The 56,717-nt window shown below is 60.3% G+C and carries 55 protein-coding genes (1 of these 55 running past the window's edge); 49 read left to right on the forward strand and 6 right to left on the reverse strand.

What is annotated here, in order from left to right; genetic code table 11:
• The coding region (locus tag AC1D0O_RS06980; RefSeq protein ID WP_477652821.1) for a transposase at window positions 1–242 on the forward strand (242 nt) is incomplete at its 5' end.
• A gap of 127 nt (window positions 243–369) precedes the next feature.
• Here the strand turns inward: AC1D0O_RS06980 and AC1D0O_RS06985 are convergent.
• The 4 genes from AC1D0O_RS06985 to AC1D0O_RS07000 form a co-directional block, all read right to left on the reverse strand.
• Window positions 370–1,143 carry a tetratricopeptide repeat protein gene (locus AC1D0O_RS06985; RefSeq protein ID WP_477652822.1) on the reverse strand — a complete coding sequence of 258 codons (774 nt, stop codon included), beginning with the start codon at window positions 1,141–1,143 and terminating at the stop codon, window positions 370–372.
• Between the two features lie 57 nt (window positions 1,144–1,200).
• The gene (locus AC1D0O_RS06990) at window positions 1,201–1,860 is read right to left on the reverse strand and encodes a TetR/AcrR family transcriptional regulator (protein WP_477652823.1); all 660 of its coding nucleotides are present in this window, start codon (window positions 1,858–1,860) and stop codon (window positions 1,201–1,203) included.
• Between the two features lie 105 nt (window positions 1,861–1,965).
• The gene (locus tag AC1D0O_RS06995) at window positions 1,966–3,249 is read right to left on the reverse strand and encodes a patatin-like phospholipase family protein (RefSeq protein WP_477652824.1); all 1,284 of its coding nucleotides are present in this window, start codon (window positions 3,247–3,249) and stop codon (window positions 1,966–1,968) included.
• A 129-nt stretch (window positions 3,250–3,378) separates the two neighbouring features.
• On the reverse strand, window positions 3,379–3,888 hold the full coding sequence (locus AC1D0O_RS07000) for a phasin family protein (protein ID WP_477652825.1): 510 nt from the start codon (window positions 3,886–3,888) through the stop codon (window positions 3,379–3,381).
• Window positions 3,889–4,101: 213 nt separating this feature from the next.
• Between AC1D0O_RS07000 and AC1D0O_RS07005 the strand changes: the two genes are divergently transcribed.
• The 5 genes from AC1D0O_RS07005 (at window position 4,102) to rfbC (ending at window position 9,598) form a co-directional block, all read left to right on the forward strand.
• Window positions 4,102–6,087, forward strand: a complete 1,986-nt coding sequence (locus tag AC1D0O_RS07005) for an SDR family oxidoreductase (RefSeq protein ID WP_477652826.1) — start codon at window positions 4,102–4,104, stop codon at window positions 6,085–6,087.
• A gap of 98 nt (window positions 6,088–6,185) precedes the next feature.
• Window positions 6,186–7,250 (forward strand): dTDP-glucose 4,6-dehydratase, encoded by a 1,065-nt coding sequence (gene rfbB / locus AC1D0O_RS07010; RefSeq protein WP_477652827.1) that lies wholly within the window; start codon window positions 6,186–6,188, stop codon window positions 7,248–7,250.
• Window positions 7,251–7,258: 8 nt separating this feature from the next.
• Complete coding sequence (gene rfbD, locus AC1D0O_RS07015) at window positions 7,259–8,155, forward strand: dTDP-4-dehydrorhamnose reductase (RefSeq protein WP_477652828.1); 897 nt, start codon at window positions 7,259–7,261, stop codon at window positions 8,153–8,155.
• Window positions 8,156–8,165: 10 nt separating this feature from the next.
• Entirely contained in the window at window positions 8,166–9,053 is an 888-nt protein-coding gene (gene rfbA / locus AC1D0O_RS07020) for a glucose-1-phosphate thymidylyltransferase RfbA (protein ID WP_477652829.1), read from the forward strand.
• Window positions 9,050–9,598: a dTDP-4-dehydrorhamnose 3,5-epimerase gene (rfbC, locus tag AC1D0O_RS07025; protein WP_477652830.1), complete on the forward strand. Its 549-nt coding sequence runs from the start codon at window positions 9,050–9,052 to the stop codon at window positions 9,596–9,598. The genes rfbA and rfbC overlap by 4 nt, the downstream gene beginning before the upstream one ends.
• 26 nt (window positions 9,599–9,624) lie before the next feature.
• Here rfbC and AC1D0O_RS07030 read toward each other — a convergent pair whose 3' ends face one another.
• The gene (locus AC1D0O_RS07030; RefSeq protein ID WP_477652831.1) at window positions 9,625–11,580 is read right to left on the reverse strand and encodes a polysaccharide biosynthesis protein; all 1,956 of its coding nucleotides are present in this window, start codon (window positions 11,578–11,580) and stop codon (window positions 9,625–9,627) included.
• Window positions 11,581–11,618: 38 nt separating this feature from the next.
• On the reverse strand, window positions 11,619–12,179 hold the full coding sequence (locus tag AC1D0O_RS07035; protein ID WP_477653301.1) for a sugar transferase: 561 nt from the start codon (window positions 12,177–12,179) through the stop codon (window positions 11,619–11,621).
• Between the two features lie 323 nt (window positions 12,180–12,502).
• Between AC1D0O_RS07035 and AC1D0O_RS07040 the strand changes: the two genes are divergently transcribed.
• From AC1D0O_RS07040 to slmA, 43 genes are all read left to right on the forward strand, one after another.
• A complete protein-coding gene (locus AC1D0O_RS07040) occupies window positions 12,503–12,880 on the forward strand; it encodes a MarR family EPS-associated transcriptional regulator (RefSeq protein ID WP_477652832.1) in 378 nt (125 codons plus the stop codon).
• A complete protein-coding gene (locus AC1D0O_RS07045; protein ID WP_477652833.1) occupies window positions 12,877–14,703 on the forward strand; it encodes an ABC transporter ATP-binding protein in 1,827 nt (608 codons plus the stop codon). The genes AC1D0O_RS07040 and AC1D0O_RS07045 overlap by 4 nt, the downstream gene beginning before the upstream one ends.
• 94 nt (window positions 14,704–14,797) lie before the next feature.
• Entirely contained in the window at window positions 14,798–15,727 is a 930-nt protein-coding gene (locus tag AC1D0O_RS07050) for an SDR family oxidoreductase (protein ID WP_477652834.1), read from the forward strand.
• 19 nt (window positions 15,728–15,746) lie between these two features.
• The gene (gene pseC / locus AC1D0O_RS07055) at window positions 15,747–16,919 is read left to right on the forward strand and encodes a UDP-4-amino-4,6-dideoxy-N-acetyl-beta-L-altrosamine transaminase (RefSeq protein ID WP_477653302.1); all 1,173 of its coding nucleotides are present in this window, start codon (window positions 15,747–15,749) and stop codon (window positions 16,917–16,919) included.
• Complete coding sequence (locus AC1D0O_RS07060) at window positions 16,916–17,785, forward strand: aldo/keto reductase (protein WP_477652835.1); 870 nt, start codon at window positions 16,916–16,918, stop codon at window positions 17,783–17,785. The genes pseC and AC1D0O_RS07060 overlap by 4 nt, the downstream gene beginning before the upstream one ends.
• A 145-nt stretch (window positions 17,786–17,930) precedes the next feature.
• Window positions 17,931–18,932 (forward strand): N-acetylneuraminate synthase family protein, encoded by a 1,002-nt coding sequence (locus tag AC1D0O_RS07065; RefSeq protein WP_477652836.1) that lies wholly within the window; start codon window positions 17,931–17,933, stop codon window positions 18,930–18,932.
• A gap of 10 nt (window positions 18,933–18,942) precedes the next feature.
• Window positions 18,943–19,701, forward strand: coding sequence for a hypothetical protein (locus tag AC1D0O_RS07070; RefSeq protein WP_477652837.1), 759 nt, complete (start codon window positions 18,943–18,945; stop codon window positions 19,699–19,701).
• A 40-nt stretch (window positions 19,702–19,741) separates the two neighbouring features.
• Window positions 19,742–21,070, forward strand: coding sequence for a glutamate-1-semialdehyde 2,1-aminomutase (locus AC1D0O_RS07075; protein WP_477652838.1), 1,329 nt, complete (start codon window positions 19,742–19,744; stop codon window positions 21,068–21,070).
• A gap of 11 nt (window positions 21,071–21,081) precedes the next feature.
• Window positions 21,082–22,215, forward strand: coding sequence for a UDP-2,4-diacetamido-2,4,6-trideoxy-beta-L-altropyranose hydrolase (gene pseG, locus AC1D0O_RS07080; RefSeq protein WP_477652839.1), 1,134 nt, complete (start codon window positions 21,082–21,084; stop codon window positions 22,213–22,215).
• On the forward strand, window positions 22,208–23,107 hold the full coding sequence (locus AC1D0O_RS07085; RefSeq protein WP_477652840.1) for a class I SAM-dependent methyltransferase: 900 nt from the start codon (window positions 22,208–22,210) through the stop codon (window positions 23,105–23,107). Before pseG ends, AC1D0O_RS07085 begins: the two co-directional genes overlap by 8 nt.
• Before the next feature lie 26 nt (window positions 23,108–23,133).
• Window positions 23,134–23,838 carry a metallophosphoesterase family protein gene (locus AC1D0O_RS07090; RefSeq protein ID WP_477652841.1) on the forward strand — a complete coding sequence of 235 codons (705 nt, stop codon included), beginning with the start codon at window positions 23,134–23,136 and terminating at the stop codon, window positions 23,836–23,838.
• 45 nt (window positions 23,839–23,883) lie between these two features.
• Window positions 23,884–24,843 (forward strand): ATP-grasp domain-containing protein, encoded by a 960-nt coding sequence (locus AC1D0O_RS07095; RefSeq protein WP_477652842.1) that lies wholly within the window; start codon window positions 23,884–23,886, stop codon window positions 24,841–24,843.
• Window positions 24,840–25,889 carry a pseudaminic acid synthase gene (gene pseI / locus AC1D0O_RS07100; RefSeq protein ID WP_477652843.1) on the forward strand — a complete coding sequence of 350 codons (1,050 nt, stop codon included), beginning with the start codon at window positions 24,840–24,842 and terminating at the stop codon, window positions 25,887–25,889. The genes AC1D0O_RS07095 and pseI overlap by 4 nt, the downstream gene beginning before the upstream one ends.
• A gap of 20 nt (window positions 25,890–25,909) precedes the next feature.
• Window positions 25,910–26,410: a GNAT family N-acetyltransferase gene (locus AC1D0O_RS07105; protein ID WP_477652844.1), complete on the forward strand. Its 501-nt coding sequence runs from the start codon at window positions 25,910–25,912 to the stop codon at window positions 26,408–26,410.
• A gap of 42 nt (window positions 26,411–26,452) precedes the next feature.
• A complete protein-coding gene (locus tag AC1D0O_RS07110) occupies window positions 26,453–28,069 on the forward strand; it encodes a polysaccharide biosynthesis PFTS motif protein (protein WP_477652845.1) in 1,617 nt (538 codons plus the stop codon).
• Window positions 28,070–28,107: 38 nt separating this feature from the next.
• On the forward strand, window positions 28,108–29,091 hold the full coding sequence (locus AC1D0O_RS07115) for an FkbM family methyltransferase (protein WP_477652846.1): 984 nt from the start codon (window positions 28,108–28,110) through the stop codon (window positions 29,089–29,091).
• 212 nt (window positions 29,092–29,303) lie between these two features.
• Window positions 29,304–30,101 (forward strand): class I SAM-dependent methyltransferase, encoded by a 798-nt coding sequence (locus AC1D0O_RS07120; RefSeq protein ID WP_477652847.1) that lies wholly within the window; start codon window positions 29,304–29,306, stop codon window positions 30,099–30,101.
• Window positions 30,102–30,109: 8 nt separating this feature from the next.
• On the forward strand, window positions 30,110–30,895 hold the full coding sequence (locus AC1D0O_RS07125) for a hypothetical protein (RefSeq protein WP_477652848.1): 786 nt from the start codon (window positions 30,110–30,112) through the stop codon (window positions 30,893–30,895).
• A complete protein-coding gene (locus AC1D0O_RS07130; RefSeq protein ID WP_477652849.1) occupies window positions 30,892–31,689 on the forward strand; it encodes a hypothetical protein in 798 nt (265 codons plus the stop codon). The genes AC1D0O_RS07125 and AC1D0O_RS07130 overlap by 4 nt, the downstream gene beginning before the upstream one ends.
• Window positions 31,682–32,563 carry a 3-deoxy-8-phosphooctulonate synthase gene (gene kdsA, locus AC1D0O_RS07135; protein ID WP_477652850.1) on the forward strand — a complete coding sequence of 294 codons (882 nt, stop codon included), beginning with the start codon at window positions 31,682–31,684 and terminating at the stop codon, window positions 32,561–32,563. Before AC1D0O_RS07130 ends, kdsA begins: the two co-directional genes overlap by 8 nt.
• The gene (locus AC1D0O_RS07140; RefSeq protein ID WP_477652851.1) at window positions 32,544–32,969 is read left to right on the forward strand and encodes a CBS domain-containing protein; all 426 of its coding nucleotides are present in this window, start codon (window positions 32,544–32,546) and stop codon (window positions 32,967–32,969) included. The genes kdsA and AC1D0O_RS07140 overlap by 20 nt, the downstream gene beginning before the upstream one ends.
• A gap of 59 nt (window positions 32,970–33,028) precedes the next feature.
• A complete protein-coding gene (locus AC1D0O_RS07145; protein WP_477652852.1) occupies window positions 33,029–33,814 on the forward strand; it encodes an HpcH/HpaI aldolase family protein in 786 nt (261 codons plus the stop codon).
• Window positions 33,815–33,828: 14 nt separating this feature from the next.
• Window positions 33,829–34,611, forward strand: a complete 783-nt coding sequence (locus tag AC1D0O_RS07150; protein WP_477652853.1) for an SDR family oxidoreductase — start codon at window positions 33,829–33,831, stop codon at window positions 34,609–34,611.
• A 50-nt stretch (window positions 34,612–34,661) separates the two neighbouring features.
• Window positions 34,662–35,411 carry an SDR family NAD(P)-dependent oxidoreductase gene (locus tag AC1D0O_RS07155; protein WP_477652854.1) on the forward strand — a complete coding sequence of 250 codons (750 nt, stop codon included), beginning with the start codon at window positions 34,662–34,664 and terminating at the stop codon, window positions 35,409–35,411.
• Window positions 35,412–35,425: 14 nt separating this feature from the next.
• Entirely contained in the window at window positions 35,426–36,196 is a 771-nt protein-coding gene (locus tag AC1D0O_RS07160; protein WP_477652855.1) for a 3-deoxy-manno-octulosonate cytidylyltransferase, read from the forward strand.
• 32 nt (window positions 36,197–36,228) lie between these two features.
• Window positions 36,229–37,779, forward strand: coding sequence for a hypothetical protein (locus tag AC1D0O_RS07165; RefSeq protein WP_477652856.1), 1,551 nt, complete (start codon window positions 36,229–36,231; stop codon window positions 37,777–37,779).
• A 119-nt stretch (window positions 37,780–37,898) separates the two neighbouring features.
• The gene (locus AC1D0O_RS07170; RefSeq protein ID WP_477652857.1) at window positions 37,899–39,530 is read left to right on the forward strand and encodes a hypothetical protein; all 1,632 of its coding nucleotides are present in this window, start codon (window positions 37,899–37,901) and stop codon (window positions 39,528–39,530) included.
• Entirely contained in the window at window positions 39,527–40,399 is an 873-nt protein-coding gene (locus AC1D0O_RS07175) for a glycosyltransferase (protein WP_477652858.1), read from the forward strand. The genes AC1D0O_RS07170 and AC1D0O_RS07175 overlap by 4 nt, the downstream gene beginning before the upstream one ends.
• 67 nt (window positions 40,400–40,466) lie before the next feature.
• A complete protein-coding gene (locus AC1D0O_RS07180) occupies window positions 40,467–41,438 on the forward strand; it encodes an NAD-dependent epimerase/dehydratase family protein (RefSeq protein WP_477652859.1) in 972 nt (323 codons plus the stop codon).
• A 14-nt stretch (window positions 41,439–41,452) separates the two neighbouring features.
• Window positions 41,453–42,583 (forward strand): glycosyltransferase, encoded by a 1,131-nt coding sequence (locus AC1D0O_RS07185; protein ID WP_477653303.1) that lies wholly within the window; start codon window positions 41,453–41,455, stop codon window positions 42,581–42,583.
• Window positions 42,580–43,815 (forward strand): glycosyltransferase family 4 protein, encoded by a 1,236-nt coding sequence (locus AC1D0O_RS07190; protein ID WP_477652860.1) that lies wholly within the window; start codon window positions 42,580–42,582, stop codon window positions 43,813–43,815. Before AC1D0O_RS07185 ends, AC1D0O_RS07190 begins: the two co-directional genes overlap by 4 nt.
• Before the next feature lie 6 nt (window positions 43,816–43,821).
• Window positions 43,822–44,682 carry a dTDP-4-dehydrorhamnose reductase family protein gene (locus AC1D0O_RS07195; protein WP_477652861.1) on the forward strand — a complete coding sequence of 287 codons (861 nt, stop codon included), beginning with the start codon at window positions 43,822–43,824 and terminating at the stop codon, window positions 44,680–44,682.
• A gap of 15 nt (window positions 44,683–44,697) precedes the next feature.
• Entirely contained in the window at window positions 44,698–45,708 is a 1,011-nt protein-coding gene (locus AC1D0O_RS07200) for a polysaccharide biosynthesis protein (protein WP_477652862.1), read from the forward strand.
• Window positions 45,701–46,825, forward strand: coding sequence for a non-hydrolyzing UDP-N-acetylglucosamine 2-epimerase (gene wecB / locus AC1D0O_RS07205; RefSeq protein ID WP_477652863.1), 1,125 nt, complete (start codon window positions 45,701–45,703; stop codon window positions 46,823–46,825). Before AC1D0O_RS07200 ends, wecB begins: the two co-directional genes overlap by 8 nt.
• A gap of 52 nt (window positions 46,826–46,877) precedes the next feature.
• Complete coding sequence (locus tag AC1D0O_RS07210) at window positions 46,878–48,152, forward strand: hypothetical protein (RefSeq protein WP_477652864.1); 1,275 nt, start codon at window positions 46,878–46,880, stop codon at window positions 48,150–48,152.
• A gap of 15 nt (window positions 48,153–48,167) precedes the next feature.
• Window positions 48,168–49,619 (forward strand): MATE family efflux transporter, encoded by a 1,452-nt coding sequence (locus AC1D0O_RS07215; RefSeq protein ID WP_477652865.1) that lies wholly within the window; start codon window positions 48,168–48,170, stop codon window positions 49,617–49,619.
• Window positions 49,616–50,173, forward strand: coding sequence for a serine O-acetyltransferase (locus AC1D0O_RS07220; protein ID WP_477652866.1), 558 nt, complete (start codon window positions 49,616–49,618; stop codon window positions 50,171–50,173). Before AC1D0O_RS07215 ends, AC1D0O_RS07220 begins: the two co-directional genes overlap by 4 nt.
• Window positions 50,170–52,056: an NAD-dependent epimerase/dehydratase family protein gene (locus AC1D0O_RS07225; protein ID WP_477652867.1), complete on the forward strand. Its 1,887-nt coding sequence runs from the start codon at window positions 50,170–50,172 to the stop codon at window positions 52,054–52,056. The genes AC1D0O_RS07220 and AC1D0O_RS07225 overlap by 4 nt, the downstream gene beginning before the upstream one ends.
• Window positions 52,053–52,946: an NAD-dependent epimerase/dehydratase family protein gene (locus tag AC1D0O_RS07230; RefSeq protein ID WP_477652868.1), complete on the forward strand. Its 894-nt coding sequence runs from the start codon at window positions 52,053–52,055 to the stop codon at window positions 52,944–52,946. Before AC1D0O_RS07225 ends, AC1D0O_RS07230 begins: the two co-directional genes overlap by 4 nt.
• 77 nt (window positions 52,947–53,023) lie before the next feature.
• A complete protein-coding gene (gene argB, locus AC1D0O_RS07235) occupies window positions 53,024–53,920 on the forward strand; it encodes an acetylglutamate kinase (protein WP_477652869.1) in 897 nt (298 codons plus the stop codon).
• Between the two features lie 117 nt (window positions 53,921–54,037).
• Window positions 54,038–54,739 carry a response regulator gene (locus AC1D0O_RS07240; protein WP_436156323.1) on the forward strand — a complete coding sequence of 234 codons (702 nt, stop codon included), beginning with the start codon at window positions 54,038–54,040 and terminating at the stop codon, window positions 54,737–54,739.
• Window positions 54,740–54,845: 106 nt separating this feature from the next.
• A complete protein-coding gene (locus AC1D0O_RS07245; RefSeq protein WP_477653304.1) occupies window positions 54,846–56,276 on the forward strand; it encodes an ATP-binding protein in 1,431 nt (476 codons plus the stop codon).
• Window positions 56,277–56,437: 161 nt separating this feature from the next.
• Window positions 56,438–56,717 carry the 5' portion of a nucleoid occlusion factor SlmA gene (gene slmA / locus AC1D0O_RS07250; RefSeq protein WP_477652870.1) on the forward strand. It continues 371 nt past the right edge of the window, so 280 of the gene's 651 nt are visible here — the first part of the coding sequence; it begins with the start codon at window positions 56,438–56,440; its stop codon lies beyond the right edge, outside the window.

Below are 56,717 nucleotides of genomic sequence, written 5' to 3' on the forward strand. Positions count from 1 at the left end.
GCGACCCCCGCAGCCCCTGGCAGCGCGGCATCAATGAGAACACCAATGGCCTACTGCGCCAGTATCTTCCCAAGGGCACGGACCTGAGCGTGTACTCGCAGCACGAGCTTGATCTCATGGCCTGGGAGCTCAACATCAGGCCACGCAAGACTCTTGGCTGGAAAAGCCCCGCCGAGGTCTTCTTTAACAACAAGGCCATGAAAGATGCTGGCCTTATTCCGACTGTTGCACTTGGGGTTTGAATCCGCCGTGACTTTCTTTTGGCGAAGCAAAAGAAAGTTACTTGCTGCCGGGCAACCCCCGGCCAGCTGAACTAAGAAGAGAAAACCGAAGCGCAAAGGCCGAAGCAAGAACCGGCCAAGCGCAAGCTTAGTCCTCCAACTCTGCCTTAGCCATCTCCACATCCAACCTCTCCGTAGCATCCAGCGGCTTGCTCGCCGCAGCCTGCTCATAAAGCTTGGTGGCTTCTTTCATCTTCTTGTCGCCTTCAAGCATGACCATGCCATTGGCGTACTCGATCATGCCGATGGCCGAGCCGGGGTGTAGTTTCAGGGCGTCCTTGTAGAGCGACAGGCCCACGTCCTTCTTGGCGCCATAGGTCATGCCGCCAATCAGCGAGCCGACCTTGTCGATCACCTCGGCGTGGAAGGCGGCCAGCGCGATGTGGGCGTCGGCGTGTTTGGGTGACAGCTTGATGGCCTGCTCGAGTGCGTTCTTCACCTTGGTGCCCAGGCCCTGGGCCAGGGCTTTGGCCACGCTGATGCCCTGGCTGTAGCGGCCCAGCGCGTAAGCCTGCCAGTACCAGGCGTTGGCATTCTTCGGGTCGTCTTTTTGCTGGGCTTCGGCGCGGGCGGCGACTTCCATGAAGAGGTCGAGCTTGGCTTTTTCCTTGGTTTCCAGGTAGGTGGCGTACATGCTGGCGGCCTTGTTGGCCACCGTGATGCCGTCGCCGCCGGCCTTGAGGCCCGCGTCAGAGGCCTTCTGGAATTCACCGTTGTGGAACAGCACCCAGGCCTGCAGCACGTCGGTGTCCTTGGGCAGGGGCTCGCAGTCGCCTGTGTGCAGGCGGGCCCAGCTCTTTTTCAGGCTGGCGGCATCAAATGCGTAGTCGCCGGCATGGGGAAAAGCGGTCCATTTGGCCATGTGTCTTGTCTCCTGTAAAAATTGTTGGTGTTATCAATGAGGGCTGTTTGAAGGAACTCAAGCCGGGTTGCTGTAAGCGCCGACCAGGGCCTGCAGGTGCGCGCGCTGGCCTTGTTCCAAGTAGGGGATCAGCAGGTTGAGCACGTGGTGCGCGCCGCGCAGCAGCGCGGCCTGGGCATTGGCGGGCTCCAGCGCATTGCGCGGGTCGCGCACGTATTCGAAGCTGAGCCAGTAGGTGAGCACCACCACCATGCTGGTGGCCGTGGCCTCGACCTCGCGCGAATCGATGGTCACGGCGCCGGCGCGGCTCATGCCGTCGAGCAGGCTCTTGATGGCGCGTGTCTTGTTCTTGAGCACCCACTGGAAGTGGGTTTCCAGCCGGCGATTCTTGCTCAGCAGGTCGTTGAGGTCGCGGTAGAGGAACCGGTACTGCCAGATCAGCTCGAACAGCGTGTGCATGAAAAACCAGGCGTCTTCCACGTCGCGCACGCCGTCGCTGGCGTTGAGCAGCTCGCCCAGGGATTTTTCGTAACGGTCGAACAGCGAGTTGATGAGCTCGTCTTTGGCGGGATAGTGGTAATAGAGGTTGCCGGGGCTGATGTTGAGCTCGGCCGAGATCAAGGTGGTCGACACATTGGGCTCGCCAAAGCGGTTGAAGAGGTCCAGGGTGACCTCCAGGATCCGCTCTGCTGTACGGCGCGGCGCTTTTTTCGCCATAAGTTGTCTACCTCGTATTGTTCTTGAACTCTAACCCGGCGCTGGCCGGCGCGAAACTAGGGAAGTCCACCAAGCCTCAATATCCGCCCATGGAGAACCTTTGGGTTACGCCGGGACCCCCCCGCGGGAAGCCGGTTGCAGCGCATGGCTTAAATCCTCCATCACTTCCTCCAGCGAGGCGATGGCGCGGCCCACGCGGGTGGCGGCCGGCCTCGCGGCCACCAGGTGGCGCTTGGGGTCTTCCAGAACGTCCAGGTTCAGGGTCACGCCGTGCCGCGCGAGCTTGGCCGACAGCGTGGTCTTGCGCGAGCGCAGCATCTGCCGGGTCTGCTGGTAGGCGTGTTCGGCCAGTTCGCGGCGCTGCCGGTAGCTGAAGGTATTGGCCAGGAACAGCTCGGCATCGCGGTGGTCGGGCTCCAGCAGCACGATGTCGGTGTCGGGATAGGCGTGCTCGTAGTGTTTCATGCCCAGCTCCAGCCGCGAATGGATCATGGAGCGGAAGGTCTGGCTCATGACCGCTGGCAGGCCGCCGCTGACGATGCGCGGGATGGCCTGCTTTTCAGGCGGCAGGCCGCGGCGCATGACGCGCTGGTCCATGGCCAGTCGGGGGGCACGCGTGGAATTGAAGGGCACCAGCGGGTTCAGGCAGAACATCAGGTCTATGCCCTCGTCCATGGCCACGCCGGCATGCATGGTCTTCTTGAGGGCGCCGTCCACGTAGTAGTGGCTGTCGATCTCCACCGGCGGGAACAGGCCCGGCAGGGCCGAACTGGCCTGGACGGCCTTGGAAATCGGCACATGGTCCCAGCCGGGGCGGCCGAAGGGCGCGGCGTCGCCGCTGTCCAGGTTGGTCGCCACCAGCGTCAGGCGCGTGCGGAGCTTGCGAAAGTCGTTGGTGCGCCCGGGCTTGGAGAACAGCTTTTCGAGTTGCGTGTCGACTTTGTCATTGGCAAAAATGCCCGTGGGCAGGGCCGGCCCCAGCGCCTCCAGTGCATGCACAAAAGACTTGCGCCCAAAGGTGGCGCGCCATGCGGCCGACACGGCCAGGCCGGGCAGGGTGATGCCGCGCCGCAAAAATTCGCCATAAGCCGGCACCATCAGCCAGGCCGGGTCGAACACCTCCGAGGCTTGGTCGCCGTTTTCGATAAAGGCAGCGCACAGTTCGCGCGGCGTCATGCCATTGGCCAGGCCCGCCGCGATAAAACCGCCGGCCGAGACACCGACATAGTGGTGTAGTTCAGTGAAGGAGATGCCTTGCAGGGATTCATCAAGTGCGCAAAGAGCGCCGATTTCGTAAATCGCTCCCAGGGGACCGCCGCCGGCGAGAGCCAAGGCGATGCGCGGCTGGCTCGTGGAAGATTTGCTTTTTGAACGCTTGGCAGAGGTCATGGAAAGAAAGTGTAGACGGCGGCTTCGGAAATATTTGCTGCTTTGCAGCAAAACCGCGCAGGCGGAGAGGCGCGCACAGGCGTAAAAAAAGGGACGGCATGTCCCTTTTTCTGGTGAAGTTCGAAGTGCTTAAGCCGACTTGCGCGCGGCCGGGCGCTTGGCGGCCGGGGCCTTTTTGGCGGCGGGCTTTGCGGCAGCCTTGGCCGCCGTCTTGGCGGTGGGAGCCTTGCCGCTCATTTTTTGCACGTTGCGGTTCAGTTCGTCGATACGCGCGATCAGTGCGTCCACGTCCTTGGCGGAAGGCACGCCAAGCTTGTTCAGAGCCTTGGCGACGCGGTCTTCAAAAATGTTTTCGAGCTTGTCCCACTGGTGACCGGCTTTGGACTGGATGTCGGTGGCCATGGTGGCCATCTTGTTGGTGGCTTCGGAGATTTTCCCTTCGGCGACGGCCTGGGTCTTGCGCTGGATGGACAGGCCTTCCTTGACCAGGGTTTCAAACACTTTGCCGCCTTCTTCCTGCGCCTTGGAGAAGGCGCCCAGGCCGGCCAGCCAGATTTGCTGTGCGGACTCTTTGACGGCGCCCGACAGCTGGGGACCGGATTTTTTGTCGGCGCTCATTTTTTGCAGTTTCTTGACCATGGTGGACTCCAGACAGTGAAGGTTGTGGATTTGCGCGGACAGTATGCCGCATAGACCGGAAAATATAAGGCTTCCCCGCGGCGCTGTTTAGGTGCCCCGCTCTATGGAAAAGCACGCCCCGAGCCGCTGAGCGCGGGTTTCTGCTGAATAGAGAGTGATGCGGTTTAAGCAAGAATCAGTTTTCGATCGATAGTTCAGCGGAGAAAACACAACATGCATTATTTCGTCACGGGGGCCACAGGCTTCATCGGCAAACGCCTGGTCAAAAAACTTCTGGAACGAAAAGGCACGACCGTTCATTTCCTGATCCGCAAGGAAAGCGCCGGCAAAGTGGCGGCACTGAGGGAGTACTGGGGCGTCAGCGCCGCGCGGGCTGTCGCCGTCCATGGCGACCTGACGAGCAAGAAACTGGGCGTCAGCAGCGAGGACATCAAGAAGCTCAAGGGCCAGGTCGGGCATTTTTACCATCTGGCCGCGGTCTACGATCTGGGCGCCGACGAGGAGAACCAGATCGCCGTCAACATCGAGGGCACGCGCAGCGCGGTGGAGTTCGCCAAGGCCATCGATGCCGGGCACTTCCACCACGTGAGCTCCATCGCCGCGGCCGGCCTCTATGAAGGCGTGTTCCGCGAGGACATGTTCGAGGAGGCCGAGAACTACGAGCACCCGTACTTCATGACCAAGCACGAGAGCGAAAAAATCGTGCGCAAGGAATGCAAGGTGCCCTGGACGGTGTTCCGACCCGCCATGGTGGTCGGCGACAGCACCACCGGCGAGATGGACAAGATCGACGGCCCCTACTACTTCTTCAAGCTGATCCAGCGCATGCGCCAGCTGCTGCCGCCCTGGATGCCGGCAGTGGGCCTGGAAGGCGGGCGCATCAACATCGTCCCCGTCGACTTCGTGGTCGACGCGCTGGACCACATCAGCCACAAGACCGGCATCGCCAAAAAATGCTTCCACCTGGTGGACCCGGTGGGCTACCGTGTCGGCGACGTGCTGGACATCTTCAGTCGCGCAGCCCACGCGCCCAAGATGAACCTGTTCATCAATGCCGCGTTGCTGGGCTTCATCCCGCGCGGCGTCAAGAAGAGCCTGATGGCGCTGGCGCCGGTGCGGCGCGTGCGCAACGCGGTGCTGGCCGACCTGGGCCTGCCCGAGGACATGCTGACCTTCGTCAACTACCCGACCCGTTTCGACTGCCGCGAGACCATGGCCGCGCTCAAGGGCGCCGGCATTGAGTGCCCCAACCTCAAGGACTACGCCTGGCGCCTGTGGGACTATTGGGAGCGCCACCTGGATCCCGACCTGCACATCGACCGCTCGCTCAAGGGCACCGTGGGCGGCAAGGTGGTGCTGGTCACCGGCGGCTCTTCCGGCATAGGCCTGGCCGCGGCGCACAAGTTCGCCGAGGCCGGCGCGGTCACCGTCATCTGCGGGCGCGACCAGGACAAGCTCGACGAGGCCTGCAAGGAGGCCAAGGCCAAGGGCTACCAGTTCGTGGCTTACCCGGCCGACATCGCCGACATGGCCGACTGCGACCGTTTCCTCAAGCTGCTGATCGCCAACCACGGCGGCGTCGACTTCCTGATCAACAACGCCGGCCGCTCCATACGCCGCGCGATTGAGGCCAGCTACGACCGCTTCCACGACTACGAGCGCACCATGCAGCTCAACTACTTCGGCTGCCTGCGCGTGACCATGGGCCTGCTGCCCGGCATGGCGGCCAAGCGCAAGGGCCATGTGGTCAACATCAGTTCCATCGGCGTGCTGACCAACGCACCGCGCTTTTCGGCCTATGTGGCCTCCAAGGCTGCGCTGGACGCCTGGACGCGTTGCGCGTCCAGCGAGTTCGCCGACGTCGGCATCAGCTTCACCACCATCAACATGCCGCTGGTGCGCACGCCCATGATCGCGCCCACCAACCTGTACAACAACGTGCCGACGCTGTCTCCCGAAGAGGCCGCCGACATGATCGCGCAGGCCTGCATCTTCAAGCCGGTGCGCGTCGCCACGCGCCTGGGCATCACCGGCCAGCTGATGCACGCGCTGGTGCCGCGCATCGCGCAGATCGCCATGAACACCAGCTTCCGCATGTTCCCCGACTCTTCGGCCGCCAAGGGCGAGAAGGGCGCCAAACCGCAGCTGTCCGCCGAGGCCGTGGCCATGCAGCAGATGATGCGCGGGATTCACTTCTGACCGGGGCGGCGGCCCTTGCCGCCCGGCCTTCTCGCCGCGAGGCCGAGGGCATAATGTGAGCTGGTGCCGCACTGCAGCGGCGCATGGAAGGTGAGCTCATGATTTTGGTTACGGGGGGAGCCGGATTTATCGGCGCCAATTTTGTTCTTGACTGGCTGGCAGGCAGCGACGAGCCGGTCGTCAACCTGGACAAGCTCACCTACGCCGGCAACATGGAAACACTGGCGCCCCTCAAGGGCGATCCACGGCATGTTTTTGTCAAGGGCGACATCGGCGACAGGGCCCTGGTCGCTGAACTGCTGGCCAGGCACAAGCCGCGTGCCGTGCTTCATTTCGCGGCGGAGTCGCATGTGGACCGTTCCATTGCGGATCCCGAAGAATTTATCCAGACCAATATCGTCGGCACCTTCCGCCTGCTGGAAACCGTCCGCCAGTACTGGGCCGGCCTGCCGGACGGCGAGAAGGCCGCGTTCCGCTTCCTGCAGGTTTCCACCGACGAGGTTTACGGTTCGCTCAAGCCCGCCGATCCGGCCTTCAGCGAAACCAACCGCTACGAGCCGAACAGCCCTTATTCGGCCAGCAAGGCGGCCAGCGACCACCTGACCCGGGCCTACCACCACACCTACGGCCTGCCGGTGCTCACCACCAATTGCTCCAACAATTACGGCCCCTATCATTTCCCGGAAAAATTGATCCCGCTGATGATCGTCAACGCCCTGGCCGGCAAGCCGCTGCCGGTCTATGGCGACGGCCAGCAGGTGCGCGACTGGCTGTACGTCAAGGACCACTGCAGCGGCATTCGCCGCGTGCTGGAGGCCGGTAAACCCGGCGAGACCTACAACATCGGCGGCAACAACGAAAAACCGAACATCGACATCGTCCATGCGGTGTGCGCGCTGCTCGACGAGCTGCGCCCGCGCGCCGGTGGCAGCTACCGCGAACAGGTCAGCTTCATCAAGGACCGGCCGGGCCACGACCGCCGCTACGCGATTGATGCCGCCAAGATGACGCGTGAACTGGGCTGGAAGCCCGCTGAAACCTTTGAAACCGGCATCCGCAAGACCGTGCAGTGGTACCTGGACAACCCCGAATGGGTCACCCATGTGCAGAGCGGTGCTTACCGCGACTGGGTCGATGCCCAGTACGCGACGGCCGCGGCCTGAGCGCGCGCATGAAGATACTGCTTTTCGGCAAGAACGGCCAGGTGGGCTGGGAGCTGCAGCGCAGCCTGGCGCCTCTGGGCGAGTTGGTCGCGCTGGATCGCCACAGCAATGACTTCTGCGGCAACCTCGCCAATCTGGACGGCATCCGCGAGACGGTGCGCCAGGTCCGGCCTGAGGTCATCGTCAATGCCGCCGCCTACACCGCCGTCGACAAGGCCGAAGGCGATGCCGGTACCGCGCATACCGTCAATGCCGAAGCGCCGGGCGTGCTGGCGGAAGCGGCGGACGCCGCCGGTGCATGGCTGGTTCATTATTCGACGGACTATGTGTTCGACGGAAGCGGCAGCAAGCCCTGGGAAGAAAGCGACCCGACAGGTCCGCTCAGCGTCTACGGCCGCACCAAGCTCGAGGGCGAGCAGCGCATCGCCGCCTTGTGTGCCCGGCACCTGATTCTTCGCACCAGCTGGGTCTATGCGGCCCGTGGCGGCAACTTCGCCAAAACCATGCTGCGCCTGGCTGCCGAGCGCGACCGCCTGACGGTCGTCAGCGACCAGTTCGGCGCGCCGACAGGAGCCGACCTGCTGGCCGACGTCACGGCCCACATGCTGCGCGGCGCGCTCACGGGGTCCACAGCGGGCTTTGCCGGGATCTACCACGTGGCGGCCGCGGGCGAAACGTCCTGGCACGGCTATGCGCGCTTTGTTCTCGATTGCGCGGCGAAAAGCGGCAGGGCGCTCAAGACTTCACCGGAGACCGTGGATCCTGTCGCCACATCGGCCTTCCCGACACCGGCGCAACGCCCGCATAATTCGCGCTTGAACACCGCCAAACTTCGTAGCGCCTTTGGCCTGCAGCTTCCGGCATGGCAGCAGGGCGTGGCCCGCATGCTGGCGGAAATTACCTGATCGCTCACACATGACTCAACGCAAAGGCATCATCCTGGCCGGCGGCTCCGGCACCCGCCTGCATCCGGCCACCTTGGCCATCAGCAAACAGTTGCTGCCGGTGTACGACAAGCCCATGGTGTATTACCCGCTGAGCACGCTCATGATCGCCGGCATCCGCGAGGTGCTGATCATCAGCACGCCGCAGGATACGCCGCGCTTCGAGCAGCTCCTGGGGGATGGATCGCAGTGGGGCATGAACCTCCAATACGCCGTGCAGCCCAGCCCCGACGGCCTGGCCCAGGCCTTCATCATCGGGGAGAAATTCCTGAACGGCGCGCCCAGCGCCCTGGTGCTCGGCGACAACATTTTTTACGGCCACGACCTGCACAAGCTGCTCAATGAAGCGGATGCCGAAACGTCGGGGGCGACGGTGTTTGCCTATCACGTGAAGGACCCGGAGCGCTACGGTGTCGTGGCGTTCGATGCCACCGGACGTGCACGCAGCATTGAAGAAAAACCGGCCGCGCCCAAAAGCAACTACGCCGTCACGGGCCTGTATTTTTATGATGCCCAGGTCGTCGAGATCGCCAAGTCGATCAAGCCAAGCGCTCGCGGCGAGCTTGAAATCACCACGGTCAACCAGCGTTACCTGGAACAAAACCAGCTGAAGGTGCAGATCATGCAGCGCGGATATGCCTGGCTGGACACCGGCACCCACGACAGCTTGCTGGATGCCAGCCAGTTCATCGCGACGCTGGAGCACCGCCAGGGACTCAAGATCGCCTGCCCGGAGGAGATTTCCTGGCGCAACGGATTCATTGACGACGCCCAGTTGCACAAGCTCGCCGAGCCGCTGGCAAAAAGCGGTTACGGCCAGTACCTGCAGAACCTTTTGAAGGAGGCCGGCCGGCCATGAAAGTCACACCCACGCCGATCGCGGACGTGCTCATTCTCGAACCCCGGGTGTTCGGTGACCAGCGCGGCTTCTTCCTGGAGAGTTTCAACCAGCGCGCGTTCAATGCCGCGACGGGTACGGATTTCAATTTTGTCCAGGACAACCACAGCCGGTCGGCAAAAAACGTGCTTCGCGGCCTGCACTACCAGGTCGGGCAGCCGCAAGGCAAGCTGGTGCGTGTCGTGCGGGGTGCCGTCTTCGACGTCGCGGTTGATATCCGCCCCGCGTCGCCGACTTTCGGCCAATGGTTTGGCCTGGAGCTCAGCGAGGAGAATCACCGGCAGCTGTGGGTGCCGCCCGGCCTTGCGCACGGTTTCCTGGTGCTCAGCGACAGCGCGGAATTTTTGTACAAAACGACCGACTACTATGCGCCCGAGCAGGAGCGCTGCATCGTCTGGAACGACCCCACGCTGGGGATCGCCTGGCCTCTGGAAGGCGGCTCGCCCCTGCTCTCGGGCAAGGACGCCGCGGGCCTGAGTTTCAAAGCGGCCGTGTCGGCGCCCTAGAACCGCTTACACCGGCAACGGGCGTTTTAAACGCTGGCCAGGCCGACGAGGTCGCTGTCCTGGGCGTCGGGTGTGAACCCGCTGACGTGCTTGAGCAGCAATATCCGCAAGGTGGCGGTGTCGTTGGCTTTCACTGCGATCTTGAGCAGTTCCAGGTCTCCGCGGAAATCCGCCCAGGGCACAAATTCTTCGTGCGCCTTGAGGATGCGGGGATGCAGCGTCGCGACGGGGTTGTCGCCGATCAGAAGCTCTTCATACAGCTTTTCGCCGGGGCGCAAACCGGTGACTTCGATCGCGATGTCGCCGTCGGGGCGGTTTTCGTCGCGCACCGTGAAGCCGGAGAGCTTCACCATGCGGCGCGCCAGGTCGATGATGCGCACCGGCTGGCCCATGTCCAGCACATAGACTTCACCGCCTTCGGCCATGGCGCCCGCCTGCAGCACGAGCTGGGCGGCCTCGGGGATGGTCATGAAATAGCGCGTCACGTCGGCATGGGTCAGGGTGATCGGGCCGCCGGCTTCAATCTGGCGCCGAAAGAGCGGCACGACGCTGCCGCTGCTGCCCAGGACGTTGCCGAAGCGGACCATGGCAAAGCGCGTGCGGTTGTTCACTGCAGGAGCTCCAGGGCCGAAACTCGGGGCCGGCGTTGCCGAGAGCGCTTGCAACACCATCTCGGCGAGGCGCTTACTGGCCCCCATGACGTTGGTGGGTCGCACGGCCTTGTCGGTGGACACGAGCACGAAATGGCTGACACCGGTTTCTATCGCGGCGCGTGCCGTATTGAAGGTGCCCAGCACATTGTTGGCGACCCCCTCGGCGGGATTGCTTTCGACGAGCGGAACGTGTTTGTAGGCGGCTGCGTGGTAAATCGTGTGCGGCTGGTAGGCCCGGCAGATTTCCAGCATGCGGCCGTAGTCGCGGACATTGGCCAGCAAGGGCGCGAGTTCCACGGCTACGCCGCCATGCCCGGCCATGCGCCGGCATAAATGCTCAAGTTCCTGGTGGATGCTGTAGAGGCCGAACTCGCTGTGCTCGACGAGGATCAGGCGCGCGGGCCGTTCCTGCAGTATCTGGCGGCACAATTCGCTGCCGATGCTGCCGGCGGCGCCGGTGACCAGCACCACTTTGCCCTTCAGGTTGCGCGCCAGCAGCGCGCGATCGGGCGGAACCGGATCGCGGCCCAGCAAATCTTCCACATCAAGGTCTTTGATGTCCGCCAGCGCCACGCGGCCATGGGCAACGTCCGTGAGGCCGGGCAGGGAGCGCACGTGGACCGGCAGCGGCTGCAGCTCGTTCAGGATCTCGTTGCGGCGGGCACGGGTGATGGACGGCAAGGCCAGCAGCAGGTCGGTGATCTCGAGTTGTTTCACCAGGCCAGGCAGCTCCGCCGGTGCATAAACCGGCACGTGGTTGATGGTCAAGCCTTGCAGCGCCCGGCTATCGTCAACAAATCCCAGCAGTTTGAATTCATGGGAGGTGGCGATGGCATTGGCGATTTGCACGCCTGCGGAGCCTGCGCCGTAAATCAGCAAGCGGCTGACTGGCAGGCCCCGGCGCTGACGGGCTGAAAGACTGCTCAGCCATTGCCGCGCGGCAGCCCGGCTGCCGCCCACCAGGAGTATCAGTATCAGGGGTTGCAGCAGGCCAAGGGAGCGCGGCACGTCCGGCCATGACATGAATACCAGCAGGCCGGAAAACAGCACCGCGTACAGCGATACGGCAATCACCAGCGCCCGCATCGCCGCCATGCCGCTATGCCGGAAAACCGCCCGGTAAAGGCCATTGCGCCAGAAGATCGGAGCGGCCAATACCGGTGCCAGCGCGTAAGGCCACCACTGGTGGACGCTATAGGGCCAGTGCAAGGCGTCCAGCCGCAGCGAGTAGGCGATCCATACGGCCACAATACCCATGACGACGTCCGCGAACGCCACCACGAGTTGCTTGACGCGCCGCGACTGGCCCAGCAATTTCTGTTTGATCATTGACTTCGCATCGTAGGGGGTTATGCCGGTTATGCGGCTTAGTGGGAAACGCCGTCGCGGCGCAGCACCTTGGCCGCGGTCAGCCACAAAATCCGGATATCAAACCAGAGTGATCGCCGCCGCAGATACTCTGCATCCAGCGCCACTTTTTCGGGAATCGGCAGTTCGTCACGGCCATTGATTTGCGCCCATCCCGTGAGCCCCGGAACCAGTTCGTGCACCCCCTGCGCCGTGCGCAAGGCAACCAGGTCATCCTGGTTGAACAATGCCGGCCGCGGTCCCACAAAGCTCATGTCGCCGACCAGGATGCTCCAAAGCTGCGGGAGTTCGTCGAGGCTGCTTTTGCGCAGAAATGGGCCGATGGGGGTCAGGTGCGCCGCCGGGTTCGCCAGCAAATGCGTGGCAACCGCCGGCGTACCCGTGCGCATGCTCCTGAACTTGGGCATCCTGAATATCCGATTCCGGCGGCCAACGCGATCAGACCAGTACAAGGCGGGACCGGCGGATGTGAGCCGGACCAGGACGGCTACGATCAGGATGGGAAGGGCCAGAACGCCCGACAGCAGGATGGCCAGAGCCAGATCGAATAGCCGCTTCAAAGGAACCACACCTTTTGCTGGTTTGAATTTTTCATGTTTTATCCTTTTAATACCCAGCCTCCCGGGTCCCCTGTAATTTCCACGTAGCAGCATGTGACGCTCGATTCTATGCCGACGTAAATTTGCGGTAACGCCGTCCGCAACCCTTGGCGCGAGCTCCGGGCTGCCTCGGTGGGGTGGAAAAAGGAGTTTCGTGGAGCTATACTGTTCATCAATTGAACAAGCCCTGTCTCGCCCCCTCCTTTCCCTCGAGGTGCTTCCGGTTGGTGGATTGAAGGGTCTTACCCTTATCTGGTCCTTATCTGGCCGGTCCAAATTTAAAAATGTCCACTGAAGAGTCCCATTTGCAGGTGCTGCGTTTGCTGCAGACAAATCCGCGAGTCAATCAACGCGGCCTGGCGGATGCGCTGGGGATCAGTCTTGGCAAGACCAACTACTGCCTCAAGGCACTGATGAGCAAAGGGCTGATCAAGGTGCAGAATTTTCGCAGCAGCGATAACAAGCTTGCGTATGCCTATCTGCTCACTCCCGCCGGTATTGCTGAAAAGGCCAATCTGACCGCCCGGTTTTTGAAGCGCAAGGTTTCCGAATACGAAGCCCTGAACCAGGAAATACAACAGTTGAGGCGGGAACTGGAAAGCGCCGAGGGCGCTGCACCGGATGCCGCCGAGCCGGGTGCGGCGATGGGTGCACGGTCATGAAGGCCAATGAGGGCGGCGCACCGGCCGGCAGGGGGCTGCTTGTCCGCCTGTGGTTCCACTTGAGCCGGCGCCGGCGCGGGCAATTCTTTCTGCTGTTGGGCCTGATGCTGCTCAGTGCTTTCGCTGAAGTGGTGAGTTTGGGGGCTGTATTGCCCTTTCTGGGAATCCTGACCGCGCCGGAGCGGGTCTATGCCTATCCGGGGGTGGCGTCCACGGCCCAGTCTCTGGGGCTTGCTTCCGCCGACCAACTGCTTTTCCCCATTACCGTGGCATTTGCTGTGGCTGCCGTTGTGGCGGGTGTCCTGCGAATAGCTTTGCTGTGGATGAGCACACGGCTTGCTTTCGGCAGCGGTGCCGATCTCAGCCTTGATATTTATCGCCGCACGCTGTATCAGCCTTACCCTGTCCACATCTCGCGCAACAGCAGTGAGGTGATCAGCGGGATTACCAGCAAGGTCGCCACGGCAGTCTCCGTGCTCAATCAGGTATTGACACTGATTAGCTCGACGGTTTTGTTGGGCGCAATCATGTTGGCACTTATTGCCATCGACCCGAAGATCGCCCTTGTGTCTGCCATTGCCTTTGGCGGCGCATATGGACTGATCTCGACGCTGTCGCGCCGCAAGTTAAAGCGCAACAGTCAACGGATGGCTACGGGGCAAACTCAGGTTGTCAAAGCGCTTCAGGAGGGTTTGGGCGGCATCCGCGATGTGCTTCTTGATGGTACTCAACCCATCTACTGCGCGGAATTTCACCAGTCCAGCCAGCAGCTCAGGCATGCGCAGGGGAACAATGTTTTCCTCGCCGGGAGCCCCCGTTTCGCGATGGAGTCGCTGGGCATGGTCCTTATCGCCGTCCTGGCATACGGCTTAAGCCGCCAGCCTGGCGGTATTGCCACAGCACTGCCTGTTCTCGGCGCGCTGGCTCTAGGCGCGCAGCGGATGCTTCCCGCCCTGCAGCAGGCGTATAACGCCTGGGCCACCATTCGTGGAAGCCATGCCTCGCTCGTTGAAACCATCATCCTGCTGGACCAACCCGTTCCGCCCGAGCTGCTGTTGCCTCCTCCGTTACCGTTGCGGTTCAAGCACTCGATACGGTTTGAAAACGTCAAGTTTCGTTACTCGCCTGCCGGCCCGTGGGTGCTTGATGGCCTGACTCTGGAGATTCCTAAAGGGGCCAAAATCGCTTTCGTCGGCAGTACGGGCAGTGGGAAAAGCACGACGCTGGATTTGCTGATGGGCTTGGTGAATCCGGTGGAAGGTGCGTTTCTGGTGGATGGTCAACCCCTTTCGCAGAATCAGATCCGTGCGTGGCAGCGCACGATTGCGCATGTGCCGCAGAGCATCTTTCTGGCTGATGCCACAGTGGCGCAAAACATAGCGCTTGGTGTGCCGCCGGCGGAAATCAATATGGAACGGGTTCGCCAGGCCGCAGCGCAGGCGCATATTGCCGAGTTCATAGAAGCGCATCCGGACGGTTACAGCGCTGCAGTTGGCGAGCGTGGGGTGCGTCTTTCAGGGGGGCAACGCCAACGCATCGGGATTGCCCGTGCCTTGTATAAAGAAGCTGATGTGCTCGTCTTTGATGAGGCGACCAGTGCACTGGACAACGCCACGGAGCAGTCTGTCATGGAAGCTATCCAAGGGCTGGGCCCACATCTGACCATCATCCTGATCGCGCATCGGCTCACCACAGTCAGGGAGTGCGATACGATTTTTGAACTCGAGGGTGGTCGTGTAGCGGCGCAAGGCACATATGGCGAGTTGCTTGCTGCCAGCCCTGGCTTTCGTCAGATGGCCGCAACCGTGGTGCAAGTGCAATGACCGCACCCGTTCTTTCTTCTGGACGTCGCATCCTGGAGCTCTCCTGCTTCGTGTCGGTTGCACACTTGGCCGGGATCTTTGGCCCTTATTCAGCATGAAAAAAAAGCGACTCCTTATTACCGGCGGAAGCGGGCTGCTTGCGCTCAATTGGGCCTGCGCGTTGCGCGGCACCTGGGATGTGACTCTGGGAACTCACCGGCATTCGGTTGAGCTTGCCGACGTCGGCACGCTTCCTTTGGTTCTGGATGATCCGGACCGGCTGCGAACCCAATTCGATGAAGTTTCGCCCGATCTTGTCGTCCATGCCGCGGGGTTGACCAGCGTGGACCGCTGCGAACAACTTCCGGCGCTGGCTCACCAGGCCAATGTCGAAATCGCCAGAAATGTGGCGCAGGCCGCCGCAACGCGGGGCGCCGCGCTGGTTCATGTCTCCACCGATCACCTTTTCTCCGGCCGGCAAAGCATGTGTACGGAGGCTGAGCCGCCTCAGCCCGTGAACCACTACGGGAGGACCAAGGCGCTCGCGGAAACCGCCGTAATGCAGGCGAATCCCGCGGCGCTGGTGGTGCGCACCAATTTTTTCGGCTGGGGCCATGCCACGAGACAGTCCTTCACCGACTGGCTGATTTACAACCTGAGGGCCGGCAAGGAGCTGTCCCTGTTCGACAATGTTTTTTTCACACCGATTCTTGCCGATGCACTGGCTCTGGCCGCGCATGAACTGGTGGAGAAGGGCGCTTCGGGCGTTTTTAACCTGGTCGGCGACCAGCGCATGTCCAAATACGAGTTTGCCCGCATTGTGGCAAAGGATTTCTCGCTGCCCGAACACCTGCTTTTGCGGCACAGCTTCGATGGCTCCGAACTCGTGGCGGCGCGGCCGCATGACATGTCCCTGGACAATCGCAAGGCGCGCGAAGCCCTGGGACGGAATCTTGGCGACGTGCCGCAGTTCCTGGCCGCGCTGCGCCAGCAGGAGTTGTCAGGGCGCGGCGCCGAACTACTGAAATCAGTCAACCCAAAATAAGAATGGACCTATCGTGAACATGATTTCCTATGGACGCCAGCATATTGACGAAGAAGACATCCAGGCGGTGGTGGACTGCCTGCGCAGCAGCGCCCTGACGCAGGGACCCATGGTCGCGAAGTTTGAGCAAGCCATCGCCGACTACGTGGGCGCCCGTTATGCGGTGGCTGTTTCGAGCGGGACAGCCGCTCTTCACATGGCTGCGCTGGCTGCCGGGGTGGGCCCGGGCAATGCGCTCCTGACGTCTCCCATCACTTTTGTGGCCACCTCGAACGCCGCAGTCTATGCGGGCGGCACGCCCCTGTTTGCCGACGTGGATGCGGATACGGTCAACATATCCCCGGCAGCCGTCGAAAAGAAACTGAAGGAGCATCCCGAGATCAGGGTCATCAGCCCGGTGCATTTTTCGGGCCTGCCTTGCGACATGGCGGCCATCAAGAAGATGGCGGACGGCGCCGGCGCGGTGATTGTTGAAGACGCCGCCCACGCCCTGGGTTCGCGTTATGCCGACGGTTCGCCGGTAGGCAATTGCAAATACTCGCTGATGACCGTTTTCTCGTTCCATCCCGTGAAGTCGATCACCACCGGCGAAGGCGGGCTGATCACCACCAACGATGAGGAAACCTATCGCAAGCTGCTGCGCCTGCGCAGCCACGGGATCAACAAGGAAGCGGATACCTACCAGCTGCCGGAGAACGCCCAGACCGACGGCGTTCCCAATCCCTGGTACCACGAGATGCAGGAGCTGGGCTTTCATTACCGGATCACCGACATCCAGTGCGCGCTCGGCGTGTCGCAAATGAAAAAGCTCGACATGTTTGTTGCGCGCAGGCGCGCGCTCGCCAAACGCTACGACGCGGCCTTTGCTGGGTCAAAATTGATCAGGCCCGCCCAGACGGCCGGCCGCGACCGGAGCGCGCATCACCTCTATCCGGTGCGCATCGACTTCGCCGCGGCGGGCACCACCCGCGCGGTGTTTATGGGCGAGCTGCGCCAGCGCGGCGTGATCGCGCAGGTCCACTACATCCCGGTGACCATGCAGCCCTTTTACCAGCGCTTGGGATGTGTTAACGCCGACTATCCGCAAGCCAACGCGTACTACGCCCAAGCGCTAAGCCTGCCGCTGTATGTCGACCTGACCGATGCGCAACAGGATGGCGTCATTGCCTTGTTGCTGGAGCTGCTTGGATGAAGCTGGCGCTCGGCACCGCCCAGTTCGGCCTGGCTTACGGTATCGCGAATACCGACGGCCAGGTGACGGCCGACGCGGCCGTCAAGATTCTTGCGCGCGCCCAAGCGGCCGGCATGGACACGATCGACACGGCGATTGCCTATGGCCAAAGTGAGCAGCGACTGGGCGAAGCCGGCGTCGGAGGCTGGAATGTTGTTTCCAAGCTGCCGGCTATTCCTGAAGGGTGCGCTGACATACAGGCGTGGGTTACCGCGAATGTGGATGCTTCGCTCGCCAGGCTGAAGCTGCCGCGTCTTCGCGGGTTGCTGCTGCATCGGCCCGGCCAGCTCCTGGGTGCGGATGGGCGGCAGCTGTACCAGGCTCTGTTGCAGCTCAAGCACGCCGGGAAAGTCGAAAAAATCGGGATTTCAATCTACGAACCGACCGAGCTCGACGAGCTTTGCGCTCAGTATGTGTTCGATCTTGTCCAGGCGCCCTTCAATGTGCTTGACAGAAGGCTGGCCACCTCGGGGTGGCTGCATCGGCTGCATGCTGAAGGCGTTGAAATCCATGTGCGTTCGGCCTTTCTGCAAGGGCTGCTGCTCTGCGCAACAGGGAAATCACCTGCCGGCTTCGAGCGATGGGAGCCCCTGTGGTCGTCATGGCGGGCCTGGGTCACCGATGCGGGTGTGGATCCTTTGCGCGCCGCACTCGGCCACGTTCTTTCCTACCCGGAAATCGACCGTGTCGTGGTTGGCGTTGACAGCCTGGACCAGCTCAATGAAATTCTGGCCTGTGCGGAATCCGGACAGCGACGGGCGCCCGATGCACTCGCGACGACCGATTCCGATTTGCTGAATCCGGCGCGCTGGCCGGCCTTTCTTTAATTCGACCATGGACTTGCTGCTCATCATCCGTGGATTGGCTGCCATTTCCGTTGTCGTCTGGCACACGGTTGGACGTCAAGCCGGCCTGCGTTTGGTCGCCGCGCACAGCATACGGTAGAGAAACTGACATGAACAAGGAAAAACCATGACCATCGAAATCATCGCCGAACTCGCGCAGGGATTTGAGGGGCGTCCCGAACAAGCCCGCCTGCTCATGAAAGCCGCCGCTTCCGCCGGCGCGGATGCGGCCAAATACCAGCTGGTGTACGCCGACGAGCTGGCGACGCCGGACTACAAATACTACGACCTGTTCCGTTCGCTGGAAATGACGGACGAGGTGTGGATGGGCCTTTCGAAATACGCAACAGAGTTGGGCATTACGCTGCAGGTCGATATTTTCGGTTCGCGCAGCTTGAAACTGGCCGAAACCATAGGCGCTTCCGCGGTCAAACTGCATGGCACCGACATTGCCAATCTGGGCCTGCTCGCGGAAGTGGCCCGCAGCGCGGTTCCTAAAGTGTTGCTCGGCGCGGGCGGTGCGTGGTCGGCTGAAATCGAACATGCCGTTGCCGCGCTCCAGAACAAGGAGGTCGTGGTCCTTCTCGGGTTCCAGGGTTACCCGACGCCGACCGAGACCAACCAGATCGCCCGGGTCAGGCTGCTGGTGGAACGCCTGGCCAAGGGGCATCCCCATGTGTCGATTGGTTTTGCCGACCATGCCTCCCCGGACAGTCCCCTGAGTTACGCATTGGCTGCGGTTGCGCTGGGCGCCGGCGCGCGTGTCATCGAGAAACACCTGACCTTCGGCCAGGTCATGAAGCTTGAAGACCACGAGTCGGCACTCAATCCAGACCAGTTTCTGGAATTCACCCAGACCTTGCGCGCCTGCTCGGAAGCCCTGGGGTCGGCCGGCGACGCAATGGATTTTGGGATGAGCGAATCGGAGCAGGGCTATCGGAAAGTGATCCGGCGCCATGTGGTCGCAGGGGCTGATCTGGACGCCGGGCGGGTCATTTCGCCCGCCGACCTCGTGCTCAAGCGCACGTCTTCGGAGCAGATCATGACCGACCTGGCGCCGGTTTACGGCAAGACCCTGAAACGCAAGGTTCTCAAAAACGCGCCGGTCGCCGCGGCCGATATTGAATAGAGGGAGCGGTATGAAAAGAAGACTTGTCGCCGCCATTGCCTGCCGCAACCAGGGCGCGCGCCTGTACGGCAAGCCCGTCCAGAACCTGGATGTCGAACACGGCATCCGGATCATCGACAACATCATCGGCTGCCTTGAAACGATTGACTGCATTGACGAGATCGTTCTGGGTATTTCGGAGGGCGTCGAAAACGAGGTGTTCAAGGTCATCGCCGGGCAAAAGGGCCTGCGGTATGTCGTTGGAGATCAAATCGACGTGTTGTCCAGGCTGATCGATTGCGGTTTGCTTGCCGGCGCCACCGACGTGTTCCGGGTCACCAGCGAGTCCCCATTCCTTTACTTCGATCCTGTCGAGGATTTGTGGCGCCGTCATCAGGCCGATGGCGCGGATGCTTCTTTCCTCGATGACGTGATTGACGGATGCGGTTTTGAAATCATTTCCCTGAAGGCGCTACAGGAGTCCCACGAAAAAGGGGGAAAAAAGCACCGTTCGGAACTGTGCTCGCTTTATATTCGCGAGAATCACCAGCATTACCGCATCATCAAGGCCGATGTGCCCCCGGCCCTGATTCGCAAGGACTTGCGCCTGACCGTCGACAATCCCGAAGATCTGGCGGTATGCCGAATCATTTATGGCGTTTTCAAAAATTCGGCCCCGCGAATCTCCGTGCCTGAGGTCGTCAAATTCCTGGACGCCAATCCCCGGCTGATTGAAATGACGGCACCGTTTGCCGAGGCGGGCTACGCAACCATGTACCGCTGGGGCTGATCAAGATACCCATCCGCATAAAACCTGACCGGAAACGTAAATGAATAAAGTCACCAATTACGAGTTGTCCCGCCGATTTTCCGCCGAAGTGCATGACTACATCCCCGGCGGCGCCCACACTTATTCCAAGGGGGATGACCAGTTTCCCCTGAATGCACCCGCCGCCATCGTGCGCGGCAAGGGCGCGCATGTCTGGGATCTCGACGGCAATGAATTTATCGACTGCAGCATGGGCCTTACCTCGGTCTGCATCGGCCATGGCTATGAGCCCGTCGCCCAGGCGGTGTCCGATGCGGCCTTTCAGGGCACCAACTTCCAGCGCCCTGCTGTGATTGAACTGGACGCCGCCAAGCTTTTCCTCGAAACGGTGCAGTCTGGCGACATGGTCAAGTTCGCCAAGAACGGCTCCACGGTCACGACCGCGGCCGTCAAGCTTGCCCGCGCTTTCACTGGCCGCAACAGGGTTGCCATCGCGAAAGAGCACAATTTTTTCAGCTTCGACGACTGGTTCATCTCCACCACTCCCTGCGACTTTGGCATTCCGGCCCAGGTTCGCTCGATGACCGCCACCTTCAGCTACAACAACTACGCATCTGTCGAGGCCCTGCTTGCCGACAAAAACCATGACATCGCGTGCCTCATCATGGAACCCGTCAAGTTTGACCCGCCGGTCGATGATTTTTTGCACAAGGTGGCTGCGCTTTGCAAGGACCGGGGAGTACTGCTGATCCTCGACGAGATGATCTCCGGCTTCAAGTGGGACCTTCGAGGCGCCCACAACTACTACGGCGTGAAACCCGACATGGCGACCTGGGGCAAGGGGATTGCCAACGGTTTTTCAGCTTGCGCGTTGACCGGTCGCGCGGACATCATGGAGCTGGGCGGCATTCGCCGCGAAGGGGACGACAAGCTCTTCCTGATCTCCACAACGCATGGCGCGGAGACCATAGGCCTGGCGGCCATGATTGCCACCATACAAGCGTTCAAGCAGCACGACATGATCACCAGCAATTGGGCCAGAGGCGAGGCATTGAAGCTGCGCCTGGAGCAGGTCATTGGCAAGCATGGGCTCGGGAAATCGTTGCAGCTGCTGGGTTACCCTTGCCTTTTTGCGCTGGCCTGCCGCAATGCTGCGGGTGAGGCTGATGATGCCTTCCGCACCCTGATGCTGCAGGAAATGATCGCGCGCGGGATCCTGTTCCAGGGGCTTTTTTATCCGACCTGGTCGCACCAGCAGGCGGAGATGGATCTCCTTGTCATGGCGTTTGACGAGTCCTGCGCCGTCTACCGCAAAGCCGTCGACGCTGGAACCACCAGCCAGTTGTTGATTGGCCGGCCCGCGAAACCCGTTTTCCGCAAAAAAATCTAGCTGGCGGCCGAGTGGACGTTTTTTTTCGCACAGACGCTTCGGCCATCATGGGCTACGGCCATGTGATGCGTTGCCTGACCCTGGCCAGCGCCTTGCGCAAGCATGGATTGCAGTCCACGTTTGTGTGCAAACAGCATGCGGGAAATCTGAGCGAGCTTATTGAGGAGCGTGGGTTCGCCGTTGCCCGTCTTCCGGTGACGGAGACGGCTTCTTTCGCCTTGGAAAAGACGCACGCCGATTGGCTCGGATCGTCGCTGATGGAGGATGCCCGGCTGACCCGCGCCGCTATCGAGCAGGCGGGTGCGCGGCCGCAATGGCTGATTGTGGACCACTACGCGTTGGGCCATCAGTGGGAGACCCTTCTTCGCCCGGCGGTGGACCATTTGATGGCCATTGATGATCTTGCGGATCGCTTGCATGCTTGCGAGATATTGCTGGACCAGAATTTCTTCCTGAACCTGCAACAGCGTTACATCGACAAGACCCCCTCCGATTGCGCAATGTTGCTTGGCCCGAAATATGCGCTGCTCCAGCCTGTTTATGCGGAGCTTCATGCGCGTGCCGAGCCCAAGAGCACGGTGCGCCGGATATTCGTGTTCTTTGGAGGCGCCGATACGATGAATCTGACGGGGCGGGCGATCAGCGCCTTTCAGAAACTGGCGCGACCCGACATCCGGCTGGACGTTGTGATGCCGAATGGAAGCGTAAGGTACGAAGATGTTCGAAAACAAGTGGCGGGATACTCCAACATTTTCCTGCATGGTTCTTTGCCCTCGCTGGGTCCCCTGATGGCGACGGCCGATCTTGCGATCGGCGCCGGCGGGGCAACGGTTTGGGAGCGCTTATGCCTGGGCTTGCCTTCCGTGGTGATCGGTCTTGCCGAGAACCAAAAACCTGTTTGCCAAGATCTCGCAAGCGCGGGCCTCATCCGCTACCTTGGATTTCAGGACCAGGTGGATGAGGGTCTCATCTTCAGTGCATTGAGTGACATCATCGAATCGGAAGACATCTCCGAATGGTCTCGCCGGTGCCATGCCGTGTGCGACGGAGAGGGCGCGCAGCGGACGGCGGACCTGATGATTGCCCGAACTCTTCAATTGGCCGGCCGCGTCGTTGTTGCCCAAGGGAAAACAAATCATGAATGAGAAATTTGAGAAGCAAACGCTGGCGTCTGGATACGTGCAGGCAGTTCCTCGGCCCAAACAGGAAGAACTGGACACTTTTTACCGCGAAATCTACTACGGCGAAGGTGTTACCGCCACGTATCAAGCGTCCTACAGCGAGGATGAAATCCAGCAGAAGCGCTTGCGAGCGGATTGTGTCGTGGAGTTGCTTGCGCAGAACTGCCCGGGAAAAAACACTGTCGACTTCCTGGAGGTTGGCTGCGGCGAAGGCTTTGTCCTGAGCAGTGCGGCGGCGAGGGGATGGAATGTTTCGGGGGTTGACTATCAGTCGGCGCCGGTTGCGGCGTTCAACCCCGCCATGATCTCTCGCGTTGCGGCGACCGATCCCAATGTGTATTTGAATGACCTGATAGAAAAAGGCGTCAAAAAAGATGTTCTTGTTCTGCAGAATGTGCTGGAGCATGTTCTTCATCCCGAAGAGCTGTTGCGAAAGCTCCAGCAGTTGCTCACGGATGATGGCTGCCTTCTCGTTCAGGTGCCGAATGATTTCAGCGATCTTCAGGCACTCGCGGATCGGCAGGGGCGCATCAATCGCGACTATTGGTTCCTTCCCCCGCAGCACCTGAACTACTTCAATGAGAAAAATCTTCCGACGGTCGCACAAGCGTGTGGATTTGAGCTCGCCGACGGAATTTCAGATTTCCCAATTGAAATGTACCTCTGGGGCAATGCGGAAAACTATGTCACGGACAAAGCCAATGGCAAGTTTGCCCATCAGGCCAGGGTATCGCTGGATTTATTTTTTTCCAGAAACGGGCTTGATAAATACCTTCAGTTTTACCGCGCCGCATTTCAGATAGGTGTTGGGCGGAACATCTGTGCCGTTCTGAAGAAGCTCCCCCCGGGTGGTTGAGCCGGTGTTTGAATGACCGGAGGTACATGATGCGCATCGCTCTACTTGGCGACATACACGGCAACAGCTTTGCGCTCAAGGCCGTGCTTGACGCCGCGCGGGTGGCGCGCGTGGAGAAGTTGCTGATTACGGGGGACTTCGTCGGATACTATTTTTGGCCCAGGGAAGTCATGGACATGCTGCGCGACTGGGACATCGCGGCGGTGCGCGGTAATCACGAGGACATGCTGATTGATGCCTTGAGTGCGCCGGCCTCTCTTGAAAAAATCAACGCCACTTACGGCTCGGGGGTGAACAGGGCGATTGAGACATTGACGCCGGCCCAGCTTGATTGGCTATGCCATCTGCCGCACCCCAGTTCTTTCGAGTTTGACGGAAAATCGTTGCTGCTTTGCCATGGCTCTCCGTGGGATGTGAACCAATACGTCTATCCGGACGCGAAAGCAGATCTTCTCGACAGTTGCGCTGAGCCAGGCTATGACTGGGTTGTGATGGGGCATACCCACTACCCCATGGTGGAGAGAGTCGGAAAGACGGTGTTGGTCAACCCCGGCTCCGTGGGGCAGCCGCGCAACAGGATTCCCGCGGCGCACTGGGCGTTGCTGGATACCGCGTCGCAGGAACTTATGCTCATGACCGCGCCTTATGATGCCTCTCCCGTGGTGGCACTGGCCGCCCAGCGGCATCCCGAGCTTCCCTACCTGGCAAATGTGCTTTTGGGAAAGCGCTAGCCGACGCACGCAGCAGTGGCTCAGATATTGCGAAAATTGGACCTCATGAGAAAAAATGTATTGATCACGGCGATCGGCGGAGATATTGCCCAAGGCATTGCGGCCATCCTCCGGCAGTCATTCCCCGATTGGCGCCTCACCGGCATCGACGTGCATTCGCGGCATGCGGGGAGCCTGTTTGTCGACCGCTTTCATGAGGCTCCCAGGGCGTCTGACCCCGCTTACGAAGATGCGCTGAAGACGATCGTGAGCCGGCATGCCATTGATCTGGTGATTCCCATGTCCGAGGCTGAATTGCAGCTTCTGGCGTCCAGGGGCCATAGCAAGATCGGCGGAGCCTCATTGCTGATGGCCAATCGCCTCGCGATAGAGGTCGGCGCTGATAAATTGAAGACCGCACAGTTTCTTGCTTCCATCGGTGTGCCTGCGCCATGGACCGACCTGGCTGAGAACTTTTTGCCTCAAAAAAACTTGCCTTGTATTTTCAAGCCGAGACGGGGGGCAGGGTCCAAGGCCGTCTTTCGGTGCGAGACAGCGGAAGAGGTGGAGTTTTACCGCCACCGGCATGCCGACGCCATCGTCCAGGAGTTGCTGTTACCAGCGGACCAGGAAGTCACCTGCGGCGTATTTCGAACCAGCGAGGGGCGTATTGCCGTTCTGCAGTTGCTGAGAACACTGACGGGCGGATTTACCGGCTGGGCTCAGGTGATTGATGAGCCAGAGGTTTTTTCGCAGTGTTCCAGGCTCGCCGAAGCCATCGGCCTGCGCGGTTCAATCAATGTCCAGCTTCGGATTACAGAAAATGGCCCGCGGATTTTCGAGATCAATCCCCGTTTTTCATCCACGGTGTTGATGCGCCATCAGATGGGTTTTTGTGACCTGGTTTGGTCCATCCAGGACTTGATGGAGGAGGACTTGCATCTTTTTTCACCGAGAGCCGGCACCACCGCCGTCCGCCTGCAGGGAGCGCAGGTGCTCAAACCTCATACATTGGAACAAGCATGACGATACAAATCCTTGACAGAAAAATCGGCGCGGGCTTTGCGCCTTTCATCATTGCGGAGATGTCGGGCAACCACAACCAGTCGCTGGACCGCGCACTGGAAATTGTGGAGGCCGCCGCAAAGACGGGTGCGCACGCACTGAAAATCCAGACCTATACGCCCGACACGATGACGCTGGACATCGATGAGCGGGAGTTTCACATCAGCGATCCCAAAAGCCTGTGGGAAGGGGCGTCGCTGTACAAGCTGTATGGCCAGGCGTACACGCCCTGGGAGTGGCACAAGCCTATCTTCGACAGGGCTCTCGAGCTCGGGATGATTCCCTTCAGCACGCCTTTCGATGATTCCGCCGTCGATTTTCTCGAAAGCCTCGATGTCTGCTGCTACAAGATCGCTTCATTCGAAAACACGGACCTGCCCTTGATTCGCCGGGTGGCTGCTACCGGCAAGCCCTTGATTATTTCAACGGGGATGGCGACAGTGGCGGAGATCGACGAGACGGTTCGCGCAGCGCGCGGAGCGGGCTGCAAGGACCTGATACTCCTGAAGTGCACGAGCACCTATCCGGCCACACCGGAGAACACCAACATAACGACCATCCCGCATATGCGTCAACTGTTTGGCTGTGAGGTGGGCTTGTCGGACCACACGATGGGGGTGGCTGTTTCGGTGGCCAGCGTCGCCTTGGGCGCGACGGTGATTGAAAAGCACTTCACCCTCAATCGCGCCGACGGTGGCGTGGACAGCAGCTTTTCCATGGAGCCCGCGGAGATGGCGCAGCTTGTGACCGAGTCCGCACGGGCGTGGCAGTCGCTCGGGAAAGTCAGTTATGGACCGACCGAAGCCGAAAAGAAGTCTCTGCAATTCCGTCGATCCTTGTATGTGGTGCGTGACATGAAGGCCGGTGAGACCTTGACACCGGACAATGTCAGGGCCATTCGCCCAGGGCTCGGGCTGCCTCCCAAGTACCTCGAAGTCCTGATGGGAAAAACCATCAAGCGGGACGCTGCCCGGGGAACGCCATTGCAATGGGATCTCCTCAAGTGAGTGTTGCCGGATCTCCGGTGGTGATTGAAACTGCCCGTTTTTTTCTGCGTGAGTTGACGGTTGACGATGTATCCACCAGGTATCTCGGCTGGCTAAGCGATTCGGCGGCCAAAAAATGGATAGCCACCGCGGAGTCCACACGCGGGCTTGCGGACCTGCGTGAATATGTGCGGCAACGCGTTGGCCGCGAAGATGTGCTTTTTCTTGGAATTTTTTCCAAGGCCGACGATCTCCATATCGGCAACATCAAGTATGAACCTCTCCTCCAGGATGAGGGCCGCGCCGAGCTGGGTGTCCTGATCGGTGATCCGGCCTTCCGTGGAAAGCATGTTTTTGCCGAGGTATTGGCGGCCAGTGCCGCCTGGCTGAAGCTTCATCGGCGGATCGAGCGGATTTACCTGGGCGTTGAGCGCGAAAACCTGCCGGCTGTGAATGCCTACCGGAATGCTGGTTTTGTCGCGGACCCCTCTTTGCAACCAGCAAACACTCCGGGTGTTGTGCGGATGGTGCTGCATGTTTAGGCCGTCTCCGCGTTGCTGTTTCATGCAAGGGTTGGTTGCGGCATGAGAATCCCCGGACTGGATGGCCTTCTCCGCAAGCATGCGCGCGCACGTTTGAGGCATTTGATGCGAGGGTATCGGGTGTTGAAAAAGACGGGCACCCTGAGGCGGATCGCGGCCGTCAAGGAGGCCTTGACGGCGACACCGATTTTTGCGACCGAGGGCAATCCGGAGATTTTTTCCGGCCTGGACGGAAAGGCCGCTGAAATTGCGGTGCGGCAGTTTGTGCTGGTGCGATTTGTTGGCGTCGGCCTGGCGTCCGCGCTGCTAAGTTCGGTCGGAAAACACGATGCGCCCATTGCCTATCCGTTACCCGGCGCATGGCGCAAGGTTCTGCGTGAGCACGGGTTTGAGGTGGACGAAGGCCGATCCGCGTTCCTGTGGGCAGGTGTTGTCGCCCTGCACTTCGCGAGTGGCATTTTCGTCGCGTTCAAGCTTGCGCTGGCTGATGCCCGGTCCCTGATACGGCCCGCAAAAGCAAGCCCGAAAAACCACGCCTATTTTGATGCGCTGGGCTCCGGAAACCTCCCGCCCGTCGGCGGGCGCGGTGAGAAAAACGACATCGTGAGCTGGTACCTTCATTGGCCGGGACGGGCCCCGGGGCTGGACGCGGTCTACCACAACGTTCTCACGGCCGGTGCGCGGGAGTCGGACGGGGTGGAAGTCGTTCCGGTTTCCTCACCGTTCCTTCCCTTCGCCGACCTGGCCTTGTTGATGGGCTTTCTGGGCGCGAGCATCGTTGCCATTGGGAAAGCCTTCTTTGGCTCGATGGCGGGGCGCTGGTGGCTTTCGATGATGTTGGGCGAGACCGTCAAAGCGGCCCACATACGCGTGCAAAATCCCGCGCTGCTGGCCCGGGACTATCTTTTCCACAATTCGAACTGGATTTACCGCCCGCTATGGACCTACGAGGCGGAGCGCCAGGGCGCAAGAATACTTTTCTACTTTTATTCCACGAATATCGAGCAGTTCAAGCAATCCGGGGTTTATCCGGAACCCTTGTACGGCTGGCGGACAATGACCTGGTCGAAATACCTGGTCTGGGATGACTACCAGGAGGCCTTCCTCCGGCGCGCGGTGGGCGATGCTCCTGACGTCATTGTTGTCGGGTCCATCAATTTCCACTCGGGGGTACCGGCATCACTGGATCTGCCGGCTTGCAGTATTGCTGTGTTTGATGTGCAGCCCATGCGCGACGCGGTGTATCAACCGCTGGGCCTTGATATCGAATACTACGTTCCGCGGAACGCGAGCAAATTCCTGACGGATATCCAGGAGGCAACCCGGATGGCAGAAAAAGTCATGGTGTTCAAACGCAAGCGTGATGTGGGAACCCGCGTGCACCCAGCCTATGAGCGCACCATAAACTGCTTGAGTGAAACTTCGAATTATCTGGAGATTGATTCGGATACTTCAGCTAGCGCGCTTATCGAGAAATGCCAGGCGGTTGTCTCGACGCCGTTTACCTCCACAGCCCTGATTGGGCGGGAACTCGGAAAACCATCGATCTACTATGATCCGTACGGCATTTGCGAAAAAGACGACCGTGCGGCGCACGGTATTCCCATTTTGTCGGGGCAGGAAGAACTGCAAGACTGGCTGTCAGCATTGTCCTCATGACAATCTTCCAGAAGGTATAGACAAGGAAAACGTTTCCGATGCCGAATCAAGACCAAACCCATTCTTCGCCGGTCACAGGCGAGCATAACTTTATGAATTCAATAAAACTGGGTGCCAAGCAGGCCATCGCGTTTCCCCTGCGACTACTTCATTTGGCCGCTGTCCTATACATCTGGGTTCTGTCCAAGATACGGCCTCATTTTGGGTACCTGTGGATTGATTTTCAATCACAGAAGATTTCTCAAATGGTTAGAGAGGTTATTCATGCCAGTGGCGGCAAAAACTACCCTTTCAAATTCCATACGCCGAACTATCTTTGCGAAATTCGTGCAACGACGTTTTCTACCAAGGAGCCAGAAACGCTAGCCTGGATTGATGAGTATGGCGGTGAGGGTGCATTTTTCGACATTGGGGCGAATGTCGGGCTTTACTCCGCTTATTTCGGTTCAACCAAGCCCGGTAACGTATACGCATTTGAACCATCCGTTTTCAACCTGGCATTGCTGGTCAAAAATTTGAATGCAAATGGCCTCGAAAAGAAAGTGAAGGTGATTTCCACGCCTCTCACGGAAACGAACCAGTTTGCCGATTTCACGCTTTCGTCTACCCAGGAAGGCGGCGCCTTATCGGCCTTTGGGGTGGATTATGGTTACGACGGCAAACTTCTCTCCAAGGTCAGTTCATATCAAACCCTGGGGTTCTCGCTCGATTTTTTATTCGAGTGCGGAGTGCTTTCCGAATGCCCGGAAATGATAAAGATAGATGTAGATGGCATTGAGCATTTAATATTGAGGGGGGGCGTTAAAACGATTTCAAACCCCCAGTGCAAGACGGTACTTGTGGAGGTCTTGCATGATTTCGGAGCTCAAAAGCAAGAGGTTTTCGAGATTCTCACGCGCTGCGGCTTTGAACTGTCGGAGGGATCGGCCACCACCTCTCCCGTCAGTGAGCCCAAGACCGGAAGCATTAACCAAATCTGGATAAAGCGAAGTTTGGGTACACCCACTCAACAGGCCGGTTGACGTGTTGTGTTTTCTGGAAATTTGAATGTGCGTCTGCTTCCATATGCAGCGCTCATCCTGTCAGTTTCACGAATCAAAGAATCCGAGGTTTCACGTTCATGGTAGTGCCTTGCCCGATATGCCGTAGCAGCAACACGCGCAATATGGCGAGATTTCGCTATGAGAATCCGATTTTCTCGGAATGCTCATTGGCTATCTGTGAAGACTGCGAAATGATATTTGCTTCGCCCATGCCAAGTGACGCTGCGCTTTTGGCGTACAACGAAAATTATTTTTCCGCCGCGCACGGAGGCCAGCCTACGAACAAGCTGGCGATTGCATTTTTTACCGGAATTGCCCGCATTCGGCACGCATTTGTGAATCGCTTTCTTGGGAAGCATCAAATCACCGTTAATAAGGTGCTGGAGGTGGGGCCTGGTCCGGGGCTTTTTGCGCGTAGTTGGCTGCAGGACATGCCTCAGAGCAGTTATTTTGCAGTCGAGACAGATGAAGGTTGCCACCAAGCCCTCGGAGAGCTGGGCGTGCAGATCGTCGGTCTCGCCGAGCCTCCCTCGGTCGATATGGTGGTCATGTCTCATGTGCTGGAGCATGTTTCCGATCCGGTGGGCTTTGTCCGGGCCGCGACCCGCGGCCTCAGATCGGGAGGGGCGCTATTTATTGAGGTTCCCTGCCGGGACTGGGAGCACAAGGCTCTTGATGAGCCGCACATCCTCTTCTTCGACAAAATCCCAATGCGCCGTTTGCTGGATGACCTGGGTTTCACTGATATTGAAATCGCGTACTACGGCCAAACAATTTCCCAGCTGAAAAGCGAGTCAAAGCTTCATTCAATCCTGATGAGGATTCGCAGCAAGCTGATAAGTTGGGGCGTTGTCGCTCCGTTCGCGGCCACGGCCGGCATGGAGACGCTTGTCGATCCGCTGGAGCGCGCCATGGTGGGGCCTTACGATGCGCATCGCGAGTCTACGGAGCCTGCCTGGTGGCTCAGGGCTGTCGCGCGGAAGATATAGGCGTTCATATGTCTTATTACCCCATACTCAAAGCTCCTGGTGCGCAGGGCTGGGTGACCTTGTGCAATTTCTCCCCAAATAACTGGGAAGCCAGCCGGCGCCAGCAACAATTCATCAACGTAACCTGGGCTTCCAACGGTGTTTGGACAAGCAAAAACCTCGGTGTTCTTGAGCCGGGCGCGTTGCGAACGATCACCGCCGGCGATGTTGCAGATGTGGTTCCTGCTGATGCACTCGCGCTGCTGTCGCTGACTCGCACACCACCACCGGCGGAAAGTGAGATATTGCCCAAACTTGACGCTGCGCAGACAAGTGTGCCTGCCTGGCGGGCAACGCTGGGGTTGTCGACTCCAGAGGCTCAAACCAGCTACCAGGGCGAACTGGATCCTTTCCCTCCCCAAGGCTCGCTGCTGACGTTTGGACCTTTTTTGCAGTTCGGCGAGGGCATCCAGAATCATTTGATTCTGCTGAATGTTGAAAACTCCCCCGCAAGCAGGCAGGCTGAACTGGAAATCTACGACGCAGCCGGGCTCAAGCTCAAGGGCAAATTTCCTGTTCGCAGCAACACGGCCAATAGTGTTGCACTGGATGGGCTTGGTTTTGAGCCGGGTGACCTGCCGCTGTTTATCTGCCGCGGCATGGCTGCCATTCCCCTTTATTTTTCGAGTGCAATGGACGGCGCCTATCTCAGCCTGGAGCACACCCACCCGCCGGCGTCACTGGTTGTCCATGGGCGGCGTTGGGAAGCTCAAAAGCTGCTGAAAAATCGCTGGTTCGCCAAGGTCGCACCATGATTGCGCAGAAGATCCAACGCCTCAGGCGCGCCATCTGGACATGGAAGCAGCCATTAACACGCTTTCCAGCTCCGGCGGCCGACCCTATCAGTGACCTGTTTGTGTGGCGCAGCTCGGATGAATGGGAGACCTTCTTTGAGTTGATCGACATCCCCTCCTTGTTTGAGGACGGTCAGGGCCAGCAGCACGTGACCTTGGCATTCTTCGACGCGACTGGGCGCCAGGTTTTGGAGCAAAAAGTGAACCTGCAGGCTAATTGCCGGCAGACCCTGGATATTTCATCCATGGTGGGACGAAGCCACGGTGAAACGGGGACCTTCGCTGTTTTTCACTCTACAACGCCTTCCGGCGTCACAAAACTAGGGTCTTTTCTGGCAGAGCGTGGCTATGTCAGTTACCGCTATCATGGCGCCCCCTTAAGGGCTTACGTTCATGGCAACCTTGACGCGATTTCGCAGGGCGCAGACGGTGTCCTGCAATTGCTGGGAGGGAGGAGCTTCCTGAGCCGTGAATACAGCCTCCAGCACGAACTCCAGCCGGGCGTTGTGTACGAACTTGGCATGGTTAATCCGACCGCCGGCGCGCAGCGCTGCGTTTGTAAGCTGATTTCAATCCGTAGCGGTAAGATAATGGGTGTTCAACCGGTGAACTTGGCTCCCGGCGGAATTCAGCTGGTTCCTGTTCGCGCCGACAAATCAGAGCCGGTGAGGTTGGTCATCCAAAGTCACCTCGTCATGGCCCGGCCCCTCGTGTTTCGTATTCAAAATCTCAAACTGGATGTTTTTCATGGTTAACAAAATAATCGAAGTTGGCTACGGCAAAGTCAACAAGGTCAAGATCGGCGACAAGCTGCCTTTGGCTTTCATTGGCGGCCCGTGCGCGATCGAAAGCCGTGATCACGCCTTCATGATGGCCGAGGCCATCGGGAAAATCTGCCAGAAGGTCGGCATTTCCTGGATCTACAAGTCCTGCTATGACAAGGACTGCCGCTCCGCCCCTGACAGCTACCACGGCCTGGGTGTGGACGACGGCCTGCGCATTCTGGCGGACATCCGCGACGAGTTCGGCATTCCGGTCGTTTCCGACTTTTCCGATCCCGCGTGGGGGCCTGCCACCGGCGAGGTCTGCGACATGGTGCAGGTACCGGCCTATCTGTGCCGCCAGACCTCGATCCTGCGCGCTGCAGCCTTGACCAAGCGCCCCATTCACCTGAAAAAGGGCCAGTTCATGAGCCCCTGGAACATGAAGAACTCGGTCCGCAAGATCGAGGCCGCGGGCAACCACCAGGTGCTGCTGGCCGACCGCGGCACCTTCTTCGGCTACAACATGCTGGTCAACGACTTCACCTGTTTCCCGATCATGGCCAAAACAGGCTACCCGGTCTGCTTTGACGCGACGCATTCAATCCAGCTGCCTACTTCCATGGGCAATATTTCCGGCGGCCAGCGTGAGTTCATCCCTTACCTCGTGCGTGCCGCGGCTGCTTGCGGTATCAATGCCCTGTTCATGGAAACCCACAACGATCCGGACAACGCAATGTCGGACGCGAATACCGTCATGAACATCAAACACCTTGAAAATGTACTGAGCCAGGCCAAGGCCGCTCATGAGTTCCGTCTTGAAATGTTGGAAAAATTTGGAGAAGACAATGTCCACCCAGAAAAATAAGGCCATGCTGGTCAGCGAAGTGATGATGGGCCTGGACCGCGTGCCCGTTATCAAAGAGGCCGTGATCCTCAAGGAAGCCCTGGAAGAAATGGGCCGATCGCGCCTCGGTATTGTTTGTATCGTCAATGGCGACAACAAACTTCTGGGCATCCTGACGGATGGCGACATTCGCCGCAAGCTGCTCAAGGTGCAAAAGCCCTTTTCCGCGTTTTTCGTGGATGACGCGCTTGACCATGCGATCCTCGCGCCCATGACCACCAAGCCGGGCGACACCCTTGTCCACGCGGTGGACGTCATGGAGCAAAAGCAGATCTGGGACTTGCCGGTGGTCGATGACAAGGGCTTGCTTGTTGGCCTGTTGCACCTGCATCCCGCGGTTCAGGCGCTTCTGGACACCCGGAGCTAAGCCGCTCCCAGGTTTGTGCTTCACCGGCAGGATGGCTGCCGCTAACTTCACGACGTTTTATGAACAAAATATTTGAGCAGCGCGCCGCGCTGAAGCAGAAACTGCGGAACCGCGAACGTTTGTTCGCGGGCTGGGTTTCTTACTCGCATCCCTCGATTACCGAGACCTTCGCCCGCGCGGGTTTTGATTTCATGTTCATCGACATGGAGCACTCGACCATTTCACTGGAGCAGGGCCAGCGCATCATCGCCGCAAGCCAGAGCGAAGGCGTGCCTTGCATACCCCGCCCCGTCTCTCATTCCAACGATTACCTCAAGCCCCTGCTCGAATCGGGCGCTGACGGAATGCTGGTGCAGATGGTTGAAACCGCCGACCAGGTGCGGGCGCTGATCCGCGACGTGAAGTATCCGCCCATGGGCCGCCGCACCTATGGGGTCAACCGGGCGCAAGCCTACGGCTTTGACTTCGACGAATACATCCAGAACTGGAACAAGACATCCACCTTCATGCTCCAGGTGGAATCCATCAAGGGCGTGGAAAATATTGAAGAGCTGCTCGCGTTCGACGAGGTCGATGGCGTCATGATAGGCCCGCTCGACATCGCGGGCTCCCTGGGAGTTCCCGGGCAGACGACCCATCCGCTCGTCATCGAAGCCTCACGCAAGGTCATCCAGGCTTGCGAGCGCCATGGCAAAAGCTGCGGCACGCAGGTGGCGGACGCCAACCCCGCCACGGTGAAGTTTGTTTTTGACCTGGGCTACAACTACGCCATCTTGGGTTCCGACCTCTTTGTGCTCTGGAAATGGGCAGTACAAATGCAGGACCTGATGAAGACGATGCGTTAATCGATTGACAACCAATGAATACCTACCTTAACCAACTTTTTAACCTTGAAGGCCGTGTTGCCGCCGTGACCGGCGCGGGCGGCCACCTGTGCAGCGAAATGGCGCGCGGATTTGCCCGTGCAGGCTGCGCAGTGGCGGTGCTTGATCTTCGTCTTGAAAAAGCCCAGGCCGTCGAGGCCGAGCTCAAGGCCGAAGGTTTTGACAAGGTGATGGCGCTGGCCATCGATGTCTCCAAGAAGGAACAGCATGTCGCCGCACTGGACGCCATCGTGGCGAAGTTCGGCCAGCTGGACATTCTGGTCAACGGTGCCGGCACCAATGGCCCCACCCCCTTCCTCGACCTCTCGCTCGACGAGTGGTATTCCATCCTCGATTCCCAGCTCACGGGCACCTTTCTCGGTTGCCAGGTGTTCGGCGCCTATATGCTCAAACAGGGCAAGGGTTCCATCATCAACATTTCGTCGGCTTCCGCAGGCCCCCCGCTTTCCAAGGCCTTCACGTATTCCATCGCCAAAGCCGGCATCCTGAACCTGACCCAGAACCTGGGCCGCGAATGGGGTACCAAAGGCGTGCGAGTCAATGCATTGCGCCCGGGCTTTCTGCCCACTGACTGGAATCGCAAGAATTTCATCACGCCGGAGCGCGAGGCGGCGATCCTCGGGCACACCCCCATGGCCCGTTTCGGGCAACCGGTTGAGCTGCTGGGGGCCACCCTTTGGCTTGCTTCCGACGCCGCGAGTTTTGTCACCGGCGCGGAAGTCGCCGTTGACGGCGGCTTCTCCTGCATGACCATCTAGGCGGCAGGCGTTTCAACATTTTCGAGAACCGGGTTCTCCCGGCCAGCACCATGAGCAAAAAGACAGTTGTCATCACCGGCGGCAATCGCGGGATTGGTTTGAGCATCACCGAAGCGTTTGTTGACGCCGGTTATGCGGTATTTGTGGGCGCACGCCAGGAAGCCGGGCTTGCCGAACGCTTCGGCAACAAGGTGGTTTTTGTGCCCACCGATGTGCGTGACGAAGCGGCCCATGTGAAGCTGGTCAAAACAGCGCTTGACGCGACGGGACGTCTGGACGCCTTTGTCAATAACGCAGGCTATTCGGAATGGCGGCCCATCGCCGAGATCGATAACGCTTTCCTCGATGACATCATCGCCACCAACCTCAAAGGCGCCTTCTGGGGCTGCAAGGCCGCAGTCGCGGCCATGGGAGACGGCGGCAGCATTGTCAATATTTCCAGCATTGCCAGCAAGCGCGGCAGCCCCAACAACTCGGCTTATTCGGCCACGAAATTCGCGATGAACGGGCTCACGCAGTCGCTCGCCAAGGAAGTGGGTCCGCGCGGGATACGCGTCAACGGCGTTTGCCCGGTGCTGATTCCTACCGATGGATTGCTGGAAGCGCTGAAGAGCCCGCATGGGCCTGCCAAAGGTGATGGCGCGGGCTTTATCGCGAAATTTGCGGTGGACAATGCGGCGCTCAAACGCCTGCCCACCGGCCCAGAGGTCGCCGCCATGTGCCTGTTCCTTGCTTCCGACGCCGCATCCGCCGTGACCGCGCAGAACATCAACGTCGATTGCGGCGTGTTTCCCCAGTAAGCCAGGCGCCACGTATGAAAATTGTTGCGGTGATTCCGGCCCACATGGCCTCCGTCCGGTTCCCGGGAAAGATCTTGTTTCCTTTCCATGGGCTTCCCATGATCGAACATGTCCGCCGGCGAGCTCTGCTTTCCCGGGCCGTCTCCGACGTCATCGTGGCCACTTGCGACGAAGACATCGCGTCCACGATCAGGGGCTTTGGCGGTAAGGTTGTCATGACAGCCGACACCCACAAAAACGGAACAACCCGTGTGGCGGAGGCGGTCAAGGACGTCGATTGCACCCATGTGATCCTGCTCCAGGGTGATGAGCCCCTGCTTTTGCCCCGTCACGTGGACGCGCTGGCGGACGCCATGCGGGCCAATCCCGGTGGCGATGCCTGGAATGCCACGGGCCCGATCGAAAGCGCGGAGGAGCTTGACCGCCATTCATTTGTGAAGTGCGCCGTTTCGCAGTCCGGGCGCATCATGCACTGCTTCCGCCGAACGCCCGGTTACAGCAGCTTCGAGCAGCAGCAGGCTTTTGTGCGCAAGATTCTCGGGATCATCGCTTACCGCAAGGATTTCCTGATGAAGGTGACCACCTTGCCGAGCGCGCCTGTGGAGCTGGCTGAGTTCATCGAGCAGATGCGCATCCTGGAAAACGACTACAGCCTGCAATCGGTGCCGGTGGTACCAAGCCTTCCATCCGTCAACGAGCCTCATGAGGCGGATGTCGTGCTCGAGTACATCCGGCAGGACCCGGAGCAAAAAGCCCTTCTCGAAAAAATATCAGGGCAGGTCTGAACGGCCTGCGGGTCTTCCAGGGAGGACGGACCTTGAACGAAGAACAGTACAGGCAGGTATGTGAGGCCTGCGACCGGGTGCTGGAGATGCCGGGATCGACGCTGGAGCGCATGTCGATACCGTGGCTGCATGTTCTTCGCGAACATCCATCTTTTCTCGAAGGCTATGAAGGGCTGTTCGCGGCTTCAACCGCCCTGAGCCGTGTCGCCAAAGCCATCGCGGTAAAAACCCGAAGTTCCGCTGGATGGCTCCGCCAGCTGTGGAGAGCTCTGAGGTCCGATGGTGAGCCATGGAAGGCGTCACAGGCACTGTCGGGGCCTGTGGATGTCCTGTTCGTCTCCCATTTGCTCAACGGCGCGGACGCGGGAAAAGCAGTTGATTTCTATTTTGGCAATCTGCCGGAGCTCCTCCAGGCGGAGGGCCGCCGGGTTGTGGTCGCGTTGATTGACCACACCGCCACTCCAGACAGGTCGCGCGTGCAGCGCTGGGACGCAAGTGCGTGCCCGCGAGTATTGCTCTCCAACACACTGGGTCTTTCGGGCGATCTCTCCCTTTGGCGTCGGTTAAGGAGGGAGTCGTCGCGCCTGGCATCGCTTTCCAGGCGAGAGTCCCCCGGCTTTCTGAAGAAAGTGTTTGCGCGCGCCTCGCTTGAGGCCATGTCGGGCGGTGCAAGGGCCACACTGCGAATGTCTGTGCAAGTCAGCCGCCTGGTCGCATCGATCCAGCCAAAATTGATGATCGTGACCTACGAGGGGCATGCGTGGGAACGCGCGGTTTTTGCCGCCGCACGCGAGGTATCGGCGGGCATGCAGTGTGTTGGCTATCAACACGCGGCGATCTTCAGGTTGCAGCATGGCGCGTTGCGAAAGCTTGGACCTGCATTTGATCCCGATCTGATCCTGACGGCCGGATCCGTGTCCAAAGGGCAAATCGAAAGCTCCTTGAAGGCGCAGGGCATTCCCGTGCGCGTTTTAGGATCCAACCGCGCCTTTGCTGGCCCGGAAAGAGCTGAAGCCGGTGGCTCCGGGAGAGGTGATGACTTTGATCTCCAACCTGTCGCCGCAGGCAAGGCTTGCCTGGTATTGCCCGAAGGGATCATCAGCGAGTGTCTTCTCCTCTTTGAGTTTTCCTTGAGCTGTGCGGAGCTGATGCCGAATATGCGCTTCATCTGGCGGCTTCATCCCTTGGTGAGGTTTGAGAGCCTGATGGCTCAAAACCCCAAATTCCGGAAACTGCCGCGGAACGTCGAGTTGTCAACGGCCACGATAGAAGATGACATTGCGCGTGCCGCTTATGCACTTTACAGAGGCAGCACGGCGATAGTGAAGGCCGTGTGCGCCAATGTGCGGCCTGTTTACCTCGCGCTTCCCGGTGAAATGACTATCGACCCTCTATACCAACTCGGCAGTTGGCGAGAGAGTGTGACAAATCCGGAGCAGTTCTCCTCTATCGTTCACAGAGACCCGATGGAAGCTGGCGAATCAGAAGGGCACACCTTGGCAGTTCGGTATTGTGGTAATTTTTACATGCCAATTGACCCCTCCGTCGTGATAAACATCCTGCAACCTGAGGAGAAGAGTTGACGAGAGTCCCGGTCGGCGTAGCCGCCCGCTGAACTTTAAATCCAATACTTGCGAGGTAGTCGATTACATTCCCCATTGCCGTTAGTCCTGCTCCCACTAGAACCCGAGGCAGTTATCCCATGCACTTAGAAAAAATTACAAAAATAATAAATTTGCCCATCGACTTTTCCCGCCTGACGGCGGGAATTTTCTTGCTTCACGGTCTGGTATTTCTGGCTGGGTATCTCATTCTGGGAGCGTCCCCTTTCATCAGTGGCTTATCCGTCTTCCTGGTCCTTGTGCTGGATCTGGTCTTCTGCCTCGCGTTGATCACCAGCAGTGAGCGCACTGCCGCGCATATTTTGGTGCTGGCCTGGTTCCTGATTATTTTTTCCCTTGTCAGGCTGGCCGCCTTGCTATTGCTTCCTCCGGTCACGTTGGAGTTTTTGACATCTGACGGGTTGACCGGGGATGAGATTTCGCGAGGCATGCTGCTGTACGTTGGCGGCTCAATTGCAATGCTGTTAGGCATTTACGCCGCAGACCGGCTGTTGCCACGGAGGCAGACACCTCTGAATCTTGCCGCGAGAGTGTTTTCGCTATGGTCGATCACCGGCTATTGGCTGGTGACCTATCTTGTTGCCTACTATGTGCGCGTTTACCTCGGCGTCACAATTTTCGGATCGCCCGAGCATTGGGGCAACCGGATGGCGTGGGTGGGCATTATTTTTGATACGGATGTGGCTTTGCTGGTGACCATTTGCTGGCTGGCTATCAAGTGGCGGGAAAAAAGCCTGACCAAATCCCAGATGGTTCATGCGGGACTTCTGATATTTCTATGGCTGTTATTTTCAATTGTGATCGGCTCGAGAGGGGGGCCTCTCCGGATACTGATATTCCTATTCTTCGCAGGACTCGCTGTCAATCCGCGCTTCAAGTTCAGTGTGCTCAGATTGGCCGTTCTGATCGCCAGTTTTTTTGTGCTCAATTCGGCGGTGTATGCGATGGGAACAATATTCAGGCACTACAAGATCGGTGACATCAGTTTTTCGCAGGCTATTAATGACTACAAGCTCAGTTACCTGAACCCCAAGCTCATGGATTGGGCCAACCTCGGGCAGATATCTGATCTTCGGAAAAAGTACTACAAGTCCGAGGCCGTCATCGAACTTGGGAACAAGTTGAGGCCCACGGTGACAAGACTGTCCTTGATTGACTACTCTTTCACAATATTTTCGAAGGTCCCGAATGAGGAAGTCCTCGACTCCTACATTCGCAGCTCACATGCGCTCAAAAATTTTGCCAATAATCTGGTGCCCGGCGAAATTTTCGACGAGGCCATCGTTAATACCTCGCGCGTTTTCCCAATGGCGTATCGAGGACATACTTTCGACGCGATAAGCAAAGCGTATATGTCCGAGCCTTGGACGATCTGGGGGATGGCCTGGATCCTGGGTAAATACTGGGGGGGCATCATTTTGTTTGGCGTGGCATTTGGTATTCAGGCGTTCCTTTCCGTGGTGAGTGGGCGATCCAGGAATTACGCGGTCTACGTGCGGTGTGTATATCTCGTGACGGTGATAAGCACCGGGTACATGATGTTCGGTATTGATCATGAGCTTTCGTTCATCGCGCATTTTTCTGTTTCCTGTCTTGTTGCGTGCGGGTTGCTTGAGTTGTTTGATTTCATTGGCAGGAAAATCTGGCTGGCAAAGACTTCGGTATTAACCGTCAAGGACTCTCATCCTCAGGCGCCACGTCATAAGCTATGAGCGACGAGCAATCGATCACCGTAGTTATTGCAACCTTGGGCGGAGAGTCGCTGAGACCCACTATTGAGCGCCTGAACCGTGGTTCGATAAGGCCCGCGGAAATTCTGGTTTGCATTCCCGAGCGGGAAGCATCCGTTATGGCTCCCCTGGTATTTGACAATGTCAGGGTTGTGCCGACGCCATGCCGGGGCCAGGTCGCGCAGCGAGCTTTCGGCTTTCAGAAGGCGAAATATGGCTTCGTCATGCAGCTGGATGACGACATGTTTGTGGATCCTCAATGCCTTGAGCGCCTGCTGGCGGTGTTGGTGCAATTGCCCGATTGCGCTGCGGCTCCAGCCCTTGTCAATGTCGAGACCAATGAGTCTGTGTACAAAAAACCAGCCAGTGGAGCGCTGGTGGGGGCGATCTACTATTGGTTGATGAATGGGCGCAAAGGCTACCGCGAGGGTGAAATCGAAAAATCAGGCAGCCCGGTGGGGGTTGACCCCGCGCGGCGCGGCATGGCGCAGTACGAGGTGGAGTGGCTGGCTGGCGGGTGTGTGCTGCATCGCAAGGAGAACCTGGTACTGGAAAACTTTTACCCGTTTACGGGCAAGGCATTTTCCGAGGACATCATTCATTCTTTTTTGCTGCGGCAACGAAACATCCGGCTGCTTGTTGTCCCCCAGGCCCGCTGCGGTCTTGAACTGGTTTCTCCCGTTGACAGTGGCTGGAAGGCTTTCTGGAAAGAGGTGCGCGGCGATTTTCAGGCGCGCAGCTATTTCATGGACCTGAGCGGGCGGAAGAAGGGGCGGATGTACCTCTTCTATGTCTTGCGCATTTGCAGGTACATTTACAAGCGAATAGTCCGCTGGGCAAGGCCCAACTGAGGATGGCCTCGAACGCATCCGGGCTGCTGCCCCGTGCCGGCAGGAAGTTGATTGAATTGATGTCGCCTTGAAAACCATCGCAATTACCGGCGCCTCGGGCTTTATAGGCACCCACCTCGTGCAAGCTTTGCTGCGGCAAGGCGGCAACAGGATAAAAATATTGTCTCGGCCCGCTCATTTTGAAAGTGCCCGGGCGGCCTTCCCCCCTGAAGTTGAGATTGTTCGAGGCGACCTGCTTGAGCCGGCTTCGCTGGATGAATTTCTCGAGGCGGACTGTACGGTGGTCAACCTTGTTTACCTGCGGGGCGACGCGGAAGAAGCGAATCTTTCGGCCATTCATAACCTGCTGACTGCCTGCAGGTCGGTCAAGGTGTCCCGGCTTATTCATTGCAGCACGGCGGATGTTGTCGGCCGCACCGCGGATCGGCGCGTGACGGAATCGAGCCCATGCCACCCCGTAACGTCTTATGCAATAAGCAAACTGAAGGTGGAGGACGCTGTTCTTTCTGCGAGTCTTGATGGCTATGAGACTGCGGTGCTGCGCCCTACCGCGGTATTTGGACCTGGCGGGCAGAATTTGAGGAAGCTCGCGCATGACCTGGTGAACGGCTCGCGCTTGCGCAATGATTTCAAGTCCGTTTTTTTTGGCCAGCGGCGCATGAATTTGGTCTACGTCGACAACGTGGTCGGGGCGATCACGTTCCTGGTCAACCCCGCGCTGGCTCTGCGGAGCGAGGTTTTTATCGTCTCCGACGATGATGCGCCGTCCAATGAATTTTCAAGCGTTGACCGGGCAATGAGGCGGGGTTTGGGTGTTGCCGGGCCGTTGTGGCCGGGCGTCTTCTTTCCCCCGTGGGTGTTGGCGCTGGCCCTGCGCGCCTTGCGAAAAAACAATACAAATCCGTATTGCACCTACGACCCGGGGAAACTGCTTTCCCTGGGCTTTTTGCGGCCTGTGGCTTTCGACGAGGGCTTGTCGCGCTACATAGCCTGGTATCGCGCGGAACACCTGAGCGGGTCTGGAAAGGCGGACTCCTAGTGCGTATCCTGAATGTGAGTTCGGCCCTCAGCCTGAGGAGTGGTGGAGGCACTGCCGAGAGGACATTTCAAATGAGCCGCTCTCTCGGGAGGTCCGGTTTTTCCTGTACGGTGCTGACGCTCCGCATCGGGCTGGACCAGGAGCGCATTGACGCCTTGGCGCCGGCAACCGTGGTGGCGCTGGAATGCCTCTGGCGGCGGTTTTACGTTCCCCGTCCGAGCTGGGGAATTGTTCGCAAGCTGGTGGATGACGCTGACATGGTTCACCTGATCGGCCATTGGGGGATACTCAATGTACTGGCCTACGTGGCCGCGCGTGCGGCTGGGAAACCTTACGTGGTGTGCCCCGCAGGCGCGTTGCCGCTGTTTGGCCGGTCAGCGTGGCTCAAGCGCTTGTATAACCTGGCCGTGGGGAATTCCATCATCCGCCAAGCCGCCGGCTGGATTGCGGTAACCCCCAGCGAACTTTCACAGTTTGAAGCCTATGGCATCCCCGCTTCGAGCGTGACGGTGATCCCCAACGGCGTCGCTGAAGAGGATTTTCAGCCCGTTGATCGAACTGGCTTTTTACGCAAGCATGGGCTTGCCGATGAGCCCATTATTTTGTTTGTGGGGCGATTGAATCCGATCAAGGGGCCCGATCTCCTGCTGGAGTCATTCGCGCAGATCTCTGATCGATTTCCTCGTCACCATCTGGTTTTCGTAGGGCCTGATGGCGGCATGTTGGCCGGGTTGAGTGAGCGGACGATGCATTTGGATCTTGCTGATCGAGTCCATTTCCTGGGACATCTGGACGGTCAGGACAAGGCCGGCGCCTATCAATCCGCCCAATTGCTCGTCGTGCCGTCGCGCCAGGAGGCCATGTCCATCGTGGCGCTGGAGGCCGGCATCAGCGGCACCCCGGTGCTGTTGACCGACCAGTGCGGCTTCGACGAGATCGCCGCGCTTGATCCGCGCCTGGTGGTTCCTGCAAGCACCGAAGGCCTCGCGGCAGGCTTGCTGGCGCTGCTGGGCGATGCGAATGAGCTCAGGCAGATCGGCCTGCGGACCAAGGCCTTTGTCCAGGAGAAGTACGCCTGGCCCACGATAATCATGCGATACCTGGACCTGTACCGCCGGATTGTCGGCGCCAAGCCTCTTCCATGAAACTGCTTGTTGTCTCGCAATATTTCTGGCCTGAAAATTTCATCATCAGCGATTTCGTCCGCAAGCTTGCGGAACGCGGTCACGAGGTGGTTGTGGCCACGGGCAAGCCCAATTACCCGGATGGCCAGGTATTCCCGGGATACCGTGCCGCCGGCATGGTGCGAGAGCGTTTCCTGGACCAGGTGGATGTGGTTCGGGTGCCGATCTGGCCCCGGGGGCGGGGCGGCGGCGTCAATCTGGCCCTGAACTACCTGTCTTTTGTGTTTTCCGGCCTGCTGTGCTTTCCCTGGCTGCTGCGGGGGCGCTCCTTTGATGCCATCCTGGTGTTTGCGCCTTCGCCGATTACTCAGGTGATCCCCGCGATCCTGCTGAAATGGCTGAAACGGGCCCATCTCGCCGTATGGGTGCAGGACATGTGGCCAGAGAGCCTGTCGGCGACCGGTTTTATCCGGAATACCTCGGTGCTAAAGGCTGTTGGCGGGCTGGTGCGCTGGATTTATGCCTGCAGCGACACGCTGCTGCTTCAATCAAGGGCTTTTCAGGAGCCCACGGCCGCTTACGCCGACCCCGAAAAATTCGTTTATTTCCCGAACTCCGTGGATCCCGACTTGCCGGCAGCGGCCCCGGATGCGCTGCCGCTGGAGCTCTCCAGCCGTTTGGCGCAGAAATTTTGTGTGGTCTTTGCCGGCAACCTGGGAAAGGCGCAGGCGCTCGAAACCGTGGTGCAGGCCGCCGTATTGTTGCGGGATGAGCCCCAGATTTGCCTGGTGCTGGTAGGCAGCGGCAGCATGCTGGAGTGGGTCCAGGGCCAAAAAACCCTTTTAAAGCTGGATAATCTGGACTTGCCCGGGCGTTTTCCGGCCGAATCCATGCCGGAACTGTTCCGCCAGGCCTCGGCCCTGCTGGTGACGCTGAAGGGCGGCGGGGTGCTCGCCCATACCGTGCCGAGCAAAATACAGGCCTATCTTGCCGCGGGGCGCCCGATTGTCGCGGCCTTGCAGGGGGAGGGCGGCAAGGTGGTGGAAGATGCCGGGGCCGGCATGGTGTGCGCACCTGAAGATGCGCAGGCCCTGGCCGATTGCATACGCCGCATGCATGCCCTGCCGCTTTCCACGAGGGAAGCCATGGGGCAAAGAGGGCGGGCGTGGTTCGACGAAAATTTTGATATGAATCGCCAGATTGGACGGCTTGTGGACATACTGCAGGCGCGCCGCTCTGGCTTGAAAGGGTGATGACAGATGCGTGTACTGGTACTCGGCGCAAGCGGCATGCTGGGCAGTGCGGTGTTTCGGGAGTTTGATGGACACGCGCCCCATGAAGTCTGGGGCCTTGTGCGTAACGAAGCCCTCCTGCCCTATTTTTCGCCCGCCCAGCAGCGCCGGATCCTGACCGGTGTGGACGTTCTTGATGAGACGGCCCTCCGCGCGGCTTTCGAGCGCGTGCGCCCGGATGCGGTCATTAATTGTGTTGGCCTGATCAAGCAGAAGGAGCACGTGGAAGACCCCCTGGTGGTGCTGCCCATCAACGCGATGCTGCCCCATCGCCTGGCGTCCTTGTGCGCGCCCGGCAAGGTCCGGCTGGTGCACGTCAGCACGGATTGCGTATTTTCCGGCCGCAAGGGCATGTACACGGAGGACGACCCGTCCGATGCCGAGGATTTGTACGGAAAATCCAAATACATCGGCGAGCTGCGCGACGCCGCGCATGCGGTGACCCTGAGAACCTCCATCATCGGGCGTGAGCTCAATTCCAGCCGCGCGCTGGTGGACTGGTTTCTGGCCCAGCAGGGCTCGGTTCATGGTTTCAGGCGCAGTATTTTTTCAGGCATGACCGCTATCGAGCTGGCGCGGGTCATGCGCGACGTTGTGTTACCCGATGTTTCGCTGCATGGCCTTTACCATGTGTCGTCCGCGCCCATCAGCAAATTCGACCTCCTGAAGCTGGTGGCCGCGCAGTATGGGAAGGCCATCGATGTGCTGCCGGACGACGCGCTGGTGATAGACCGGTCCCTCGATTCTTCGCGTTTCCGCCAGGCGACGGGTTACCGGGCGCCTTCGTGGGAAAGCATGGTGCGCGTGATGCATGCGTCGGAAAAATAATATTGAAAGTTTTGCATGTTCAAAAATAAAGTACTTCTGATTACCGGCGGGACCGGCTCTTTCGGCAACGCCGTGCTTCAGCGTTTTCTTGACTCCGATTTCTCCGAAATCCGGATCTTCAGCCGCGACGAAAAGAAGCAGGAAGACATGCGAATCGCGCTGAACAATGACAAAGTCAAGTTCTACATCGGCGACGTCCGCGAATACCAGAGCGTGAACGACGCCTTGAGGGGCGTGGACTATGTGTTCCACGCGGCGGCGCTCAAGCAGGTGCCCTCGTGCGAGTTCTATCCGATGGAAGCGGTGAAAACCAACGTGCTGGGCACCGAAAACGTGCTCAACGCGGCCATTGCCAATAACTGCAAGCGCGTCGTGGTGTTAAGCACGGACAAGGCGGTCTACCCGATCAATGCCATGGGCATTTCCAAAGCCATGGCCGAAAAACTCACCGTGGCCAAGTCGCGCACCATTTCGGCTTCGGGTCCGGTGGTCTGCTCAACACGCTACGGCAATGTGATGGCGTCCCGCGGATCGGTGATCCCGCTGTTCATCAACCAGATCAAGGCGGGCAAGGCGCTGACCGTCACCGATCCCAACATGACGCGCTTCCTGATGTCCCTGGAGGACTCGGTCGACCTGGTGCTGCATGCGTTTGAACATGCCCAGCAGGGCGACCTGTTTGTACAGAAGGCCCCGGCCTCCACGGTGGCCGACCTTGCGGCGGCCCTGCAGCAGCTTTTCGGCGACAACAAACCGGTGAAGATCATCGGCACGCGGCACGGCGAGAAACTCTACGAGTCGCTGATCTCGCGCGAAGAAATGGCGAAGGCCGAGGATATGGGGCGTTATTACCGGATCCCCGCGGACAACCGCGACCTCAATTACGACAAGTATTTCGTCGAGGGCGAGGCGCACATTTCCGAGCTGGACGACTACACCTCGCACAACACGGAACGCCTGGACATCGACGGCGTCAAGGCCACGTTGATGAAACTCGCGGAAGTGCGTGAGGCGCTGCATGCTTAAGGTCATGACGCTGGTAGGGACCCGGCCCGAGCTCATCAAGATGAGCCGGGTGATCGCAGAACTCGACGCGCAGGTCAACCATGTGCTGGTGCATTCCGGCCAGAACTACGACTACGAGCTCAACCAGGTTTTTTTCGACGATCTCGGCATCCGCAAGCCCGACCATTTCCTGGAGGTGGCCGGCGAAACGGCCGCCAAGACCATCGCCTCGGTCATTGAAAAGGCCGACGACGTGCTGGTGCTTGAGAAGCCCGACGCGATCCTGCTTTACGGCGACACCAACACCTGCCTGGCCGTCATTGCCGCCAAGCGCCGCAAGGTGCCTGTTTTCCACATGGAAGCCGGCAACCGCTGTTTCGACCAGCGTGTCCCGGAAGAGCTCAATCGCAAGGTGCTCGACCATTTGAGCGACATCAACATGGTTCTGACTGAGCATGCCCGCCGGTATCTGATCGCCGAAGGCATACGCCCCGAAACCATCATCAAAACCGGCTCGCACATGTGCGAGGTGCTGGCGCACTACATGCCGCAAATCGAGAAGTCGGACGTGGTGGACCGGCTGGGCCTGAAGGCGCGGGAGTTCTTTGTCGTCAGTGCGCACCGCGAAGAAAACGTGGATACGCCGGCAAACCTGCGGGACATGGTGGAGACGCTCAATGCACTGGCCGGCAAATACAAGATGCCGGTCATCGTCTCCACCCATCCGCGCACCCGCAAGCGGCTGGACCTGCTGGAAGGCGCAACGTTTGACCCGCTGATCCAGTTCTCCAAGGCCTTCGGTTTTTTCGACTACATCAAGCTGCAGATGGGCGCGGCCTGCGTGATCTCCGACAGCGGCACGATCACGGAAGAGGCTTCCTTGCTGAACCTGCCGGCCGTCACCATACGCGACGCGCACGAGCGCCCCGAAGGCATGGACGTGGGAACGCTGGTCATGAGCGGCCTGCGTAAAGAGCGCGTGTTGGAGGCGATCCAGGTCGTCATGTCGCAACATGCGGCCGCGGGCCCCCGTATGCGGGTGGTGGACGATTACCAGACCGGGCCTGTGTCCAAGCAGGTGACGCGCGTGGTGCTTAGTTATGTGGACTACATCAACCGGACGGTCTGGAAAAAATAAGCCGCAAGATTCCTGGCTTCGCGATGGCCCGCGCGCGAATTGTCCAGGGCCGTTGATCCCAAAAAAAACCATGCCATCCAGAAACAATCCCTTGACACTCTGGCTTATTGCCATCGCCCTGCTGTTTCCTCTGTTCATCCAGCTCTCCGGCGGCATTTACCACAACCTGGAGGCCGTGACGGATTCAGGCGGCGTGCTCAGCAAGTTGCCCTTGCCGATCTCGATCATCGGCTGTTTGCTCGGGACACTGGCCCTTGCCAGGAACTACCGGCAGGCCCTTCCGGCGGTATTGTTCATTGGGTCATTTTCCGCATTGATCCTGGTTTCCCTGCTGTTCGCCGGGGCCGATCAGACGATGCAACAGAGAAAAGTGCTGATCGCACTGCAATTCCTGCTGCCGACGATGGGCCTGATTCTCGGGCAACTGGTGCGCGACGAGGAAAACATCATTCCGAGAGCCTTCATGTGGGTGCTGCTGCTGGTGGTTCCGTTGCAGATCCTCGCGGGTTGGTGGCAGAAGACTCTGACCTTGACGCATAACCTGTACCTGTTCAGCATTTACCAGCACTTCCAGTTCGTGCCTGTCATTTTTGTGGTGGCATTCTGTCTGGTCATGGTTCATTTGTGGAGCGAGCACAAGGCGGCATTGCGCTTCCTGACCGTTGTCATGGGTATCTACGCCATTGCCAGCGCATCTTTCCTGGCCATAGGGCTTTACAGCGTGTTTGTCATCGCGTTTTTTGCGCGAAGGATGTGGCAACAGCAAACCGGGCGCTTGATTGGCTTCGTCCTGTTTGGCGCGGGTATCGTGGCCGCCGGATTGGTGGTGGCGCTTTATTACGGCCTGGCCGAGAAGAACACCAGCATCATTGGCGATAGTGGCCAGTACCTGGGGAAATTCCAGACCCTGGCCAACGGGAAGATGCCCATCAATGTGACGCATCGGCTTGGCGACTGGAAGCTTTATCGCGACGGCATCAGCGAGAGCGGCCGCACCATGCTGCTCGGGCATGTGGAACCGCCGCCGCGCGAAGTCAAGACCAGCGCCCACAACTGGTACCTTGATTTTGTCTACAACTTCGGTTTGGTGCCGCTTGTGCCGCTCCTGGCGCTGATGGTGTATACCGCCTGGCTGTTTTTCCGTTCCCGAAAAACGCTGCAGGGGCAGACCTGGTGGCTTGCGGCATTGGTGGCGTTCATGGTGCTGGTGGACAGCAATTTCAAGGTGACCTTGCGGCAGCCCTACCCGGGGATTTTTGCGTTCTTTATATGGGGCCTATTGCTGACGCGCCTGCGCTCGCACTCGGCACCGCAGCGTGGCGGCTGACGCCGGCGCGGCCCCATGAGCACGTCTTCTCCAAGCCTCAGGGGCGGAATCCTGATCAGCACGGCGGGCGTGTTCGGTTCGGCCTTTTTGTGGCTGCTCAGCTTCAAGGCCGTTGCGCTGTGGATGGGCCCGGAAGGCGTCGGGCTTTTCTCGCAGCTCAGGCAGATGGCCCAAGCTGCCACGGTGGGGGCGACGTTTGGCGGCACGAATTCCGTCGTTCAGGGCTTGTCGGAGCGTTCGGAAGAAGTGGCCCGCAGGCAATTCCGCGCGACGGCGGCACGCCTTGTCGGTGCGTCCGGCGTCATGGTGGTGCTGGCAATACTCGCCGCCGCGCCTGCGCTGACCCAGTTTTTCCTGTCGTCCAGTGCGCCCGCGCTCGTGGCAACGGTGCGCTGGCTCGCGCTGGCCGTGCTGCTCAATGTCGCCGGGACCTATGCGCTGGCGGTGCTCAATGGCTATCGCTCCTATCCCTACCTTGCCCTGGCGCAGATAGCCGGGCCCGCGGCACTCGTGATGCTGCTGGCGCTTGCATGGTGGTGGCGCTTGCCGCCCGATCCCTTTGTGCTGTCCATGTCTTTTGTGGTGTGCTTCGGCGTCACCTGCCTCGCGGGCCTGTTCGGGATCTCGCGTTTGCCCCGGCCGGCCCTCGTGTTGCCGGCGCCGCGGCTGGCCAAGGCCGAAAGCCGCGTCTTTCTGAGGTTCGCGCTGTCCAACCTTGCGGCGGCGCTTTCCACCACCCTGGCATTGCTGTTGATCCGGTCCTGGGTGATCGAAGCGCGCGGCCTGGCCTTTGCCGGCCTGTTCGATGCGGGGTGGACATTGACCTTTAACTACACCACGCTGTTCCTGACTGCCTGCAGCGCGATTTACCTTCCGCTGCTGACCCGGGCTACTGATGCTCAAAGCCAGAAGGCCTGCATGCTCAAAACCGCCTACCTGGTCATGGCCGGTGGTGTGCTGGTTTGTTATGGCATGGTCCTTTTGAAAGCTCCGCTGATCAAGCTGCTGTACAGCGCGGAGTTCCAGCCGTCCGGGCAGGTCCTCGCCGTGCTGGTGGTCGCGGTGCTTTGCCGCAGCATTTCATGGGTCTATGGAACCATGATTCTTGCCACCCGGAATTCACGCGTATTGCTTGTCTCCGACCTGGCGCTCAACCTCGGCCTCCTCGCCACCGTCAAGTTCGCGCTTGTGGGCTTTTCTTCCCTCGCGGCGCTGGCCTGGGCATTCGTGCTGCCGAACTTTCTTTACCTGGTGTTTGTGGTGGAATACGCGGGATACAAAAATCCGTTGATGCGGCGCAGGCAGATCTGGCCTTTCCTGCTGGCGGCAACCCTTCCCCTGGTGGCACTGGCGTTGACGGGTGCAGGGGCCGCGCAGGACTGGACCATTGAGCAATGGTTGTGCCTGCTGGTGGGGCCGGTGGTGGCCGCCGCGTCCCTGGTCGCTTACAAAAGGGTGGTGCTGTGAAAAATCTACGAGCGGACATCGAGCGTTACCAGCGATTTATCGGCCATACCGGGCCGGTTTCCACCCTCAGGCTGGTCGGAAGCTGCTTCAACCCGCGCATGGCGCCGGTGGTCTTGATCCGCCTGGCGGAATTTTTCTTTGAGCGGCGGCTGGGGGTGGTGGCCAAACTGTTCACCATGGCCAATGTCGCCGTTTTCGGTATCGAATCATCCCCTCAGGTGAAGATAGGCGGCGGGCTGTTTTTGCCGCATACCGTGGGAACAGTGCTGGGTGCCGAAAAGATTGGCGACAATGTCACCATCCTGCAAGGCGTCACCCTGGGCACGGCGGAGCCGGACAACGGCTTTACCGTATCGCTGCGGCCGGTCATCGGCAACCATGTGGTCCTTGGCGCGGGAGCCAAAGTGATCGGCCGCGTCACCATCGGGGACCACGCCAAAGTCGGTGCCAATGCCGTGGTATTGCAGGACGTGCCTCCCCATGCGATTGCGGTTGGCGTTCCCGCCAGAATCATTCTCCGTACTGAAGCGGACAGCGCCCAGGAAAAAAATTGACACGTCTTTCTTTAAGCGCCTCGCTGGTGCTCTACAAACCGGATCTGGCAACGCTGGAGCGCACACTGTTCGCCTTGCAGGAGGCCGGGCGTGTGGCCAGAGAGGATCGCGAGCTGCTGCTGGAGCTGACACTCGTTGACAACTCCTGCGATGCCGCCCTGCACCAGCATCTCGGCGAATGGCTGGAGGCACGCCGCGCCGCCATGCCCGACTGGGCGGTGCATCTGCTGCGCTCGCCCGGCAATGTGGGATATGGAAGGGGCAACAACCTCGTCATTGAAGAAGTCCGTTCGGACTATCACCTTGTGGTGAACCCGGATTTGTTCCTGGCACCCGACGCGCTGCGGGAAGCATTGCGTTTCCTTGAAGACAACCCCGAGACGGGGCTGTTGACGCCGGCGGTATTCGGCGAAGACGGGGAGCGGCACTTCCTCTGTAAGCGCCATCCCACTTTGCTGGTGATGTTCCTGCGGAGCTTTTCTCCCAAATGGCTGCAATCGTGGTTTGGGCCGACGCTTGCTGAATTCGAGATGCTTGACTGCGACTATGACAAGCCGATCTTCGACGTGGAGTACCCGACGGGCGCCTGCATGTTTTTCCGGACCAGCGTGCTGCGGCAAATCAGGGGGTTTGACCCGGACTACTTCCTGCATTACGAAGATGCGGATATAGGCCGCAGGGCGCTGCAGGTGGCGCGCGTCATCTATGTCCCCAAGGTCAGGGTCGTGCATCAATGGGCACGGGACACGCATCGTTCATGGAGGTCAAGGCTGGTGACCGTCCGCTCTGGTTGGCTTTACTGGCGCAAGTGGGGCGGCGTATTCAGCAGCCGGCCTGATGCCGGGCTCGACAAGAGAACTGTGGCAACCGGCGCGCAGGCCCGCAAAGCCGGCACGCCGCAGCCTGCCGCGCCGGCAGGGACGGGGAAAACTGTTCTGGTGACCGGGGCCAACGGTTTTATAGGATCGGCTGTCTGTCCTGATCTGGCGGCGAGGGCTTATCGGGTGCGCGGGGTTGCACGGCACAAGCGTGTTGCCTCCGTGGATGGGTTCGAGTTCCTGTCAATGGACGAAATTGACGAGAATACGGATTGGGCCGAGGCGCTGGATGGCGTGGACAGCGTGGTTCATCTGGCGGCACGTGTCCATTTGATGCGGGAAGTTGCAGCGGATCCTCTGGCTGAATTTCGCCGGACCAATGTGGCCCTGACCTTGAACCTCGCGCGGCAGGCCGCAGCCGCGGGTGTGCGGCGTTTTATTTTTATCAGTTCCATCAAGGTCAATGGCGAGGTGACGCCTGTGGGCCAGCCCTTCTGCGCCGACGATGTGCCGCATCCCACCGATCCTTACGGCATTTCCAAGTATGAAGCCGAACAAGGTTTGTTAATGCTCGCCGCCGAGACCGGGCTGGAAGTCGTGATCATCCGCCCCGTATTGGTATACGGGCGGGGGGTGAAGGCCAACTTCCGCTCCATGATGCATTGGCTGCTCAAGGGATGGCCCTTGCCGCTGGGCGCTCTGCCCAACCGGCGCAGCTTCGTGGCACTGGACAACCTGGCAGACCTCATCGCGATGTGTGTGCAGCATCCCGCCGCCGCCAACCAGGTGTTCCTGGCCAGCGATGGGGAAGACCTTTCGATCTCAGGATTGCTGCGCCGCGCGGGGGCGGCGTTGGGCAGGCCCGCCAGGCTTATTCCGGTGCCGGTCATGGTGCTCAGGGCCGGGGCCCGGCTGGTGGGGCAGGAGGCCGTCATTCAGCGGCTGTGCGATTCGCTGCAGGTGGACATTTCGAAAACGCAGCGCGTACTGGGATGGATTCCCCCCGTGGATGTGGATGATGCGCTGAAAGAAACCGCCCGGTATTTCCGGCAGGGCCGCACATGACAAATGCCGCGTCTGATGCCGTATTTCTGACGGGACGCACCAGTACCATCGGATCGCTGCTGCTTGCCTTGTTGCTGCAGCGCGGCTTGCAGGTGCGGGCCTTGGGGCGCCAGCCTCTGGCCCAGGAAGATCACGTGCCGGGCCTCGCCTGGTTCGAGACGGATCTGGCCAAGCCTGCGCAAGAGTTGCCTCCCGTCGAGGCCGGCACCCTGATCCACACGGCAAGCCTGTGGCTGCTGCCGGGCTGGCTGGAGAAGTTCCACGCGCGCGGCGTGCGGCGCGTGATTGCCTTCAGTTCAACCAGCCGCTTCACCAAGCTGGCCTCGGCCAGCCCGTATGAGCTGGAGGTCGTCAACAAGCTCATCGCGGCCGAAGAACATCTGATGGCGGAATGCGGGCGCCTGGGGATGGCCTGGACGATCTTCCGGCCCACGCTGATTTACGGCGGCGCCGGCGGGGACCGCAATGTGGCCGACATCGCGCGGCTGATACGCCGCTTCGGCTTTTTTCCGCGCTTCGGCCAGGCCCTGGGCCGCCGCCAGCCGGTGCATGCGCGCGACCTGGCCCTGGCCTGCGTGCAAAGCCTGGACGCGCCCGCCAGCCGCAACAAGGCCTACAACCTCAGCGGCGGCGAGACGCTGGCCTATGTCGACATGGTGCGGCGCATCTTTGAAACCCTGGGCCGCAGGCCGGCGTTCATCCCCGTCCCGATCTGGGTCTTCCGCATCGCCGTGCGGCTGGCGCGCCTGCATCCGCGCTTTGCGCACCTGACGGCCGACATGGCCCTGCGCATGCAGGCCGACCTGGTGTTCGACCATCAGGATGCGACGACCGACTTCGGCTATCGGCCCGGCCGCTTCGACCCGGCCTACCTGACCACCCTGCGCTGACCGGCCCCGGGTGCCGGCAATGCTGCACAATTGCGCCATCCTCCCTTTTTAGACCTTTGGCCATGAGCGACACCCCCATGACTGATCCTGACCTTTCCCACGTCGGCCCGCGCGACAAGGCCGAAATCCTGGCCCAGGCGCTGCCCTACATCCGCAAGTTCCACGGCAAGACCCTGGTCATCAAATACGGCGGCAACGCCATGACGGACCCGGCCCTGCAGGCCGACTTCGCCGAGGACGTGGTGCTGCTCAAGCTGGTGGGCATGAACCCGGTGGTGGTGCACGGCGGCGGCCCGCAGATCGAGGCGGCGCTGAACCGCCTGGGTAAAAAGGGCCACTTCATCCAGGGCATGCGCGTCACCGACGAGGAAACCATGGAAGTCGTCGAGTGGGTGCTGGCCGGCCAGGTGCAGCAGGACATCGTCGGCCTGATCAACCAGGCCGGCGGCAAGGCCGTGGGCCTGACCGGGCGCGACGGCGGCCTGATCCGCGCGCAAAAGCTCAAGATGGTCGACAAGGACGACCCGAACAAGGAGCACGACATCGGCTTTGTCGGCGACATCGTCAGCATAGACCCGAGCGTGGTCAAGGCACTGCAGGACGACGCCTTCATCCCGGTGATCAGCCCCATAGGCTTCGGCGAGGAAAATGAGAGCTACAACATCAACGCCGACGTGGTGGCCGGCAAGCTGGCCATAGTGCTCAAGGCCGAGAAGCTGGTGCTGCTGACCAACACGCCCGGCGTGCTCAACAAGGCCGGCGAGCTGCTCACCGACCTGAGCGCCCGCGAGATCGACGAACTCTTCGCCGACGGCACGATTTCGGGCGGCATGCTGCCCAAGATCGAAGGCGCACTGGACGCGGCCAAAAGCGGTGTGAACTCGGTCCACATCATCGACGGCCGGGTGCCGCACGCCATGCTGCTGGAAATCCTGACCGACCAGGCCTACGGCACCATGATCCGAAGTCATTGATGCCCCCCCGAAGCGCCTTCGGCGCCTCCCCCCGAGGGGGCGCCACCTGCGGCCCGGCAAAGCCGGTTCCGCGCTGGCACTGGTAGAAGACCCCATCGTGTTGCTGAGGGCCTTGAAATGCGTTTACTTTTAGTGGAAGACGACGTGATGGTGGCCAGCGGCATCAAGCTGGGGCTTAGCGACGCCGGTTATGCGGTCGACTGGGTCGGCAGCGCCGAACGCGCCGAGGAAGTCCTGCAGGGCGAAACCTTTGATGCCGCCATCATCGACATCGGCTTGCCGCGCATCGACGGCCTGGAGCTGACCCGGCGCCTGCGCCGCGGCGGCCTGACCATGCCGGTGCTGATCCTGACCGCGCGCGACGCGCTGCAGGACCGTGTGCAAGGACTGGACCTGGGCGCCGACGACTACATGGTGAAGCCCTTCGAGTTGCCCGAACTGCTGGCCCGCCTGCGCGCGCTGCTGCGCCGTTCGCAGGCCGCCACCAGCGCCACCCTGAGCTTCGGCGCGCTGGAGCTGGATACCGCGAATCGCGAGGCCCGCGCCAACGGCCAGCTGATAGAGCTCGGCCCGCGCGAGTGGACGGTGATGGAATACCTGCTGATCAACGCCCCCAAGCCCGCCAGCAAGGACAAGCTCCTGCAGGCCATGACCGGGTGGGACAAGGAAATCACGCCCAACGCCATCGAGGTTTACATCTCGCGCCTGCGCGGCAAGCTCGAGCCGCACGGCATCGCCGTGCGCTCGATTCGCGGTTTTGGCTACCGCCTGGAACTGACGGAAGCCGCGCCCGGCATGCCCGGCGCGGGCGCCGAGTAAGCGCCGGCGCATGGACGTCCCCGGCCGTCCCTGGGCCGACCGCCTGAAAGCTCGCCTGGCCGCCCTGGCCACCCGGACCGGCAACAGCCGTCTGGTGCCGCCGGCCATGAAGTCCGGCCTGCAGCGCCGCCTGTTGCTGCTGCTGCTGGTGCCGCTGGGGATTTTTGCGCTGATCAGCGTGTACTTCGATTACCAGACCGCCGGCAACGTCGCGCTGCAGAAAGACCAGCAGCTGGCGCGGCTGATTCCCCTGCTGGCCGACTCCGTGGTGGGGCCCGGAATCACGCCCGGGGGGCGCGAACCCCTGCTGCTGCTCGCGCCGGCGGTGGACGATTTCCTCAAGGCCCGCACCGGTTCCGCCGGCTTCCGGATTTCCGACGCCCAGGGCGAATTCATGGCCGGCGAGGCCTGGATCCCCGAGCTGCTGCCGGCCACACATGAGACCGAGTTCCACAGCATCGAACACAAGGGCGTCACCTACCGTATTGCAGCCCAACGCGTCAACACGGCCGCGGGTGAGCTGATCGTGCAGCTGGCCGACGGCTCCGACCCGCGCCAGCAGTGGGTGCGCTCCGTGCTGATCAAGGTGCTGCTGCCCAACCTCATCCTGGTGCTGGCCGCGGGCTTCGCGCTCAACTGGGCCGTCACGCGGGCGCTCAAGCCGCTGATCGAGCTCAAGGATGCGGTGGAGCGCCGCAGCCCGCGCGACCTGAGCGCCATAGACCCGCAGACCACCCCCGCCGAGGTCCAGCCGCTGGTCAGCGCGCTGAACCGGCTGTTCAGCCTGGTGAACGACCAGGCCGAGGGCCAGCGCCGTTTTGTGGCCGACGCCGCGCACCAGCTGCGCACTCCGCTGGCCGGGCTGCAGGCGCAGGTCGAGGCCTGGGCGCAGGCCGCCAAGGTCGCGCAAGTCGCGGGTTCGGATGGCGCCGTCACGCTGTCGGCCGACAAAATCATCAAGCTGCGCAACGCGACCCGCCGCACCTCGCAGCTGGCCAACCAGCTGCTGGCGCTGTCGCGCGCCGACGCCTCGGCGGCCGCCGCCCAGCCCATGCAGCGGGTGGACCTGAAGGATTTGTGCGAATCCATCCTGCCCCTGCACCTGGACGCCGCCGCCCGCAAGGGCATAGACCTGGGGCTGGAGGCCCAGCCCGCCCAGGCCACGGGTTACGAATGGCTGTTGCGCGAACTGCTGGGCAACCTGGTGGACAACGCCGTCAAGTACACGCCGGCCGGCGGCACCGTCACCATACGCTGCGGCCCCGGCGCGCCGCCGGACGACAAGCTGGACCCCGGCCAACGGCGCTCCGGGGTGTTCCTGGAGGTCGAGGACGATGGCCCGGGCATCGCGCCGCACGAACGCGCCAGGGCCTTGCAGCGCTTTTACCGGGTCCAGGGCACGGAGGGCGAGGGCAACGGCCTGGGCCTGGCCATCGCCAGCGAAATTGCCCGGGTCCACCATTCCCAGCTGGAGTTGGCTGACGGCGGCACCGAGGCCTCCGGCCCGCGCGGATTGCGGGTCCGCCTGAGTTTGTAGTCCGCCCGCCACAGTGAGCGCTCGCTGTTACGAAAGAGAACGTTGTAGCTTCGCCTCACGCGGTAAAACCCAGGCAGCTCAAGCCCTGAACCGTCACTTCCCTGTGCGAGAATCAATTGCAACGATTTCCGGTTTTTTGAAACATTCTCCATCCATCGCCTATGTCCGACTTAGCGTCTGAATCCGAACTGAGCCCCCAGGCCACGCCAGCATCCGCCGAGCCTGCGGTGCGCAAGCGCCCCAAACCGGGGGAGCGCCGGGTCCAGATCCTGCAGGCGCTGGCGACCATGCTGGAGCAGCCGGGCGCCGAACGCATCACCACCTCGGCCCTGGCTGCCAGGCTGGAAGTGAGCGAAGCCGCGCTGTACCGCCATTTCGCCAGCAAGGCGCAAATGTTCGAAGGCCTGATCGAATTCATCGAGCAAACCGTTTTCACCCTGA

The organism is Polaromonas sp. P1_F2, assembly GCF_056405735.1.

What these genes read in the sequence shown, in the direction of transcription:
- AC1D0O_RS06985 (WP_477652822.1), bottom strand. Translation starts at nt 1,143, where the DNA reads ATGGCCAAATGGACCGCTTTTCCCCATGCCGGCGACTACGCATTTGAT.
- AC1D0O_RS06990 (WP_477652823.1), bottom strand. Translation starts at nt 1,860, where the DNA reads ATGGCGAAAAAAGCGCCGCGCCGTACAGCAGAGCGGATCCTGGAGGTC.
- AC1D0O_RS06995 (WP_477652824.1), bottom strand. Translation starts at nt 3,249, where the DNA reads ATGACCTCTGCCAAGCGTTCAAAAAGCAAATCTTCCACGAGCCAGCCG.
- AC1D0O_RS07000 (WP_477652825.1), bottom strand. Translation starts at nt 3,888, where the DNA reads ATGGTCAAGAAACTGCAAAAAATGAGCGCCGACAAAAAATCCGGTCCC.
- AC1D0O_RS07005 (WP_477652826.1), top strand. Translation starts at nt 4,102, where the DNA reads ATGCATTATTTCGTCACGGGGGCCACAGGCTTCATCGGCAAACGCCTG.
- rfbB (WP_477652827.1), top strand. Translation starts at nt 6,186, where the DNA reads ATGATTTTGGTTACGGGGGGAGCCGGATTTATCGGCGCCAATTTTGTT.
- rfbD (WP_477652828.1), top strand. Translation starts at nt 7,259, where the DNA reads ATGAAGATACTGCTTTTCGGCAAGAACGGCCAGGTGGGCTGGGAGCTG.
- rfbA (WP_477652829.1), top strand. Translation starts at nt 8,166, where the DNA reads ATGACTCAACGCAAAGGCATCATCCTGGCCGGCGGCTCCGGCACCCGC.
- rfbC (WP_477652830.1), top strand. Translation starts at nt 9,050, where the DNA reads ATGAAAGTCACACCCACGCCGATCGCGGACGTGCTCATTCTCGAACCC.
- AC1D0O_RS07030 (WP_477652831.1), bottom strand. Translation starts at nt 11,580, where the DNA reads ATGATCAAACAGAAATTGCTGGGCCAGTCGCGGCGCGTCAAGCAACTC.
- AC1D0O_RS07040 (WP_477652832.1), top strand. Translation starts at nt 12,503, where the DNA reads ATGTCCACTGAAGAGTCCCATTTGCAGGTGCTGCGTTTGCTGCAGACA.
- AC1D0O_RS07045 (WP_477652833.1), top strand. Translation starts at nt 12,877, where the DNA reads ATGAAGGCCAATGAGGGCGGCGCACCGGCCGGCAGGGGGCTGCTTGTC.
- AC1D0O_RS07050 (WP_477652834.1), top strand. Translation starts at nt 14,798, where the DNA reads ATGAAAAAAAAGCGACTCCTTATTACCGGCGGAAGCGGGCTGCTTGCG.
- pseC (WP_477653302.1), top strand. Translation starts at nt 15,747, where the DNA reads ATGATTTCCTATGGACGCCAGCATATTGACGAAGAAGACATCCAGGCG.
- AC1D0O_RS07060 (WP_477652835.1), top strand. Translation starts at nt 16,916, where the DNA reads ATGAAGCTGGCGCTCGGCACCGCCCAGTTCGGCCTGGCTTACGGTATC.
- AC1D0O_RS07065 (WP_477652836.1), top strand. Translation starts at nt 17,931, where the DNA reads ATGACCATCGAAATCATCGCCGAACTCGCGCAGGGATTTGAGGGGCGT.
- AC1D0O_RS07070 (WP_477652837.1), top strand. Translation starts at nt 18,943, where the DNA reads ATGAAAAGAAGACTTGTCGCCGCCATTGCCTGCCGCAACCAGGGCGCG.
- AC1D0O_RS07075 (WP_477652838.1), top strand. Translation starts at nt 19,742, where the DNA reads ATGAATAAAGTCACCAATTACGAGTTGTCCCGCCGATTTTCCGCCGAA.
- AC1D0O_RS07085 (WP_477652840.1), top strand. Translation starts at nt 22,208, where the DNA reads ATGAATGAGAAATTTGAGAAGCAAACGCTGGCGTCTGGATACGTGCAG.
- AC1D0O_RS07090 (WP_477652841.1), top strand. Translation starts at nt 23,134, where the DNA reads ATGATGCGCATCGCTCTACTTGGCGACATACACGGCAACAGCTTTGCG.
- AC1D0O_RS07095 (WP_477652842.1), top strand. Translation starts at nt 23,884, where the DNA reads ATGAGAAAAAATGTATTGATCACGGCGATCGGCGGAGATATTGCCCAA.
- pseI (WP_477652843.1), top strand. Translation starts at nt 24,840, where the DNA reads ATGACGATACAAATCCTTGACAGAAAAATCGGCGCGGGCTTTGCGCCT.
- AC1D0O_RS07110 (WP_477652845.1), top strand. Translation starts at nt 26,453, where the DNA reads ATGAGAATCCCCGGACTGGATGGCCTTCTCCGCAAGCATGCGCGCGCA.
- AC1D0O_RS07115 (WP_477652846.1), top strand. Translation starts at nt 28,108, where the DNA reads ATGCCGAATCAAGACCAAACCCATTCTTCGCCGGTCACAGGCGAGCAT.
- AC1D0O_RS07120 (WP_477652847.1), top strand. Translation starts at nt 29,304, where the DNA reads ATGATATTTGCTTCGCCCATGCCAAGTGACGCTGCGCTTTTGGCGTAC.
- AC1D0O_RS07125 (WP_477652848.1), top strand. Translation starts at nt 30,110, where the DNA reads ATGTCTTATTACCCCATACTCAAAGCTCCTGGTGCGCAGGGCTGGGTG.
- AC1D0O_RS07130 (WP_477652849.1), top strand. Translation starts at nt 30,892, where the DNA reads ATGATTGCGCAGAAGATCCAACGCCTCAGGCGCGCCATCTGGACATGG.
- kdsA (WP_477652850.1), top strand. Translation starts at nt 31,682, where the DNA reads ATGGTTAACAAAATAATCGAAGTTGGCTACGGCAAAGTCAACAAGGTC.
- AC1D0O_RS07140 (WP_477652851.1), top strand. Translation starts at nt 32,544, where the DNA reads ATGTCCACCCAGAAAAATAAGGCCATGCTGGTCAGCGAAGTGATGATG.
- AC1D0O_RS07145 (WP_477652852.1), top strand. Translation starts at nt 33,029, where the DNA reads ATGAACAAAATATTTGAGCAGCGCGCCGCGCTGAAGCAGAAACTGCGG.
- AC1D0O_RS07150 (WP_477652853.1), top strand. Translation starts at nt 33,829, where the DNA reads ATGAATACCTACCTTAACCAACTTTTTAACCTTGAAGGCCGTGTTGCC.
- AC1D0O_RS07155 (WP_477652854.1), top strand. Translation starts at nt 34,662, where the DNA reads ATGAGCAAAAAGACAGTTGTCATCACCGGCGGCAATCGCGGGATTGGT.
- AC1D0O_RS07160 (WP_477652855.1), top strand. Translation starts at nt 35,426, where the DNA reads ATGAAAATTGTTGCGGTGATTCCGGCCCACATGGCCTCCGTCCGGTTC.
- AC1D0O_RS07170 (WP_477652857.1), top strand. Translation starts at nt 37,899, where the DNA reads ATGCACTTAGAAAAAATTACAAAAATAATAAATTTGCCCATCGACTTT.
- AC1D0O_RS07175 (WP_477652858.1), top strand. Translation starts at nt 39,527, where the DNA reads ATGAGCGACGAGCAATCGATCACCGTAGTTATTGCAACCTTGGGCGGA.
- AC1D0O_RS07190 (WP_477652860.1), top strand. Translation starts at nt 42,580, where the DNA reads ATGAAACTGCTTGTTGTCTCGCAATATTTCTGGCCTGAAAATTTCATC.
- AC1D0O_RS07195 (WP_477652861.1), top strand. Translation starts at nt 43,822, where the DNA reads ATGCGTGTACTGGTACTCGGCGCAAGCGGCATGCTGGGCAGTGCGGTG.
- AC1D0O_RS07200 (WP_477652862.1), top strand. Translation starts at nt 44,698, where the DNA reads ATGTTCAAAAATAAAGTACTTCTGATTACCGGCGGGACCGGCTCTTTC.
- wecB (WP_477652863.1), top strand. Translation starts at nt 45,701, where the DNA reads ATGCTTAAGGTCATGACGCTGGTAGGGACCCGGCCCGAGCTCATCAAG.
- AC1D0O_RS07215 (WP_477652865.1), top strand. Translation starts at nt 48,168, where the DNA reads ATGAGCACGTCTTCTCCAAGCCTCAGGGGCGGAATCCTGATCAGCACG.
- AC1D0O_RS07230 (WP_477652868.1), top strand. Translation starts at nt 52,053, where the DNA reads ATGACAAATGCCGCGTCTGATGCCGTATTTCTGACGGGACGCACCAGT.
- argB (WP_477652869.1), top strand. Translation starts at nt 53,024, where the DNA reads ATGACTGATCCTGACCTTTCCCACGTCGGCCCGCGCGACAAGGCCGAA.
- AC1D0O_RS07240 (WP_436156323.1), top strand. Translation starts at nt 54,038, where the DNA reads ATGCGTTTACTTTTAGTGGAAGACGACGTGATGGTGGCCAGCGGCATC.
- AC1D0O_RS07245 (WP_477653304.1), top strand. Translation starts at nt 54,846, where the DNA reads ATGAAGTCCGGCCTGCAGCGCCGCCTGTTGCTGCTGCTGCTGGTGCCG.